Origin of the sequence: Psychrobacter glacincola, assembly GCF_904846075.1 — a bacterium.
Taxonomy (GTDB): domain Bacteria; phylum Pseudomonadota; class Gammaproteobacteria; order Pseudomonadales; family Moraxellaceae; genus Psychrobacter; species Psychrobacter glacincola_C.
In genome coordinates this window covers 922,744-980,414 of the sequence record NZ_CAJGZH010000001.1, presented here as the reverse complement: position 1 = coordinate 980,414, position 57,671 = coordinate 922,744, and the positions used below count along the sequence as shown (strand labels likewise).

45 protein-coding genes (2 of these 45 only partly in view) are annotated in these 57,671 nt (G+C 44.8%); 18 read left to right on the top strand and 27 right to left on the bottom strand.

Features of this window, described 5'->3' with window-relative positions; all coding sequences use genetic code 11:
* Positions 1-1,040, bottom strand: the 5' portion of a protein-coding gene (locus JMW85_RS14165; RefSeq protein WP_227681658.1) for an NUDIX hydrolase. 49 nt of this gene lie to the left of the window's left edge; 1,040 of the gene's 1,089 nt are visible here — the first part of the coding sequence; the start codon lies at positions 1,038-1,040; its stop codon lies off the left edge, out of view.
* Positions 1,041-1,325: 285 nt separating this feature from the next.
* Between JMW85_RS14165 and nadA the strand changes: the two genes are divergently transcribed.
* The 3 genes from nadA to JMW85_RS04245 all read left to right on the top strand — a co-directional run bounded on the left by nadA (position 1,326) and on the right by JMW85_RS04245 (position 5,354).
* Positions 1,326-2,465, top strand: a complete 1,140-nt coding sequence (gene nadA, locus JMW85_RS04255; RefSeq protein WP_201581040.1) for a quinolinate synthase NadA — start codon at positions 1,326-1,328, stop codon at positions 2,463-2,465.
* Positions 2,422-4,383, top strand: coding sequence for an L-aspartate oxidase (gene nadB / locus JMW85_RS04250; protein WP_374220443.1), 1,962 nt, complete (start codon positions 2,422-2,424; stop codon positions 4,381-4,383). The genes nadA and nadB overlap by 44 nt, the downstream gene beginning before the upstream one ends.
* Before the next feature lie 77 nt (positions 4,384-4,460).
* The gene (locus JMW85_RS04245; protein WP_201581039.1) at positions 4,461-5,354 is read left to right on the top strand and encodes a phosphatidate cytidylyltransferase; all 894 of its coding nucleotides are present in this window, start codon (positions 4,461-4,463) and stop codon (positions 5,352-5,354) included.
* A gap of 7 nt (positions 5,355-5,361) precedes the next feature.
* Here the strand turns inward: JMW85_RS04245 and JMW85_RS04240 are convergent, their stop codons facing one another.
* The 3 genes from JMW85_RS04240 to JMW85_RS04230 are packed head-to-tail and all read right to left on the bottom strand — an operon-like array spanning position 5,362 to position 10,170.
* The gene (locus JMW85_RS04240; protein WP_201581038.1) at positions 5,362-6,177 is read right to left on the bottom strand and encodes an SDR family NAD(P)-dependent oxidoreductase; all 816 of its coding nucleotides are present in this window, start codon (positions 6,175-6,177) and stop codon (positions 5,362-5,364) included.
* A gap of 8 nt (positions 6,178-6,185) precedes the next feature.
* Positions 6,186-7,391: a patatin-like phospholipase family protein gene (locus tag JMW85_RS04235; protein WP_201581037.1), complete on the bottom strand. Its 1,206-nt coding sequence runs from the start codon at positions 7,389-7,391 to the stop codon at positions 6,186-6,188.
* Positions 7,384-10,170, bottom strand: coding sequence for an alpha/beta fold hydrolase (locus JMW85_RS04230; protein WP_201581036.1), 2,787 nt, complete (start codon positions 10,168-10,170; stop codon positions 7,384-7,386). The genes JMW85_RS04235 and JMW85_RS04230 overlap by 8 nt, the downstream gene beginning before the upstream one ends.
* A 269-nt stretch (positions 10,171-10,439) precedes the next feature.
* Between JMW85_RS04230 and JMW85_RS04225 the strand changes: the two genes are divergently transcribed.
* Positions 10,440-11,351 (top strand): lysine exporter LysO family protein, encoded by a 912-nt coding sequence (locus JMW85_RS04225; protein WP_201581035.1) that lies wholly within the window; start codon positions 10,440-10,442, stop codon positions 11,349-11,351.
* Between the two features lie 28 nt (positions 11,352-11,379).
* On the opposite strand, the gene JMW85_RS04220 is transcribed toward JMW85_RS04225, so the two are convergent.
* From JMW85_RS04220 to JMW85_RS04195, 6 genes are all read right to left on the bottom strand, one after another.
* Positions 11,380-12,018, bottom strand: a complete 639-nt coding sequence (locus JMW85_RS04220; RefSeq protein WP_201581034.1) for an OmpA family protein — start codon at positions 12,016-12,018, stop codon at positions 11,380-11,382.
* Positions 12,019-12,088: 70 nt separating this feature from the next.
* Positions 12,089-13,285 carry a hypothetical protein gene (locus JMW85_RS04215; RefSeq protein ID WP_201581033.1) on the bottom strand — a complete coding sequence of 399 codons (1,197 nt, stop codon included), beginning with the start codon at positions 13,283-13,285 and terminating at the stop codon, positions 12,089-12,091.
* A gap of 60 nt (positions 13,286-13,345) precedes the next feature.
* Positions 13,346-14,008 carry an OmpA family protein gene (locus JMW85_RS04210; protein WP_201581032.1) on the bottom strand — a complete coding sequence of 221 codons (663 nt, stop codon included), beginning with the start codon at positions 14,006-14,008 and terminating at the stop codon, positions 13,346-13,348.
* Between the two features lie 12 nt (positions 14,009-14,020).
* Complete coding sequence (locus JMW85_RS04205) at positions 14,021-14,740, bottom strand: OmpA family protein (protein ID WP_201581031.1); 720 nt, start codon at positions 14,738-14,740, stop codon at positions 14,021-14,023.
* Positions 14,741-14,779: 39 nt separating this feature from the next.
* The gene (locus tag JMW85_RS04200; protein WP_201581030.1) at positions 14,780-16,048 is read right to left on the bottom strand and encodes an FAD-dependent monooxygenase; all 1,269 of its coding nucleotides are present in this window, start codon (positions 16,046-16,048) and stop codon (positions 14,780-14,782) included.
* Between the two features lie 73 nt (positions 16,049-16,121).
* Entirely contained in the window at positions 16,122-17,429 is a 1,308-nt protein-coding gene (locus tag JMW85_RS04195) for an FAD-dependent monooxygenase (RefSeq protein ID WP_227681657.1), read from the bottom strand.
* 632 nt (positions 17,430-18,061) lie between these two features.
* Here JMW85_RS04195 and JMW85_RS04190 point away from each other — a divergent pair.
* Together JMW85_RS04190 and ybeY are read left to right on the top strand one after the other, a co-directional pair.
* Positions 18,062-19,144: a PhoH family protein gene (locus tag JMW85_RS04190; protein WP_201581243.1), complete on the top strand. Its 1,083-nt coding sequence runs from the start codon at positions 18,062-18,064 to the stop codon at positions 19,142-19,144.
* Between the two features lie 152 nt (positions 19,145-19,296).
* The gene (gene ybeY, locus JMW85_RS04185) at positions 19,297-19,911 is read left to right on the top strand and encodes an rRNA maturation RNase YbeY (RefSeq protein WP_201581029.1); all 615 of its coding nucleotides are present in this window, start codon (positions 19,297-19,299) and stop codon (positions 19,909-19,911) included.
* A gap of 16 nt (positions 19,912-19,927) precedes the next feature.
* Here the strand turns inward: ybeY and JMW85_RS04180 are convergent, their stop codons facing one another.
* Entirely contained in the window at positions 19,928-20,803 is an 876-nt protein-coding gene (locus JMW85_RS04180; protein ID WP_045451667.1) for a mechanosensitive ion channel family protein, read from the bottom strand.
* A 108-nt stretch (positions 20,804-20,911) separates the two neighbouring features.
* Positions 20,912-21,799 carry an energy transducer TonB gene (locus JMW85_RS04175; RefSeq protein ID WP_060490580.1) on the bottom strand — a complete coding sequence of 296 codons (888 nt, stop codon included), beginning with the start codon at positions 21,797-21,799 and terminating at the stop codon, positions 20,912-20,914.
* Positions 21,800-22,323: 524 nt separating this feature from the next.
* On the opposite strand from JMW85_RS04175, the gene JMW85_RS04170 reads away from it, so the two are divergent.
* Entirely contained in the window at positions 22,324-23,103 is a 780-nt protein-coding gene (locus JMW85_RS04170) for a hypothetical protein (RefSeq protein WP_201581028.1), read from the top strand.
* 141 nt (positions 23,104-23,244) lie between these two features.
* On the opposite strand, the gene JMW85_RS04165 is transcribed toward JMW85_RS04170, so the two are convergent.
* The 14 genes from JMW85_RS04165 to ndhC form a co-directional block, all read right to left on the bottom strand.
* A complete protein-coding gene (locus JMW85_RS04165) occupies positions 23,245-24,087 on the bottom strand; it encodes a ferredoxin--NADP reductase (protein WP_201581027.1) in 843 nt (280 codons plus the stop codon).
* A 167-nt stretch (positions 24,088-24,254) separates the two neighbouring features.
* Entirely contained in the window at positions 24,255-25,733 is a 1,479-nt protein-coding gene (nuoN, locus tag JMW85_RS04160) for an NADH-quinone oxidoreductase subunit NuoN (RefSeq protein WP_201581026.1), read from the bottom strand.
* Between the two features lie 3 nt (positions 25,734-25,736).
* Positions 25,737-27,362, bottom strand: coding sequence for an NADH-quinone oxidoreductase subunit M (gene nuoM, locus JMW85_RS04155; RefSeq protein WP_201581025.1), 1,626 nt, complete (start codon positions 27,360-27,362; stop codon positions 25,737-25,739).
* A gap of 1 nt (position 27,363) precedes the next feature.
* On the bottom strand, positions 27,364-29,238 hold the full coding sequence (gene nuoL, locus JMW85_RS04150; RefSeq protein WP_201581024.1) for an NADH-quinone oxidoreductase subunit L: 1,875 nt from the start codon (positions 29,236-29,238) through the stop codon (positions 27,364-27,366).
* Positions 29,239-29,242: 4 nt separating this feature from the next.
* Positions 29,243-29,551 (bottom strand): NADH-quinone oxidoreductase subunit NuoK, encoded by a 309-nt coding sequence (gene nuoK, locus JMW85_RS04145; RefSeq protein ID WP_045445153.1) that lies wholly within the window; start codon positions 29,549-29,551, stop codon positions 29,243-29,245.
* Positions 29,552-29,649: 98 nt separating this feature from the next.
* Complete coding sequence (gene nuoJ / locus JMW85_RS04140) at positions 29,650-30,396, bottom strand: NADH-quinone oxidoreductase subunit J (RefSeq protein ID WP_201581023.1); 747 nt, start codon at positions 30,394-30,396, stop codon at positions 29,650-29,652.
* Positions 30,393-30,941 (bottom strand): NADH-quinone oxidoreductase subunit NuoI, encoded by a 549-nt coding sequence (nuoI, locus tag JMW85_RS04135; RefSeq protein ID WP_045444743.1) that lies wholly within the window; start codon positions 30,939-30,941, stop codon positions 30,393-30,395. Before nuoI ends, nuoJ begins: the two co-directional genes overlap by 4 nt.
* 68 nt (positions 30,942-31,009) lie before the next feature.
* Positions 31,010-32,002 carry an NADH-quinone oxidoreductase subunit NuoH gene (gene nuoH, locus JMW85_RS04130; RefSeq protein WP_201581242.1) on the bottom strand — a complete coding sequence of 331 codons (993 nt, stop codon included), beginning with the start codon at positions 32,000-32,002 and terminating at the stop codon, positions 31,010-31,012.
* A 52-nt stretch (positions 32,003-32,054) separates the two neighbouring features.
* Entirely contained in the window at positions 32,055-35,135 is a 3,081-nt protein-coding gene (gene nuoG, locus JMW85_RS04125) for an NADH-quinone oxidoreductase subunit NuoG (RefSeq protein WP_201581022.1), read from the bottom strand.
* A gap of 10 nt (positions 35,136-35,145) precedes the next feature.
* Positions 35,146-36,570, bottom strand: a complete 1,425-nt coding sequence (nuoF, locus tag JMW85_RS04120) for an NADH-quinone oxidoreductase subunit NuoF (RefSeq protein ID WP_201581021.1) — start codon at positions 36,568-36,570, stop codon at positions 35,146-35,148.
* Positions 36,567-37,076: an NADH-quinone oxidoreductase subunit NuoE gene (gene nuoE / locus JMW85_RS04115; RefSeq protein ID WP_109592522.1), complete on the bottom strand. Its 510-nt coding sequence runs from the start codon at positions 37,074-37,076 to the stop codon at positions 36,567-36,569. Before nuoE ends, nuoF begins: the two co-directional genes overlap by 4 nt.
* A gap of 187 nt (positions 37,077-37,263) precedes the next feature.
* The gene (gene nuoC / locus JMW85_RS04110; protein WP_201581020.1) at positions 37,264-39,039 is read right to left on the bottom strand and encodes an NADH-quinone oxidoreductase subunit C/D; all 1,776 of its coding nucleotides are present in this window, start codon (positions 39,037-39,039) and stop codon (positions 37,264-37,266) included.
* Between the two features lie 245 nt (positions 39,040-39,284).
* Positions 39,285-39,953, bottom strand: a complete 669-nt coding sequence (locus JMW85_RS04105; protein ID WP_025653094.1) for a NuoB/complex I 20 kDa subunit family protein — start codon at positions 39,951-39,953, stop codon at positions 39,285-39,287.
* A gap of 120 nt (positions 39,954-40,073) precedes the next feature.
* Positions 40,074-40,697: an NADH-quinone oxidoreductase subunit A gene (gene ndhC, locus JMW85_RS04100; protein ID WP_055124534.1), complete on the bottom strand. Its 624-nt coding sequence runs from the start codon at positions 40,695-40,697 to the stop codon at positions 40,074-40,076.
* 901 nt (positions 40,698-41,598) lie between these two features.
* Here ndhC and JMW85_RS04095 point away from each other — a divergent pair.
* The 6 genes from JMW85_RS04095 to JMW85_RS04070 all read left to right on the top strand — a co-directional run bounded on the left by JMW85_RS04095 (position 41,599) and on the right by JMW85_RS04070 (position 48,878).
* The gene (locus JMW85_RS04095; protein WP_060490569.1) at positions 41,599-43,632 is read left to right on the top strand and encodes a UvrD-helicase domain-containing protein; all 2,034 of its coding nucleotides are present in this window, start codon (positions 41,599-41,601) and stop codon (positions 43,630-43,632) included.
* A gap of 112 nt (positions 43,633-43,744) precedes the next feature.
* Positions 43,745-45,148 (top strand): magnesium transporter, encoded by a 1,404-nt coding sequence (mgtE, locus tag JMW85_RS04090; protein ID WP_201581019.1) that lies wholly within the window; start codon positions 43,745-43,747, stop codon positions 45,146-45,148.
* A gap of 110 nt (positions 45,149-45,258) precedes the next feature.
* The gene (gene dut, locus JMW85_RS04085; protein ID WP_045444733.1) at positions 45,259-45,723 is read left to right on the top strand and encodes a dUTP diphosphatase; all 465 of its coding nucleotides are present in this window, start codon (positions 45,259-45,261) and stop codon (positions 45,721-45,723) included.
* Positions 45,724-45,856: 133 nt separating this feature from the next.
* Positions 45,857-47,635 (top strand): phosphomannomutase/phosphoglucomutase, encoded by a 1,779-nt coding sequence (locus tag JMW85_RS04080; protein ID WP_201581018.1) that lies wholly within the window; start codon positions 45,857-45,859, stop codon positions 47,633-47,635.
* Between the two features lie 82 nt (positions 47,636-47,717).
* A complete protein-coding gene (gene argB / locus JMW85_RS04075; RefSeq protein WP_055124537.1) occupies positions 47,718-48,632 on the top strand; it encodes an acetylglutamate kinase in 915 nt (304 codons plus the stop codon).
* A gap of 12 nt (positions 48,633-48,644) precedes the next feature.
* On the top strand, positions 48,645-48,878 hold the full coding sequence (locus tag JMW85_RS04070; RefSeq protein WP_060490566.1) for a hypothetical protein: 234 nt from the start codon (positions 48,645-48,647) through the stop codon (positions 48,876-48,878).
* 31 nt (positions 48,879-48,909) lie between these two features.
* Here JMW85_RS04070 and JMW85_RS04065 read toward each other — a convergent pair whose 3' ends face one another.
* Positions 48,910-49,281: a Spx/MgsR family RNA polymerase-binding regulatory protein gene (locus JMW85_RS04065; protein WP_201581017.1), complete on the bottom strand. Its 372-nt coding sequence runs from the start codon at positions 49,279-49,281 to the stop codon at positions 48,910-48,912.
* Between the two features lie 226 nt (positions 49,282-49,507).
* Here JMW85_RS04065 and leuS point away from each other — a divergent pair, with 226 nt between their 5' ends.
* The 5 genes from leuS to JMW85_RS04040 form a co-directional block, all read left to right on the top strand.
* Positions 49,508-52,195, top strand: coding sequence for a leucine--tRNA ligase (leuS, locus tag JMW85_RS04060; protein WP_201581016.1), 2,688 nt, complete (start codon positions 49,508-49,510; stop codon positions 52,193-52,195).
* A gap of 73 nt (positions 52,196-52,268) precedes the next feature.
* Positions 52,269-52,988: an LPS-assembly lipoprotein LptE gene (locus JMW85_RS04055; protein ID WP_227681656.1), complete on the top strand. Its 720-nt coding sequence runs from the start codon at positions 52,269-52,271 to the stop codon at positions 52,986-52,988.
* A gap of 58 nt (positions 52,989-53,046) precedes the next feature.
* Complete coding sequence (gene holA, locus JMW85_RS04050; RefSeq protein WP_201581015.1) at positions 53,047-54,123, top strand: DNA polymerase III subunit delta; 1,077 nt, start codon at positions 53,047-53,049, stop codon at positions 54,121-54,123.
* 235 nt (positions 54,124-54,358) lie between these two features.
* Positions 54,359-55,699, top strand: coding sequence for an efflux RND transporter periplasmic adaptor subunit (locus JMW85_RS04045; protein WP_201581014.1), 1,341 nt, complete (start codon positions 54,359-54,361; stop codon positions 55,697-55,699).
* Between the two features lie 192 nt (positions 55,700-55,891).
* Positions 55,892-57,671 carry the 5' portion of a MacB family efflux pump subunit gene (locus tag JMW85_RS04040; RefSeq protein WP_227681688.1) on the top strand. Its footprint extends 170 nt past the window's final position, so only the first 1,780 of its 1,950 coding nucleotides appear in the window; the start codon lies at positions 55,892-55,894; its stop codon lies beyond the right edge, outside the window.

Below are 57,671 nucleotides of genomic sequence, written 5' to 3'. Positions count from 1 at the left end.
ATATCATGACGAAAGCGATAAAGCTTGGCAGGGCGACCACGTTGGGCACTACTACTCTGCCCTGTCTCCATCACAAGTTTTTGTGAATCTAGCAAACGACGGAAATTTTGCTTGTGCAAGCGCACTCCTGAGAGCGCTTCTACGCTTTGTTGTAATTGTGACAAGGTAAATACATCTGGCATCAAGCCAAAAATAAGCGGTCGGTATTCAATTTTGGCACGCAGCCGTGAAATAGCCGTTGCAATCACTCGGCGATGATCATAATACATCGGTACACCGATGAGCTGTGACCAGTTTTCAGGTAGCTTATTCTGATGGCTCGGTTGGTGAGCACTTTGATGAACGCTTCGATGATTCATTGAATAGCTGGGTGGATAGTTCGGTGCTTCCGGTATTAGTCCCGCTTCATACAGCATCTCATAGCGCAGTAACACATGCTCAGCGACCCACTCTCTATTTTCATAATGCTCATATGCTGTGTATTCATTATCCGCATTTTCACTTGTGGGCATATCACCCACTAAGAGCGCTTCACTTACACCCCAACATAAACCAATACGCTGACGGCGGCGCTGCTGGATGCCTGAATCTTTAGAGCTATCTGCCCAGCTCAATAATGCTGGCACAATATTGTTCATAATGATGCTAGGTATGCCATCCAAATGATTTTCCCAAGGAAAGTAATCATACCAATCGCGCCACAATGCTTGGCTTTGTAGCTGCGGCGTTTGTGTCTCTTGCACCAGTCCCAAATAGCTCACGTAGACCAGTGCATGACCATCAACGTTGCGCCTATTGGTATCGACAAAGGTGTATAGCTGCTCCAAATAACCAAGTGGTTGCTGTGTTTGCTCCTCAACCCATTGGCGCACACCTGCTTGCAAGGAACGATGCAACGGCATCAATGGACCATTGGGTAACAGCTTCCCTTGATCAACGGTTAAGACCCGAGCGGTATGCTCAGTAATGGCGACTAGCACGGCCACGACTTCTGTGGTGCCACTACCTTGCTGATGCGCGTGTGAATAGGACAACGTCATGACTTTAGTGATTACCTTTTATTTTAATTATTAAATAAAGCTCAACTGCTAAGCTGTTGACCATTTGCTCAGTATAGCTTGAATCAACGATTATCATAGTTCGTGGTTGTAATTATATAAAATGAGTCTTTATAAATCATAAATGTACAAATCATAAATGTATAAAAAATACTTGTGTTTATGCTCAAAATGAGCATAATTAAAACATCTGACTAGCCAGCGATATTAATTGACTTATTTTTAGCGGCATATTGCTTGTCGTTACTGCCTAAAAGGTTTGCATCTATGAAAACTTATCCTTACGACGCGCCCATCATGAGTAATGACAATCGCATTGCAACACAAATGAATATCGAATATGCCAAAGCTAAAATGCCAGCAGACTTGCCGCGTGCTGAACGTCTCACAGTCGAGGAAAACATTAAACAGCTATTAAAAGCGCATAATGCAGTATTGGTCGCCCATTATTATGTCGACCCCTTTATTCAGGATTTGGCATTGGCAACGGGCGGCTGTGTGGGTGATTCGCTGGAGATGGCACGCTTTGGGCAAGCGCATAGCGCCCAGACCTTAGTGGTCGCTGGCGTCCGCTTTATGGGTGAGTCGGCGAAAATCTTAAGTATGGAAAAAACAGTACTGATGCCAGACCTAGAAGCCGAGTGTTCGCTGGATTTGGGCTGCCCTGCTGACGAGTTTTCCGCATTTTGTGATGCTCACCCTGAGCGTACAATTGTCGTTTACGCCAATACCAGCGCCGCTGTGAAAGCCCGTGCCGACTGGGTGGTGACGTCATCGGTTGGCATCGATATCATTCGCCATTTACATGCGAATGGTGAAAAAATTATTTGGGGGCCTGATCGCCATTTAGGTAAATATATTGCTGCTGAGACTGGCGCAGATATGCTGCTTTGGCAAGGCTCGTGCCTCGTACATAATGAGTTTAAAGCGACCGAGCTGATGCAATTAAAAGAGGAGCATCCAAACGCCAAAGTATTGGTGCATCCTGAATCCCCTGATAGCGTGGTGGCGCTCGCCGATGTGGTCGGCTCGACCAGTAAGCTGTTGCAATCGACTTATGAGATGGATGCCGATACCTTTATCGTCGCCACCGATTTGGGTATTTTGCACGAAATGCAAAAACGCTCACCAACCAAGCGGTTTTTGGCTGCACCTACTGCAGGTGAAAGCGCCAGTTGTAAGAGTTGCGCCTTTTGCCCATGGATGGCAATGAATGGTCTAAAAGGTATTGAACAGTGCTTGACGCAGCGCAGCGGTGAAGTTTTGATGACGCCTGAGCTGGCAGTCGCGGCTAAAAAGCCTTTGCAACGTATGCTTGATTTTGCCGAAGCGCAAAAGCAACGTGTGACATCGAGCGGTGATATTGTCAAAGACCGCGAGCTATTCGCCAATGTCGGGGCTGCCTAATATGAGCGCGGCATTGACAGCGGAATCATTAGGTCTCGATAGCCCTGCTGCTATGGTGCAAACTGACGTACTTATCATTGGCGCGGGATTAGCAGGCTTAAGCACAGCTCTAGCATTACCAAAATCGCTGAATATTACTGTATTGAGCAAAGCCGCCTTGGAAGTCTGCTCCAGTCATTATGCCCAAGGTGGCATCGCGGCAAGCTTGGATAAAGAGGACTCTGTCGCTGACCATATCACTGATACCCTAATCGCTGGCGCAGGGTTATGCGATGCCAATAATACCACTAGCATTTTAAGTACTGGACAGCAGGCAGTGCAATGGCTGTGTGAGCAAGGTGTGCCTTTTACGCAGATACCGCAAGAAGATAATGCTGAACCTGTCACCAAACTACAGACTGAACTACAAACTGCCGACTTACATTTAACCAAAGAAGGCGGGCATGGTTGCAGGCGGGTCGCACATGCGGATGATGCGACTGGTCGACACATTATGGAAGCCTTGACTATAAAGGCGCAAAACGCTGCCAATATCGCTATTTTGCCTTATCATGAAGCGCTGAGCCTTTTAACAGACAGTACCAATCCAAATAAGCAATGCCAAGGGGCGCAAGTTTTTGATCATAATAATCAACGACAACTGACTTTTTTTAGTCGCGCAGTCGTACTGGCTAGTGGTGGCATGGGTCAATTATTTAAGCGTGCCAGTGCACCCAACGTCTGTGTCGGCGATGGTGTGATGATGGCATGGCAAGCAGGCTGCCGCTTAGCAAATTTAGAATTTATCCAATTTCATCCGACGGGCTTAGCAGTAGCAGACAGCAGCTTTTTGATATCGGAAGCACTACGCGGCGAAGGTGGGCGGCTGACCTGTCCACAAACCGATGCGCGCTTTATGCTGGAAATTGATGAGCGGGCAGAATTGGCACCACGCGATATCGTCGCTCGCGCCATCGCTGAGCAGATCAGTAATAACGGACTTGGCTACGTACATTTAGATGTCAGTCATTTGCCAGAGCAATTTTTACGGGAGCATTTTCCGCAGATTTATAAAACGCTATTAGAGCTTGGTATTGATATCACGAAACAACCTATCCCCGTTGCCCCTACCGCTCATTACAGTTGTGGCGGTGTGGTAACGTGTGCCAATGGTGTAACCGATGTGGCAGGGCTTTATGCTGCTGGTGAGGTTGCTTATACAGGTTTGCATGGTGCGAATCGCTTAGCAAGTAATTCACTTTTAGAATGCGTAGTCGTTGGGCGCAATATCGCTGCTGACTTACCGCGATATTTAAAAGCATTAGAAAATCTAAATCACGTTACCAGTTATGATCACTCAGATTTATTAGCAACTGCCATTTGGACAGCACCAACGCTTAAAGATATTCAAGCTATTAAGCTTCCTTCTTCTCCTACCATTCTATTTAATTTATCTCATTGTGATGACACTGATATCATTACCCATGATTATGCTGGCAAAATAGTCACAGAATTAAAAGTTTTAATGACCTCTTATATGGGTATCACTCGAACTGCCGAATCATTAGAGCAAATACTGATACAGATACAGCAATGGCAACAGTGGCTTGAAAAAACCAGGTTAAATCAGTCCAGTATGAGTACTTTAGATGGCACTATCACTGCTAATGAGCTGACACTATTTCAATTATCACGACAATTACAATTAGCCACGTTGGTTATTCAGTCAGCTTATCAGCGTTATGAGAGTCGCGGTGGTCACTATCGTCAAGACTATCCGCATTTGGCATCCACACCTCGGACCAGTGTGATTGCGCCCTTATCGAAGTTGAGAGAAGCTGACAAAACAGGCAGCAGAGAGGGTGGCATTGATTGGCTGCTTCAGCCTATAATCGATGACACAGAGGCTAGAGTGGTAAATACAGTTGCTAACATCTAACAGCAATTGGAGGCTACCACTTTAGCCATGAAAAACGGTAATCCACCGTTTTCTATTGACCTCAAAGTGCTAAAAACATGGCTGCTGATACGCTATTTGTGATCGTTCTAATATTAGTCGTCAGTTCGGTTTGGGCGATACTTGCCCTACCTCGCTTACGTCAGCGCTTACCGAAAATCTATTTAATCGCCCGCTCATGGTGGCTCATGTTAGCGGCGCTTTGCCTTTGTTATGTTATCGCTAAGGTAACGGATAATAGCCAACCCTCACAGCCTCCTAACTACCCCTACCAGTGGCTGCTCATCGCCTTTTTCGTTTTAATTGGTCTGCGTGGCTGCTACGAGATTAAACGCTTATGGTGTCTGCGCAACAAAGCTGTGCTGATTGAGAAACTGCAAGCGCGCGGTTTACAACCCAAGATATTGCCTTTTAGCCAAACCTCTTCCCATTCTACTCAAGCTTATACGCGTCTAAATCTGTTAGACCTAATCTTTAGCTCTGCTTTTATCACAATGATTGTCAGTCTCATTGCCTTACAACAATTAATCTGGCAGCGCGAGCAGTATGGCGTTTTATTTTTTGTGTTATTCGCCAGTCAATTTAATGATATTGCCCAGTATTTATGTGGACGATTGCTTGGTCACAAGCTGTTTACGCGTGGTCTTGCCCCAACCATTAGCCCGAATAAAAGTATCGAAGGCGCTCTTTTCGGCAGTATGCTAGCGGCGATATTGGCAACGCTATTAGGCATTTGGCTCATGCCTTTTAATTGGTGGATTTGCTTATTAGCCGCTTACGGCTTAGCGGTCAGTGGTATCGCTGGAGATTTATTAGAATCCGCCTTTAAACGTCAGCATGGGGTGAAAGACACGGGTACGATGCTCGCCGGACATGGCGGCGTATTAGACAGAGTAGATAGCTTGCTCATTGGCGTGCCGCTATTTACCTTGTTTTATTGGCTGCTTGGATAACCTTTTATCAAGTCGTTTTATCCAATTTACTGCGTAATATCCAGCTAATCACAGGCTTAGGCAAATGATTGAGCGCCCGAGTAATATAGCGCATGGAGCGTGGAAATATGGCCAGCTCAATATCACCATCAATCGCTTGCATAACATTCTCAACCGCCGTTTGCGTACTGATGACGAATGGCTTATGACTGGCATCGCCGTCATTCAAATCGCGTAATGCTTGAGTATCGATATAACCTGAGGCGATGCAGTTGACTTGAATATGATACGGCGCAAGTGCCGCTCGATAAGCGCTGGCAGTCGCAATCATCGCGCGTTTGCTTTTGGCGTAAAGACTGGCATAAGGATAATTCATGGTACCGGCAATAGAAGCGATACAAATCAGACTTAGTTTGTTGCTTTTATTAAAATCCATTGAATAACTTTGCTGTTTTAATTGCTCACTTGCCCATCTAAAAACCTGCTCAAATGCTTGCAGATTAATTGCTAGCATTTTATCGCTGTCTGCCTGGTTTAGCTGATGAATACGCTCATTGGTGTAACTACCCGCGCTATAAATTACTCTTTGAAAACTAATATCTGACAAGTTATCTACCAACGTTTGTGTTTGCGCGCTATCGGTTAAATCACAGCAGTGAGTAACAATGTCAGGATGCTGACTATTAATATGGGCTATCTTCTCTACGCTATGACCAACCACGCTCACTTGCCAGCCAAGTGCCTGATGATGCAGCGCCAACGCCAAGCCAAGTCCACTCGTACCGCCAAAAACGATAAGATGCGATGGCTTATAAGCTGAAGTCGACTGTGTAATATTTTTCATTTTAGAGTTCATAGCTCATGCTGCTGTATATAGTCAGCCGTACGCTGATAGCCATACTGCCATTGCGCCTGCATTTGCTGCAAAAAGCCATCATAGTCACTGTGAATGAGTTCAACCGTCATTTGCTTAACATTAAAACGTTTTTGTACATGCTGTCCTGCCAACTTCTGACCATTATCTGCAAAGGGCAACCAGTGCAATTGATGGCTATTTCTTTCTGACTTCATAAGTGATGACGTTTCCATTGGCTGATAACCATGCACTTGTGCCAAGCGCTCATTTGGGTCAAAACCAAAAACGCGCTGAATCGCTGGTGCCGCCAGCCATGAATCATAACCTGCCTTGGTCTCTGCAAATACCGTCTGCCCCAATTGACACGCCAGCTCAATCGGCGTGAGATTAATCACCCCGCCTAAGCACCAGCCGCGCGTTGCAATATGCATGGGCGGTAGATAATACATATCTGCCATAGAAGCACGAACCGCTGAACCAAAGTCCCACTGCTTTACGACATTTACTGACTGATGAATACGCCCATTAGCAAACGTATGCGCACCCGCGTTAAGTATTTCATCAAAGTGCTCTGATGCTGCCAAACGCAGTGGTGCAAATAACAACTCTTGCAGCTTAAACTCATCGTAAACAGAACTATCAGCAGTAGGCATTTGATTAAGTGTTTGATTGGGTGATTGATAAAGTCGGCTAGCGATAATGGCTATCTCTGGCGCGGCGGTATTAAACGAATTGTTATTCTGCTTGGGAGAAAAATGAGACAACTCATCAAGCCACTGCCCTTCGTTATTTATCCGAAACATCGCTAAATGCTGCAACTCACTTAATAGTCGATCGTAGCTATCTGCTTGCTGCTGTTTTTGGCGGTTAGAAACCTGCCGTGACAAGCGCCAGCGTTTAAGCGCCTGCGTCATATAACGTATCTTTAATCGCCTATTGGCTTCGTCTGGCGCAACATGTCTGATCGCTGTAATGACACGATACAACTCACGACTGCACATAAGCGCCTGCAAATCCTTAGGATCAGGCGCTAGATTGACCAAATAAGCCGACAGACTGCCACCGCAAGTGCCGACGATGACATCTGGCTTCAAATCATGAGCAACCAATGCCGCATAGCTGCCCAGATAATAGGCGAAACGTGAACCGCCCCCTGAAAAAATTTGCACACGCTCATAGGGCTTGGCATGCGTATTATTCATTATTGGTTGAGGTTATTTTAATTGCCAATGACACGGTAAAGATACCAAAACGATCGATACGCATGGCGACTTTCTTAAAGCCAGCATTCTCAACCAATTGATCCATTTCCGCTTGTGAGCGACAGCGCATCACCCAACTACTGCCGCGATGATTGTTTAAGGTTTTGCTGATAAACTCCTGCTCAGGATGCCAAGGCTGATTGGTATAAAGTAAATAACCATCCGATTGTAAGCTGTCATAAATGCCTGCTAATGCCGTCGCTGGTAGTGTATTGTCAGAAAATAATTCAAACACGCCAGAAGCAATAGCGATATCAAATTTTTTATCATCAAGGCCTTTGGTATTGTCACTTCCCTTCTGTAAATAAGAATAACTGGCAGGGTCAAACGCATCTTTTTGACAAGTCATCACGCGATCAGCAATCTCTAACTGCTCCGCCTTTGCCTGTAACGCTTGGATATTATGCTGCTCATAATCGCGTAGCTCAGCGTGCAATTTGGTAAACTCTGTCAGTAAATCAAAGGCGTAAAAGCCATGTCCACTAGCGATATCGAGTAGTTTTGGTTGGTATGGTTTAGTACTGCTCTGGTTTTTGTCTTCAATATATGCCAGAGCCTCGCATGCGAGTTCTAATATATGCTCGCGGCGAATACGAATTCCTTGCCAACCAATATTGCTCAAGTAAAACTTATCAACCGCCTGACCAAATTTATTCTGCCCACTCGGTTGATTATAATAAACGTGATCGAGCGAATGCCCCGAATCAAAGCCATGCTCCAGTCCTGTGGCAATCGCGTCGCTGACATGACCAAATTTTTGCATGGCAAATCGAGTAATGGCAAAGCTTGGGTTAAAGGGTTTAATCGCTAAACGGTCAACCTTATCTTTACTGGCACTATTCATATGCGCCAAGCTCAAATCAGGCGCTTCAATGTCCTTACTGAATACTTGCTCAGCGAAATTAATACAATCGGCGAAGACATCCGCTTTATTGGTCTCATGAAAGATTGCATGATAGCTGTCTGGATATAATTGCCAGCGTTTATTGGTCGTATTAATCGCCTCATAAAAATCGCGCTCTGCCTGTTTATCGACCACGTAATCTTTACCTGCACATAATATAAACGTCGGTACAGTAATAGCGCTAGCATCATCGAGCAAGCGTTGACCGGCTGCATGAGTATCGATAAGCAGATCAGTTGAAATGCTATTAGATATCAGCGGGTCGGCATTATAAGCTTGCTGTGCGTCTTTATCATGAGTCAATACTTGCGCTTTGACGTAACTGCTCACGCGTGACATCAGTCCAAGCGCGCGAGCTACCTTTAGCGATGGTATCGCAAATGGCATATACAAGCGAATACTCAACGCTGGTGTACCCAATATCATCCCGCGAATGTTGGGTGCGTAATCATGTACCCATGCTGCGGCGAGTACTGCACCAATACTACTGGCGACGATTAAGGTATCCTCGATAGCAATGCCCGTTTGCCCGATAACCAATTGCACAAAACCATCTAAATCGCGCTCAAGCCCGGTAACACTTTCGGCATGATCCTTGATACCACCTGAGCGCCCATTACCACGCGCATCCCAAGCAAATACTTGATAGCCTGCTGCCGCAAACTGTTGCCCAAGTTCTGCTAGTCGTCCCGAATGCTCGTGACCACGATGTAATAAAATGACTTGACGCAGAGGCTGACTGGTTTGTTTGATACCTTCTAAAGGCATCGTCAGCCAATAGCGATAATAAATCGCCGTGCCATCGTAAGCATTGTAGCAATTTTCACCGCTTATCAATTTGGAAGACGATAAATTGAGTGTATCGCTAACCTGCTCCACTTTTTCATGATTATTGAGAGGGGTGGTCGGCATTATCTTAGGCTCCAAAAAGGAAGTTTTAATAGCAGAATTTGATAAGGGGGCATTTAATGAAGAAAAATTTGATAGAGGATAGCTTAATAAAGAATAATTTGATGAAACAGCATCGAAAAATAGCGTATTGGGTTGACCAACATTCTCTTGGCAACCAAGAAGAAAAACTGATTTATGCGATGACTCTGGTATTAACTCAAGAGTTTCTGAGTAATTTGAACGAAGCGCGGGTGGTTTACGTATCAAGTATAAATCTGCCATATAACGCAGGCGATTCAAGCAGGTTTTTAGTAGCAGCGCCTCTGTCAGTATCAATAGTGGACCCGCTTTGATATGCGATAGCATGATCGGCATTTTAGTCGCCATGAAAGCGCCAAGCAAACCTAGTAAAAAAGCACGATCGCTTTTGCCTAAAGGCCCTTGGTTTGCTCTAATGTCTAACATCGTATTACTAGTGATACCTAGTAACTCAGTGCTGATACTAAGCGCAATCAGACCGATAATATGACGCTGATGGATTGATATACGGTTTGGTAAATTGACTGTCGACGCTTGTAAATTACCATTAGCAATATGCGGAGCTAAACTTGCGATAAGCGCCGTATCAGCTACGATATCACCCACTTCATTAAGCACTGCCCCAAGCCTTGAGGCTTGCCCATGCTCACGCGCCATCATGCCATCGATAGCATTGAGCGCCATACGCACAAACAATGATGAAGGTAACAGCAACCATAATGCCTGCTGCTCAGTTGCGGGTTTGGCAATCATATAGGCCGTACCAAGGCTCAATAATACGGCCGACACCGTCACTTGATTTGCTGTCACCTTTTGCTCGACCAACACATCACTTATTGGACGCAGCTGATCTTGAAACTGAGACTTGAGCTGATATAGCGACATGAGGCAAGCCAAATATAGTAAGTCTATTAATGTAGCAACAAAAGTTGGTCAGGTAAATACTTAAGCGTTGTTAGCAGTCAAATTATCATGAATGAAATCCTGACTTACGGCTTAGTGATTCACGATTTTATCTTAACGCTCAATAGTTGGTCGTTAAACAGTCGGCTTTTACACGGAATCTTAGCCGCTCATGTCAGCATTGATCGTTTCATGTGATACAATTTCCAGCTTCTTAAAAACGCCTTTGAAAATGCCGCGAGCCAATCACCATGCAAAGCCTAGTTACCCTTGTTCTGGTATTAATGCCAATGTTTATTGGCTTTGCCATTCCTTCTCATCCAACCATGACAAAGCTTGCAGATAAAGGCTTATCTTATCTGGTATTTATCATCTTAGCGCTGATTGGTATCGAGCTGTCACAAGTTGAAGGACTTGGCAGTCAGATAGGCGAAATTGCGCTGTATGTGACCATACTATCGATTTTGACAATTGGCAGTGGTTTGTTTGCCCTGATGTTATTCGATCATTTGCGCCCGTGGCATGCCAAAAAACCCAGCGTAAAATCTAAAGAACATCGCGTGAGTATCCGTGGTAGCCTCGCTCAAGTCGTTTGTGTGGTCATTGGTATGGTGATTGGTTATTTCTTACCAGACAATTATATGCCGCCTGAAAATACCATGACGGTGATGCTGATGATATTAATTTTGTTGGTCGGCATTGGCTTAAAAGGCTCAGGTATTACGCTAAAAGAAGTGCTGCTGAATAAGCGCGGCGTTGAGATGAGTGTCATCTTTACACTAGCTGTATTGGTTGGTGGCTTGATATTTGCGCTGATGTTCAGTGAGGTATCGTGGACCAAAGGCTTGGCACTGGCGTCAGGATTTGGTTGGTACTCGCTATCAGCGATTGTGATGACTGATGCTTATGGCGCGGTTTGGGGCAGTGTCGCGCTATTTAATGACTTGGTGCGTGAGTTCTTTGCATTGATATTTATTCCCGTGTTTATGCGTAAATATCCATCAGCAGCAGTCGGGCTTGGCGGCGCGACGAGCTTAGACTTTACCTTACCAATTATTCAGCAATCTGGCGGTCTAAAAGTTGTGCCATTGGCGATTAGTTTTGGCTTTATTATTAATATTGTCTCGCCAGTTTTGATGGTGGTGTTTTCGGCGTTGGGGTAGTTTTCATTACTTTCAAAAACTATTAAAGTCAAAATATCTGACAGCTTTTTCCATTACTATTATTGAAGTTTTCAATATTATTTTTGGTATCAATGAATACTGCATATAGGCGACGGTTGTACTGGTCTGCTTCTTCAGTATCAGAAGAAGCAACAGGTTGCTCTGCCCCATAACCATGAGTTTTAATGCGATTACAATTGACTTGATATTTAGAAATCAAAAAGTTTTTAAGCTTTTCGGCACGATTGTTCGCAAGGGTTTGATAGCCCTTTCTTTCTTCGCGTGTACTTATATGAGCCTCAATAACTATCACTATATCTAAGCGCTTTTGCATTAGCGCACCTACTCTATCTAACTCTTCAAAATACTTGCTATCTATCTCACTACTATTTTCATCATAATAGACTCTAACTTCTCCTTTTATGAAATTCTTGTCAGTAATTTCTAATGAAGGTGGGCAGCCGTTCTCATCTATCATAACGTTTGGAGGTGTGTTTGGGCAATAATCCGACTTGTCCGAAACACCATCGCTATCTGAATCAATCTCTGCTTGCATCGTCCTGATATTTTCATATTGAGGTAACTCTTTAGCCGGCACAGCTGTAGTGGTTTGGCAGCCAGCTAAAGCAATAGACGCTGTTAATAATAAAACGCTATAACGTCTCATCAGTAGATTTCCTCTATACAATTAAATACTACTTTAGCATTCGTAAAAAATTAATTAAAAAAAGTATAACCTAAGCCATCTCTAGATTTTTTTCCACCTGACAAACTCTATCATGCCACTCGATAAAAGCATCAATAGCTTGCGTAGCTGCTGTATTTCTATCAACAGTTTCCTTGCCAGAAAAACCCTCAATATAACTGCATGCTCGATAGTTTTTGGCATACTTATCATAATCAGCCATCCATTGTTTACGCGCTTTTAACTCATCTTGACGATGCTCAATGCTACTATCTATATCTGTGTTCTCAGAGCCAAACCAAAAGTCCTTAGCAGGGATATCTTTAGCTAACTTCTTATTTTCAACCTCACTCATACGCCACGGCTTGGCAGTAATCCGCGCTCGAAAGCACTGTTGCACCTGACACAGACGGAAATAATTGGTATCCGCATGGAAATACGCAAACCAATCTTCTACCACGTTATCACTTGGCGATACAACATCGTGAGTCGCAATAATACGAAAGCCTGCAGGTGTTTGATATAAACGAAAGCATTCGGTAGGATGATTAACAATACGTTTTTTGATCAAATCCGTCATATAGGGCAGTAACGAGGCGGCGTCATCGGCATATTTTTGCGCTCGGGTCTTGTCTCTGGCACTGGCTTGTTGCCACAAATAAGCAGTGGCAACAAACATAACTACTAACAGCCATAACCATGACAACCCCAACCAAGCGATAACACTGGCGATGAGTATAAAAACAACAACAAAAAACCAAATTTTAATTTTGCTGGCGGGATTGCTTTGATTAACGAGAAAGGCATGCATAAAGCCATGATGGTTATAATCATCAGGATAGTTATGACGCAATAAATCATCATTATCGACATCGATAATGGCGATATTATCGACGTTAGCGACTTGTGCGCCATAGCTGTTGCGCGTAACGATAAGCTTCGTTACTGCTGCACTATTATTAGATGGTTCATTTTCTGGAAAATCATGCTTATCAATAATCTTTTCACGAATAGGAATGCTATTGCCTTCGTTATACTCTTCCCTGCGCTCACGGCGTAAGATATCTTCACCTGCCAGCCAGCGATTATGCGCCTCATTGACTCGTGATTTAGCATGAGTTAACGCTGCACTTTGACTGACGTCCGACCAACCATAACGTTTGATAGTAGCTTGCTTGGAAGGTTTACTAGACGTTTCTAGCGATTCAAAGCGCTGTTTGTGTTGCGCCCAGTATTTAGGGATAAGCATGAGATTTGCCTTCGAGTAGTTATTTTTATCTTATGGTTATTTATTAATAAATGACAAAAACTAAAACTCGATACACCTGTTTGAGCCTAGGTCATTTTGATGATAATTAGCTTTGTGGTTTTTTAAATCAGTTACTAAGCTATAAACTCTACGATTCATAGATCTGCCTTCCTCGGTATCAGAAGGTGCAATAGAACCTTTAATACCGCAATCAAGAGTAGTTAGACGACTAGGCTCAATTCTGTGATTTAAAATTAGGTAATTTTTGACAATGAGTGCTCTATTCTTAGCCAGTGAGTTTGATTGCAACATTGAGGTAGAAGCTTTATTGACCTCATCCTTCGAGACATGAGCTTCAGTTTTTATAGTAGCCGTATCATAGTTATTCATCTGTTCTGCTACTCTATCAAGCTCATCATGATACTGTGGCAGTAATTCACTGCTATCCTTGGTAAAAAAAGCACGATACTCCATCATTGGAGGCATACCAATAAGACTTGTAATCTCAGGACAACCTCTTTCGTCCACTACCACGTTTTCTGTCGTATTTGGACATTGATCTAAATCATCAGGCACGCCGTCGCCGTCGCTATCTAAATTCATCAGAATAATTGGCAAATTAATAGTTTGAGCTTTTTGGTTAGACAAGTCATGCGTTTGACATGCAGATAGCGTTAAGACGCTGATTAAAACAACAAGCATACTTCTCAATAGCGTATTCATAAATTATTTCTTCTAAAGCTGCTGACAGACTTCTTTATAATGCTTCAAAGAATGCTGCTCATCAGGGTAATTCCTAGAATATGCTTTATCAGCTTCTATTACCGCCCCAAAAACTCTTTGATTCAACAATGACATTTCAGCAGCATGCTTTTCAGTTTCAATATTAGCACCTTCATTATTAACACCAAGCTGAATTTTATCCCTGCAATCAAACGCTAAAATTTTATCAGCAACAATCCCTTGCTCTACTAAATAATCTTTGACTAATTTCACGCGATTACTCGCTAAGCGCCTATTATTAGGCGTGGCGTTAGTGGATTGACGGTTTTCAGCTTCAGCTTTGGAGATATGGCCTGATAAAATGGTAATTAAATTAAGGTTGTTACGCGTTTTTTCAGCGACCTTTTGTACTTCAGTTAAATAAGCTTCGTTGGTTAGGGTAAGGCTATCTGAGGTGAAATAGACTCGAATATCCATTACTAGTGACCCAATCAAATTGACCGCCACTGGACAACCATAGGGATCAACCTTGACCCCTTCAGCAGTGTTAGGACAGTTATCAATTTCATCGGGCACGCCGTCATTGTCTGTATCTGCAAGTGGTTCTATCAATACTTTAGGTGTGTTGTCTGCCTTTTTATCTATTGTATTATTTTTAGGTGTAGATTGGCAGGAGGCTAAAATAAAACTAGCTATTACGACAGCTATCGCCATCCATGACTGAGTCTTCATACGCCATCCTTAGTTTAGTTAATAACTTCATTCAAACCTCTAAACCCCACTCGCCTGTTTAGCAAACAAACGCATCAATGGCTTGATTTTGCCAACGCGATACATACCTTCATTACGAATTTGTTGAATAGGACGCATCTGTGCAAGTGACCCTGCAAATAGCCAGTTAAGCGCCGAGAAGCTGTGCATCATTAGACTGTTATGCGGACGACGCAAACGCTCGTAGCTACGCAACGTTTGATTGCTGCCCCAACTGGTTCCACCACTACGTTCAAAATCATGTGCCAATTGCTCGCTTAAAGCCTGTACATCGAGCATGCCTAAATTCAACCCTTGACCCGCCAGCGGATGGACGCCATGCGCTGCATCACCGATCAAGACTAGGTTGTCCGCGACGTAGCTTTTCGCTTGTTGCGCGGTCAGTGGAAAGCTAGCGATTGACTCAATCTGAGTGATAGCACCTAGCTCATAGTTACTGGCAGCCGCCAATTTATCAGCAATGATGCGCGCGTCCTCCTCTATCAACGCCAATGCTTGATTACGCGGCAATGTCCACACGATCGACTGCCAATGTTGTGGGTTGGCTTTATCTGCATCAGTAATATCAGCAAGTGGCAATAACGCCAGCGTACCTGTGGGCAGCATCGCCTGACGGGCAGTTGCTTGATGCGGTTTTTCGGTGTGAATCGCACAGCAAATAGCGGTTTGATTATAATCAAGTGTATCCACTCCAATGGCTGCTTGCTGGCGCACAAATGAGCCACGACCATCAGCACCAACCAGCAGCGTCGCATCGATAGCAGTATGATCATCTAAAGTCACACGGTAGCCTTGCTCTGCACCTAACCAATCCATGTTTGTGACTTTTTGCCCCGCGATAATGGTTAGATAATTACTGACATCATCTTCATACAGGCGTTGCCATAACGCATGTTCAATGACAGCAGGCTCGACCATGCTACCGAGCATTTGCGGTAAATGACTTTTAGGATGATTATCGCCGCTATCGCCAAATAATAGCTCACCCATGCCGTTTAGTTGCCACACCTGCATTTGCGAGTAGTCCGCTTTGCGCTCTGATGCTGCTATCTTTTGCCATACGCCCACGTCTTTAAGTAAGTTAATACTGGCAAGACTCAAGGCGTAAACGCGCGCATCCCGCTTGCCAAGCACCTGTTGCCATTCTGAGTCATCACGTGCAGGACGGGCATCAATTAACGTCACAGGCATTTTTGCTTGCGCCAACTTTAAAGCAAGCGTTGCCCCAACAATACCGCTACCGATAATCAGCGTATGATTATTTTTCATAAGTTATTCCTACAGTTAAGTGCAATCGTATAGAACATTGGTCTAGACCATTAATATACCGTGATATGGCAAACTAGGACTTTAACCCCATCGCGTAGTTAGCGACTAGTGGCTTAATATTTGGCAGTTTATCAAAGGCAACCAAGGCCACATTCCTTGCCAACTTGATGGCTGGGTTAGAATGGGTAAAACCATGTACCACGGCATCACAGAAGCGAATGACGCGTTTTTGATCGCTTAGCCGTGCTTTCTCATAGCGTTTTAACAGTTGCGTATCGCCGATGTCTTCGCCCTTTAGTACTTGCGCGCTCATCATTTGTGCCAGCACATGGGCATCGCGCATACAAAGGTTAAAACCTTGACCAGCGACAGGATGCAAGGTATGAGCAGCATTGCCCATGATGACACAGCGACCCTCTACTTGCTTATCTGCCAGCACGCGTGTCAGTGGATAAGCGCCGCGGCGACCAGCAGCGACAAACGTGCCCGCACGCTCACCAAAGGCTTGCTGCAAGGTCGCTAAGAAATGCGCATCGTCTGCTAAGTATTTATTTTCTTCCCCTTTTGGGCAGACCCAAACTACCGAGCGTCTATAGCCTGTCTGATAGTCATCATTGCCATCGCCGTCTGGATCGGTCAGTGGCAACACCGCCAATGGCCCTGCTGGACTAAAACGCTCAATCGCTACATGTTCGTGTGGCTTGTCCGTTTCTACCACACCGACGATAGCGGTTTGCTGATAATCATAAGTTGTCGTGCCAATATTTAATAATTGGCGTACCGTCGAATCGCGACCATCACAAGCGACTAAAACACTGGCCTGCAATTGCTGCTCATGTTCTTCTTCACCATAATAGTTAAAGCTGAGCGTCACCCCATCCGCTTGTTGGGTCACGGCGCTGACACTGGCATTATCGATCAAAGTGATTAATGGCTCTTGCTGCGCAGCTAATAAAAGCTTACGTCCGAGCCACGCATTTTCCATCACTTGTCCAAATGACTCGACCCGCTCTTCAGCTTTGTTTAATTGTGCACGCCCAAAGCTGCCTTGCTCACTAATTTGCACCGCATCGATACGACAAGCATGACTTTGCAACTCATCCCATAACCCAATCTCTTGATAGATCTGTACCGTACGACGTGACAGTGCTGTATTGCGGCTATCTAAATAATGGCTGCGATTGCTGTCATCATTTGGACTGATGGTTGGATAACTGTTTTTTTCTAATAACGTGCTAGCAATACCATGATGCGCTAGTAACAGTGCAAATGACAATCCCACATGACCACCGCCAGCGATGAGGACTTGCTGCTCAGTAGCTGCCTGTTTATGTTCACACTTTTTTTTAGCATTCGATAAATTTACATCAGTATTCTGCATTATCATTCCTAATTTTCATGTCTATTTTACGCTGTTGGGCGCACGCACTATAAGCGATGAATGATCGCTAGAATTCTTTTAATTTTTTAGGGAATATTTAACATTCACACATCGGCATAGCCTTAGTCGAATGCGTAATAGGTCCTAACCTTCGTCAGCTTTCATCAGCCTTCATCATTTTATTCATATTTTAAACTCAGCGATAAAGCACTATGACATCACCCATAGATTACCACAAATCGCCTCCAACTCTGTCGCCTTAACAGTAGCCAAAACGTATACCTGAAACGCTTGATTTCGTCACGCTCTAAATGTTATTTGTAATGTCATAACCCGCTCAAAAATGGACATAAAAATATCAAAGTCGAAAAGCGGTTGCAATCGTCGTACAAAAACAGTGGCATCTGTTCGACGTATGGCTTGAAATTTAAAATCTATCGACCATAATAAAGGCAAGACCGTTACTTATCACCACTCCTAAAACGAATAATAATTCTACGTCATTTCTATCTCTATAACGTAAAGCCAAGACCATAACGACCGACCATTTTATCTCTTAAACCCGCAATGCCATCAAAACCAAATCATAGCATTGGGGTACATAATAAAAGGATAATCGCTTGACTGATTCCATGAGCCGCCGTATAAAGTTTGAATCATTGACACCCGCACAGCTCAAAACCGTGCTTGGTGAATACAACAACCACATGAAATATATCCAACAACGCCTCGATATCAAAATCATGCAGCGTCAAGGTGACTTCTGTTTGAGTGGCGACATATCGAATGTCGAGCGCGGTGAACGTATTATTTATAAACTGGTAGATGAGGCACAGAATACCAAGGACATTAGTGCAGCGGAGCTACATCTTATTATCCAATCCAGCATCGCACGCGATGAGGATATAGAAGGCGATGAGCAATTGGCAGATGACGAAGATAACTTAAGCCCAGCCAGCGACTTTACGCCTACTAGCCTGCGTACTCGGAATGGTAAAATTGTACCGCGCGGTGGCAATCAGCAGCGCTATGTTAAAGATATTTTATCGTCTGATGTGTCATTTGGTATTGGTCCTGCCGGTACAGGTAAAACCTATTTAGCCGTGGCTTGCGCGGTCGATATGCTTGAGCGTAACGAAATCGAGCGTATTTTATTGGTGCGTCCGGCGGTAGAAGCTGGTGAAAAACTGGGCTTTCTGCCAGGTGACTTGACGCAAAAAATCGATCCCTACTTGCGTCCATTATATGATGCGCTATATGAGATGATCGGCGTTGAAAAAGTGGGCAAGCTGATTGAAAAACAAGTCATCGAAATCGCACCCCTTGCCTATATGCGCGGTCGTACGTTAAACAACTCGTTTGTCATCTTAGATGAAGCGCAAAACACCACGCCTGAACAGATGAAAATGTTTTTGACCCGTTTGGGTTTCGGTTCACGAGCAGTAATTACAGGTGATATTACACAGGTCGATTTGCCACGTGGTCATAAGTCAGGCTTAGCGCAAGCAATGGAAATCTTAAGTGGTATTGAAGAAATTCATATCACCAAGTTTGATTCAAAAGATGTGGTACGTCATCAATTGGTACAGAAAATTGTAGAAGCCTACGATGTTTATGATGAAGAACAAGTAGCGTTAGAAGAAAAGCGTAAGTTTGAGCGCAGAAAAGAGCAAGAGCGTAAACAAGTTATTGCTAATGCTGCAGCCAAGCTATAAACGGTCTAGCCTGCTACTTAATGTTATAAAAATGCAAAGCCGGATTACTGTCAGTAATCCGGCTTTTTACGACGAGAGCTTTTTAGATTTAGTCATAAGTTCTATCAGATGATAAAGCACACCATCTTACAATAAAGTAAAAGGATAATGGCATGAGCCAAGAGAAGGGTAACAACAGCTTTGACAACCATGATACAAATGAGCGTGCTGGCGATGATACCAGTTTGGCAGCACTGGATATCAGTGCCACCAATAGTATTGATGATGACATACTAGACACTTTTTATGATCGTAAGCACTTACAGTCTGTGATGATGGCAGCGTTGGATTATATCGATGGGCGCATTAAAGAAGGTCTAACGCTACCCTATTTTTTAGATATCGACCCTGAGTTATGGCAAGAAAAATCTAAAGTATTAGACATATACATTACCGATGAAATTGAGGGTCAGGCATTAAATTTGGAAGCACGCGGTAAGGATTATGCGACCAATATTTTATCTTATCCAAATGATCTGCCAGCCGCAATTATTGAGCTGATGCCAACGCTACCCCTCGGTGAGCTGGTCATCTGTCATGGTGTCATAGTACGTGAAGCCGCAGAACAAGAAAAGACAACCGCACAGCACATTAGCCATTTACTGATACATGGTGTGCTGCACTTATTGGGTTTTGATCATGAGCTTGGACAAGCCGAGCAAGATGAGATGGAACGGTTTGAAATTGAGATTTTAGCAGGTCTCAGCCTTCCAAACCCTTATACTTAGTTCGAATTTTTAGCGACTAGTCTTTGGTCATCGGTAGCTTTTGTGCTTGACTCATCTGATTAATCATCTGATCCAATCCTTTGACATGGACATTACGCTGCGGGAATGGAATGTCGATTTTTTCATCATCCAAGGCGTATTTGAATTGCTCCAGCAAATCACACTGCATGGTCCACCAGTCAGCATTGGTTGTCCAAATATTCAGCGTCAAGTCTACTGAGTTATCACCCAAATTGGTGACGCGTACGATAGGTTCAGGGTCAGTAAAGGCCAACGGATTATTTTTTGCCAAATTCAGCATCACGTTTTTGGCAGTTTTGATATCGGCATCATAGCCAATACCGACCGTGATATCGACACGGCGGTTGGGTAGCGCGGTATAGTTCGTCACGGCTGAAGTCGTAATATCACTATTTGGGATAATGATATCGTGATTGTTTATCGTCGTTAGGTGGGTATTGACCAAAGTAATTTCTGTTACGGTCCCTGTGTAGCTGCTGATTTGCACATAATCACCGCGCACAAAGGGACGAAAGGTCACAATCATGATGCCAGCGGCAAAATTAGACAACTGATCTTTTAGTGACAGACCAATGGCTACTGCAGCACCGCCCAATATAGCGACGACTGAGGTGGTCTGTACGCCAACCTTGCTCAAGGCAGCTAATGCAACCACGACCAGTAACACTCCATAGATTAGACGACCTAAAAAGTTCGCAACGGTGTCATCTAAGCGACTACGCAACATCATTTTGTGAGCAACGGTGACTGCCTTTTTGGCAAGCCAGCGACCTACGACGAATATTAATATCGCTAACGCAACTTTAATGACCAAGCTTAATGCGTTACTGGTTAAGTTGGCAACATCTATTGTAAAACCTAAAAATTCCATACTGACTCTTTATTTTATAGCGGTGTGTGGTATTCGTTTGTTATAAATATTGGTATCTTATCTGTTTGCAGCGTAGCTAACGCTCATCATCTATATATTCAACACGCCCTAATAAGTAACATCCACTTTGTCGCTGTAACGATAGGTACGTATCAAACGCAGCTCAACAATATCTTCCATGTCTTTAGTGAATTTACCAAAGGGCGCTGCTTGGCGTACCGATTGCTTTGCTGCTTCATCTAGTAATGTGGAGTTGGAGCTTTCAAGCAGACGTATGGCTTTAATATTACCATCACTACTAATGATGACCATAAGGCGCACTTCGCCCGTGATACCTTGTGCCCGTGCCTGCATTGGATAATGCAAATTCCCAATGCGTTCGACATGCTCACGGAAGGTGTTAATATAATCAGCCGCGGCACCACGCGTCGTCGAGTTGCTATCGACCGTCACGACTTTTGATTTGGTTGCATAAACTTGCTGACGTTGAGACAGCTGTGTCTCTAAAGTAGCAATTTGTTTACGCAGACGCTCTTCTTGCGCCATCATATCATCTTGTGCTTGCTTACTATCATTATCAGACTCCACGCTCGCTTGACGCCAGCTTAAGGTGGTACGCAGATAGCTTTCTTGGTAATGCTGCTGGCGGACTTGACGCTGCAGGCTAATCACATCTTGCGTCTCACTTATTTGCTCAGCAGACAATGGGCTGATTTGGTCGTTCTCTTGTCTTAATTGCTCCTCCACTGTACCGCCACCTTCTTGGGAAGCATTAGCAATAAAGTGAGCGTCTTCATTTGGCTGCATATTGTCAGTTAGCGCTTTTGCCACATCTTGCATCATTGCTGCAGGATCTTTGCCCATCGAAAAGCCAATACCAAAAATAATAATGGCGTGTACGGCCACAGCGATAACGATGGCCACTGGTAAACTAACATCCCGCTTAGGTGCTTGCGCGGAAAAATGATAGCTTTGTGAATCTTTGATATAGGCCACAATGGGTCTCAGCTTATGAATATGAGCTTATAAATACAAGACAGCAAGTAATAAGCGTTATGATAATGGGCAGGATTTATGCTGGCGCTATCATAACATGACATAGAATTCTGTCGCTAGCACAACCGTTGCCGACTCATTTTAATCCACTCACACATTATTTATCTCCTTTGGTCAATTTATTGACGAGCGGAACCAGCAAAAATGATATAAAACCAATGCGGCTATGTCATCGCTAGACCGTATTTTGAACATATAAGCATTGCCAATTAAATGATTTGCGACAAAACCCATGTGTCCATTTTGAAGCCATCATATTTGTTATATACTGTTTTATAATTTTTGTGTCATTAGGGCGGGTTAAATAGGCGTAAATAGACAGAGCTGATTATTGCTGATTAAGCAAAAACGCATGTAATGATCACTCGCCAGCTTTCATTACAGAACAGTCTGTCATTTTTTAATCAGTCGCTCTTTATGCCATTGAGTCAGCTACCTCCCCTATAATTATAAGGATAATAAGTTTGAGTGATTTTGATAACAGGGATAATTCAGACAATTTTGATGAATTCTTTGAAAATATGGGCTATCGTTTCGACGAATCATTTAGCGATGGTTGGGAGCGCCTTACCCAATCAATCAAACAGATATACCATAGAACGACTGATAAATTCGAAGATGAGTTGTCGCTGCCAGTGGCACAGATTTATGTCAATGATGCGCTGCAGAAGTTCGTCACTGATAATGTAAAAGCCATCTTAGAGTTACGTGTTGAGATGCATGATGACTGGTTCCGCTTATACTGTACGGTCGATGCTGGTGGCATTTATGCAGAGGTGGCGAGTAATTTTAGTTTGATTCATGTACAGCTCGATCGTAACGTCCAGCGATTTGTCTTTGGTCAACAGACTTATACTGATGTGCTAAATCTACGTTGTGAGTCGTTTAGTAAGCGCCAAGGTATCAAACTGTTTATTTGGTTTTATCACACTATTCTGAAAAAAGACCCATTAGGCTTTATTCTCTCTTATATCAATATCGCCCGTGCAAAAGACGAGGTTATCTACCTTGATATCAATCGTTGGTTAAAAAAGAACAAAAAAATCATGAGCACTTTGCATAAAGTTCAAGTCAACTATGGCGAACTTGAAGAAGAGCAAATGATTTTAAAAACTCAAATCAATTATCGTGATTTATTGGCTGCCAGCAGTAACGAAGATATTATCGGCGATGATGATGAGCCTGAGCTGATGCAAGGCCCTATTAACCCCATAGATGATGCTACCGAACCGAGTCAGGTATAAACCCCTCAGTATACAAATGACGTTTTTTACTTAGCAAAAAAGCGCTGACACTTAGAGACTATTATTGTCTTTTAGGGTCAGCGCTTTTTTATCAAGCAAATTTTCAATGGCTTCTAAAGCGTGCCGTCATCAATCATGCAACTACCAGTAATTTTCTACCGCAATATTGCCCTCGCCGCGACGATTCATCACCAAACCTAAAGTCTTGAGCGCTTCTTTGGTATCTTCCACCATGTCTGGATTGCCACATAACATGACGTGCGTGCTATCAATATCTAAGGCGATGCCCGCTCGCTCTTGCAGCGTACCATCTAGCAGCAGCTTGGGCAGACGCTCTGTCAGGGCGCCTTCGACAGGTTCACGGGTAACGATGGGAATAAAGATTAGTTTTGCAGGATTTTCAACCAGCGAGCCAAAATCTTCTTGCAGGCTTGTAATCTTATCCACGTAAGCCAGCTCTTGTGTCGAGCGTGCGCTATAAGCCAATACGATATGCTCGTAGTCTTCCCATGTTTTTAAATCTTGTAGCATCGATAAAAATGGTGCGAGACCAGTGCCTGTTGCGAGCAGCCACAAATCCTTTGGCATGGGCTTTTGATAACGCGCTAAGGTTAAAAAGCCAAATGGTATAGTATTAAGCAGCAGCTCATCACCCACTTCTAAATGCTGCAACTGCGACGTAAATGCGCCATCAGGAATTACGATAGAGAAGAACTCTAACACCTCATCAAACGGCGAAGAAACGATGGAATAAGCCCGAAAGATGTCTTCGTTTAGTTTTTCATTCTGTTCTTCATTAGCGGCGGCATTACCTGCTGCACGCTGCTGTTTATAATATTTTAATTGACTGGGATTGACGCCCAAACGCACAAATTGACCCGCAGTAAACTTAAAGCTATCAGGACGGCTGACAGTGAAGCTAAATAGGTTTGGCGTCCACGTGGTCTTACTAAGCACGGTTACTGTCTGAATATTATCACTCATAAGAATTATCGACTCACTTTTTAGTAATCATTATTTTTATCAAGACTTTGAACGACACAAAATAAAAGATGCGCCAAGCTTATCACAAAGCTGGCGCATCTTGGGTTTCTGACCGTAATAACAGATAAGCAGCGGTATCAGCATACCCCTACTTACCCTTTTTCTATTTACCAAATACGTGCCAGACTTGCCCATTCAATCATGCTGTTTGGCAAGATACCAAAGAAGATAATCATCGCGGTCACCGCAATAACCATAATCCCGCCAGTACGCATCGCCCATTGGCTAGAAACGTCAAACTCAATGAACTGTTTCGGACGTTTAAAGAGGGTGAGCATCACACGTAAATAATAGAATAAGCCTATCGCACTACCCAAGATAATCATCGCTGCCAAGAACCAGTTGGTTCCTTGTACCGCTGCCAATATCGCAAATAGCTTGGTAATAAAGCCTGCCGTCAACGGAATACCAGCCAATGACAACATCATAATAGTCATAACCGCAGTCAATACGGGACGACGCCAGAATAGCCCTTGATAATGGGTCAATTCATCAGCCTCACCAGATAAGCGATAAGGGCTCGACATCAAGGTCACAACACCAAAGGCACCGATAGAGGTTAATGCATAAACAGCCATATACATACTAGAGATACTATCCGCTGCCGCGCCGATACTGACGATGACAATCAACACGTAACCCATATGGGCAATGGATGAATAACCCAATAGGCGTTTGAGGCTGGTTTGACGTACTGCTAATAAGTTACCGACTAAGATAGATAAAGTTGCCATGACCATTAACAGCATTTGCACCGATGGTAAGGCCAATAAAGACGTATCGATTAAGAAACGAACCGCCAAGCCCATCATAGCTACTTTTGATACCGATGCTAAAAAGGTAGCGATTGGTGCTGGAGCGCCTTCGTAAACATCTGGTGTCCACATATGAAACGGCGCAGCAGAGAGTTTGAAGGCGATACCAAACATCATCATCGCCGCACCAAGTATCAGTAGTGGCGACTCAAAAACATCACCTAATACCATACTGATTGGCTTAAAGGCGAGCGAGCCTACTTCGGCATAGATAAATGCCATACCCATGAGCAATGTCGCCGATGCCGTCGCTGACAGCACCAAGTATTTCAGCCCTGACTCTAGCGAGCGGTTGCGCATATAGGTATATGACAGCATACCGTATAGCGGTATAGACAGCATCTCTAAGCTCATAAAGAATGACGCTAAATGCTGAGCACTGACCATCAGTAAAGCACCAATCGTCGATAGCAACATGAGCAAATATAGCTCTTCTTTATTATCCTTGAGATTGGCGAGATACGCATAAGATAACGTACAGCAAGCCAATGCACAGATAAAAATAATCACCATATTAAACTGAGCAAAGTTATCGATCACGAATAACTGCTCAGCATTTGGCATGAGATTACCGCTATTCACCATACCTGTCATTTGCCCAATGAGGGTGAATAGACCAATATTTAAGCCGACGACCGTTATCGTACCAGTCACCATATGTGAGCGTTTAATTGCGATGGCAATCATGACCACCAATACCGTAATAACGACGGCAATGATTGGCGCATAAGGCAATAACCCCATCAAATCATTCATCGTAATATCATTCATGACTTAACGTGCCTCCATTGCATCAAGCAGTTGCGACGCATCTACTTGTGTGACTTGACTGTATATATAAGCGTTATTGATCCACTGCATCGCATGATTTGACGTATCAAGGAACGGCTGTGGATATAGACCAAGCCAGACCAAACCTGCAGCGAGCATTAATAACAATGACAACTCACGCTTGCCCAAATCTTTTAATGGACGCGTAGGCAAACCATGTGCTTTGGTTTCTTGCATGGCGACTGCTTCGATGTTGTTTTTGCCAAATAATGCACGGTGAATCAAAATAAGCGAGTATAGCCCTGCTAGTACCAGACTGAATGTTGCAAAGACCACAAATACTGGATACTGAGCAAAGGCACCAAATAAAATCATGAACTCGCCGATGAAGTTACCTGTCCCCGGAATACCGAGCAACGCGGCACAGAAGAACATCAGTATCGGTGCGTAGTAACGGAACTGACCCCACATACCACCCATCAAGGTTAGATCGCGCGTATGTAGACGCTCATATAACTGCCCTGCCATGATGAATAGCGCTGCTGAGCTTAAGCCATGTGCCAGCATCTGAATCATCAGACCTTGTAAGCTGAGTAAGGTTCCAGCATAAATTGCTAATACCACAAAGCCCATGTGCGAGATACTGGTATAAGCCAGTAGACGCTTCATATCGGTCTGCATAAAGGCGAGCCATGCACCATAGAAGATACCAATCGTACCCAAGGTCATCGCAATCGGCGCAAAATCTTGTGATGCTGCTGGAAATAATGGCAAGACGAAACGAATCAAACCATAAGCGGCGGTTTTAATCAAAACCCCTGCCAAATCCACCGAACCTGCCGTTGGTGCTTGTGCATGCGCATCTGGCAACCAACCGTGGAACGGAATAATAGGCAGCTTAACAGCAAAGCCAATAAAGAAGCACAGCATGATCGGATATTCCCAGCCGCCAAGTGACGTACCGAGCAAATCATTATAATTAAAGCTCACCACCCCTTTTTGGGCGTAGCTGATAATGACCAATATCAAAATGCCGACCAGCATAATAAGCCCAGAAGCTTGGGTATAAATAAAGAACTTAGTCGCTGCATATTCCTTGGTTTTGCCAACCACATCATGACCCCAAATCGCGATCAAGAAGTAGATAGGAACCAGCATCATCTCCCAAAAGAAGAAGAATAGGAACAGATCAATGGCTAAGAACACCCCAATGACGCCGCCCAAGCTCCACAAAAGGTTGAGATGGAAAAAGCCGACTCGACGCTGAATCTCATTCCACGAACAAGCCACTGCAGCAATACCAAGCAACCCTGTTAACGCCACCATCATCAGTGACAAGCCATCCATCGCTAAATGGAAGCTAATACCAAAGCTCGGTATCCATGGCACACTAAATTCAGCGACCCAAGGCACAGCAGCGTCTGGCGCAATGACTTGTTTACTCATGCCACTAAAGTCACCGTATTGCCACAGCACTAGCGACAATACAAAGGTCAACGTCATACCGATTAGAGCAATCCATCGCGGCAGACGTTTATTAAAGCGCTCGACCAACCAACATAACAACCCAGCAATAAAGGGAATTGCAATTAATGCTGGTAGCATCCACGTTTGTTGTAACTCAATCATCTTATACCACCGTCATCATTACCAGCACTAGTAATACAGCCATGCCCAAGCCAAAGCTTGCAGCGTAACCTCGAAGTGACCCAGTTTGCGTCGCAGACAATACCTTATTACCAGCAGATGCCAGCTTAGGCAAGACGAGCCACGCTTTATCGATAGGGTCGGCTTTAAATAAGCGGCCGATGAACAAAAAGGGTTTTACAAAAATTACATCGTATAGCGCATCAAAACCTAGACCATGATAACACCAGTGATATAGCGCCCCACCAACACGTGAGCGCTTAAAGCGGGTGAGCATGCGACCTTTATCCACCACATATAATAGCGCCGCTATTATTAGACCAGCCAGCATCGCACCCATGGCGATAAACTCAGCCGTATGCTTACCATGCGCTTGACCAGCGACTTCCAATAAATGCCCAACACTCTCTGGCAAGACGCCTTGTAATGGCGGAGTGATAAATGCACCCACTGCCGTTGATAATACGAGCAACACACTAAGTGGCAGCCAATATGACACACCAGATAATTTGTGTGCATGCGTCTTTTCTTCACCAAAGAAGATAATCCAAATCATACGGAAAGTATAAAGTGCGGTTAAGAAAGCACCGAATACACCCATATAGAATAAAACCATGTGACCGGTGGCATAACTCTCCCAAAGAATCGCTTCTTTAGAATAAAAGCCAACGGTAACCCAAGGTATTGCCGCCAATGCACCGCCACCAACAATATAGCACCAAAAGACCAACGGTATCTTTTTACGTAGACCGCCCATCTTAAAGATGTTTTGCTCATGGTGTACCGCAAGGATGACGGCACCTGATGATAAGAATAACAGGGCTTTAAAGAAAGCATGGGTCATCAAATGGAAGATTGCGCCTTGCCACGCGCCAACGCCGAGTGCTAAGAACATATAGCCAATTTGGCTCATGGTTGAATAAGCCAAGATACGCTTGATGTCGGTCTGTGCCAGTGCACAGAATCCAGCAACGACCAACGTCAATGCACCGACGCCACCGACCCAATATAATAAAATACCAGGCGTCAGCTCAAACAATGGATGTAGACGAGCGATTAAATAAACACCTGCCGTGACCATCGTTGCCGCGTGAATAAGCGCTGATACTGGCGTCGGACCTGCCATCGCATCAGCAAGCCATGTATGTAATGGCAGCTGCGCTGATTTACCCATCGCGCCGCCAACCAACATCATGGTGGTCAACATCATCGTTGGATTGTTGATATCAAACACTTCTGGTGCACGAGTAATAATTTCTTGAATATTAAGCGTACCAAATTCACGGAATAATAAAAACAGACCGAAGGCTAAGAATACATCACCTACGCGCGTCACCGTAAAGGCTTTCATCGCTGCAAGACCATTGGCGCGGTCATGGTAATAAAAACCGATCAGTAAGTACGAACAGATACCAACGCCTTCCCAGCCAAGATAAAGCAAGAACAAGTTATCTGCCAAGACTAGCAATAACATGCTGGCGACGAACAAATTCATATAACTAAAGAAACGGGCAAATCCAGTGTCGCCTTTCATATACCAAGCAGCAAACAAATGGATTAAAAAGCCAATACCTGTAATGACGCCAGTCATTGTTAGAGCCAAACCATCAAAGCTCAGACCGAAACTTGGGGCAAAATCTCCGACTTGGAACCATGTCCAAAGCGGAATCTCTATGACCGTTCCTGCTTGATTATTGGTCAAAAAAGTATAACTAACGACTAACGTGCATAGTGCTGATAACAGCATACTACCGACACCGACAATCGCTGCCACCTGCTCTGTTAGCTTGTCGCGCATAAAGGCTAAAATCAAAAAGCCAACGAGCGGGAATATAAAGGTTAATGGTAATAAACTCATGACATCATCCTTTCATCTCATTGGCGCTGTCGACATCGAGATGCCCACGCTGATGATAAAACCGCAATAATATTGCCAAACCAATGGCGGCCTCTGCTGCTGCCAAGGTCAAAATAAAGATAAACATAATCTGTCCATCTGGATCGACCCAACGACTGCCTGCCACCACAAATGCTAATGCTGTTGCATTCATCATGATCTCAAGGCTCATTAGCATAAATAGGAAATTACGTCGTACCATGACGCCGCACAGACCAATGGCAAATAAGATACCTGCCAAAATCAGTCCATGGCTCATGGGTATCATGCCCAGTACATTCTGCGCCTCAGCAACTGGCTGTACTAAGCCCGCTACCTCGTGGGCAAACGGCACGTTTGACACATCTTGTGCCACACTCGCTGCTAGTACCATTAGTCTGACTCCTTGCGCGTGACTTTATTCACACCCAGCTGCGTACCTGCATTCATACTTACATAGTCATGCGGGTTAACATCTTTATATTCGTAAGATTCTGCCATTTTCGCCGCGTCAGCATCTATAGGCATGCCGTGATCATCGTAGTGTTTGATACTTGCGACATTAGCATTAGATGCCTGATTATCATTACTGTGGTTTGCATTAACAGTAACCTCATCAGCGATAGACTCTTTACCCAAATGATACGCGGCGACCAAGGCTGCCAATAGTAGCAATGCAGCCACTTCTATCAACATCACATATTTAGTAAATAGCACCGTACCGACTGCTTTGGCAGATATTGTCGAGCCACCAATCATTGCCGCTTCGTCATGACCCATACCAATCATCGCATACAGCACAACCGCGATAATAATCGTTAACCCTGTCGGTAGCGCCCAAGTGCCCGCATCAAGCCAGCGCTCTTCACGCTCATCATTGCTCATGCCTAAATTAAGCATCATGATGACAAAAACAAACAGCACCATAATAGCACCAGCATAGACGACAATCTCTAACGCACCAGCAAATGGCGCGCCTAGTACAAAAAATATCCCAGCGATTGCCAGTAATGACACAATCATCGATAAGATAGCATGCACTGGATTGGCTTGAGTCACGACGCGCAGACTGGCAAATATGGCCACTGCTGCAAGCGAATAAAACCCAGCCAGTTCAGGATGGTTCAAAATATTCATCATGGTAGCAAGCTCCTTAGATCAATCGGTGCAGCTTCGTTTTGTGCTGCGCCTTTTGGTTTGTCCGCTACCGCCATACCCGTCACACGATAATAGTTATAATCAGGATATTTACCCGGCCCTGAAATGAGCAAATGCTCTTTTTCATAGACCAAGTCTTGGCGCTTATATTCACCCAACTCAAAGTCAGGCGTCATTTGAATGGCTGTCGTTGGACACGCCTCTTCACACAAGCCACAAAAAATACAGCGCGAAAAGTTAATTCGAAAAAACTCTGGATACCAACGACCGTCTTCACGTTCCGCTTTTTGTAAGGAGATACACCCTACCGGGCATGCCACCGCACACAAGTTACAAGCCACACAGCGCTCGTCTCCATCAGGGTCACGCGTTAGGACAATACGTCCACGAAAACGCGGCGGCACAGGTACCGGCACCTCAGGATAAAGGATGGTGTCACGCGGTCTGAGCGCATGACTATTGACCATCCACATGCTGCGGACAATGGTAAATAGTCCAATGACGGTCTTTTTTATGGTAGTAAACATGGGATTATTATCCTTATCAGCTTTACCCTAGTTCATCAATGATGGCTAGTGATGGCTACTAGTGATGATTACAACGTTGGGGAAAAGATCAAAATGACCGCAGCAGTAACCAACAGATTAATCAGCGTTACTGGCAGACAAATTTTCCAGCCAAAGTTCATCACTTGATCATAACGCGGACGCATGAGTGAGCCTCGAGCCAAAATAAACATGGTCATAAAGAACAGCGTTTTAATCATGAACCAAAAAGCTGGTGGAATAAATGGAATATCTAAGTTAAAAGGCGCAAGCCAACCACCAAAGAACAAGCACGTCATCAAGGCAGAAATCAGTACAACGTTGACATATTCGCCAATAAAGAACATACCGAACTTCATGCCAGAATATTCAACATGATAGCCTTCAGCCAGCTCTTGTTCTGCTTCTGGTTGATCAAATGGATGTCTATGGGTGACTGCAACACCAGCAACGACAAAGGTCAAAAAGCCAAAAAACTGCGGAATGATATACCAGCCGTCAATTTGTGATTCAACAATTTCGCGTAGGTTAAATGAGCCGGTTAATGCGACCACACCCATTAGCGATAAGCCCAAGAAGACTTCATAACTGATCGTTTGTGCTGCTGAACGTAGCCCGCCGAGTAGTGAGAATTTATTCGCTGATGCCCAGCCACCGAACATGACTGCATAGACGGCAATACCTGCCATCGCAAAGAAGAACAGAATACCGATATCCCAGTCAGCAACACCAAGCGTTGGCGAGATAGGAATAATGGCAAATGAGGCCAATGCGGTAAACATCGCGACCGCAGGTGCCAAGGTAAACATGAACTTATCGGTAAAGTTCGGCGTCCAATCTTCTTTAAAGAAGATTTTGAGCATATCAGCAACCAGCTGCAACGAACCAAAGGGTCCGACGCGGTTTGGACCGTAACGATCCTGCCATAAAGCTAGCATACGGCGCTCATAGACAATCATCATAGCGGCAACCATAACCACGACCAAGAAGATGACCAGTGATTGCCCGACCATAAATAAAATGGACCAAGCATCAAAGCTCATGCTATCAGCCAATAAGCTTGGCACATCAGGGATAATACGGGTAACTTGCATATTACACCTCCTGTGTGGTGGTCGGTGCTGTGTTCATTTGCGCAGCATCGTTATTGTTCATCATATCGTTAGCCATGCTACCCATCATCGTCACTGGTGCATCCACTTTGCGAACCGACGCTGGCATTGATGGATGAATGATACTCACCTGCCCAACTGGGTAACCGATACAGCCTTCTGCTAAATAACCGACAATCTGTACTGGCAAGGTGATTTGTTGCTTATCGATTTCAATCGCTAAGTAATCGCCATTAGCGATGTTCCAGTCCTTAGCATCATCCATCCCGATACGCCATGCAGCAACAGGCAGTTGCTCCGCAACCACTGGGCTACGTGACGCCATCATAGAGCTGGCATAGATATTATGGATAGGCACCAGTTTGGCTTGTCCTTGCTGCATATCCGTCGTCTTCGCAGACATAGCATCTGGTGCAACATATTGACGTGTTTCTAAACGTGCTAGCTGATCGAACATGCGCACACCTGGGTCGCCATTTTTTAGATGACCACCGACCTTGTCTTGATACTTGTTCCACGCTTGTGGTGAGTTCCAACCTGCCGCATTGGCAAAAGGAATCATCGAGCTTGGCGTTTCTTTACCACTATAACCTTCCATTGAGAAGGTTAAGCCAGTATCCAAATCTTTTGGCTGCATCGGCTCATGCACAGATATCGGTGCACGCATAGCGGTACGACCTGAATAGCGACGCGGCTGACGAGCAATCTTCAGACCAGTCATACGGTAATCGGCATCAGGAGCAGCATTTTTAATACCCGCAAGCTTAGGATGTGTAGCAATTAATGCATTGATGACGTCATCTAGCTGCGTCCAATCGACATCACGACCTTCGATGCTGCTATGCACGGCATGTAACCAGCGCCAGCCTTCTTTAATACTGCTCATTGGATGGTAGTATTCGTTGTCGTAAACTTGGAAGAAGCGCTGTGCACGACCTTCAGCCGATATCAACGTACCGTCCGCTTCAGCAAAGCTTGCTGCTGGCAATACGATATCGACATCTTTATGCCAATCAAGCAGCTGGTGATCTAAGGCAATGACAGTCTTATCGGCTAATAGCTGCGTCAACTTACTGGCATCAATGGCATCAGTCAGCTGATTTTCAGCGACGATGACCACATCGAAATCAGTCGCTAACAATTCTTCGACTGACTGACCGCCAAGCATGCAAACACCCATACTATTGGCATCGGTAACCGTTAGGTAAATACCTGCTTGTGCCTGATATTTATTGTTTACTTCTTTCAGCTCAAGTTTTTTAGCAGGAGCGCGTTCTACATTGTCTTGCGTTTCTGTATCAACACCAGTTTCAGGTTTGTTTGGTTTAGCAGATAGCTCTTTATCTTCTATTTGCGCTTGCTCATCACGGACTTGAGCATTATACGTGTCCACTTGCTGCTGTTCAGTCGCTTTAATGGCTGAACGTTTTTGCGTCAATGCTTGAGTGATCTGCGCCGCTGCTTCAATCAAAGCCGTAGAAGACAAGCTGCTACCCGAGATAACCAATGGCTTATCCGCTTGAATCAAGTCATAAGCGATTTGCTTCGCTAATGCTTGCATACCATCAGTCTCAGTACTGGCATTAGTACTAGTATCAATATTGACATCTTGCTCAGCTGCTTGTGGATCTGCGATTTCTGCTAAATCATCAGCGAAATTGGCAATTTCATCAGCCACTTTAAAGCCAAGTTTAGTGATGTCTTCAGGCGTTGCTACGACACTGACTTTACTGATGTCTTCTAGCTTAGTTTGCACCACATCGACGACATAAACTGGGCTTAACGCATCTTGAGCAATACGTTTAACAGGCTCTGCAAGCCACGGCTGCGTTTGTAGCGCCGCTGCCATTTTTAGGCCTTCGTTTTTTGCCGCTTGGCGTACTGACAACGCGACACGCGATGAGGTTTGCGTGATATCTTCACCCAATACTAATACCGCATCATAGCTTTCGATATCAGTCATGCTTGGGTTATAAATACCATCAGTACTCAATACTTCAATGCATTTATTGACCAGTGCTTGCTGCTGATGATTGAGACCCGTTGAAAACTTATCAAAGCCAACGAGGTTTTTTAGCGCAAAGTTAGTCTCTAGACTAGCGCGCGGTGAGCCAATACCAATGACTTTTTTATCTTTGATACGCTTGATGGTTTCATCAAGTGCATAGTCAATATTGATTTTGACATGCTTATCGTTGATACGCTCAAGCGCTTGGGTTGGACGATCGTCACGATTGACATAGCCGTAACCAAAGCGACCACGGTCACATAAGAAATAGCGGTTTACTTCACCGTTATAGCGGTTTTCGATACGGCGCAATTCACCATAACGCTCACCCGGTGAGATATTACAACCTGCTGAGCAACCATGACAGATGCTTGGCGCATACTGCATGTCCCATTTACGGTTGTAGCGCTCAGAATGCGTTTTATCGGTAAAGACACCCGTTGGGCATACTTCCGTTAAGTTACCTGAGAATTCGCTTTCGAACTGGCCATCTTTATCACGACCAAAGTAGACGCGATTGTTTGAGCCGTAAACACCCAAATCTTCGCCGCCTGCGTAGTCTTTATAAAAACGGACACAGCGATAGCAAGCGATACAGCGGTTCATCTCATGCGCGATGAATGGGCCAAGCTCTTGGTTATGATGCGTGCGTTTGGTAAAGCGATAACGACGACGGCTATGACCTGACATGTATGTCATATCTTGCAGATGACAATGTCCACCCTCTTCGCAAGTTGGACAGTCATGTGGATGGTTGGTCATGAGTAGCTCAACCATCGACTTGCGGAATGCTTTGGCTTCATCGTCAGTGACAGAGATATACATGTCATCGCCCGGAGCGACCATACATGACATCACAAGACGACCACGACCTGCTTCCATATCTTCTTTGTTTTGGAATTGCTTGACCGCGCACTGACGGCACGAGCCTACTGAGCCAAGGGCTGGATGATAACAAAAATACGGCACATCAATGCCGAGTGATAAGCAGGCTTGTAGTAAGTTATCTGCGCTATCTACTTCGACAGTGGTTCCATCAATATGTATGACTGCCATGCCGCTCTCCTTATTTCACTTCTGGCTGTTGATTGGCTGCCGCATCAATGACATCGACACCAACCGCCTGCGCGATTTTTTGATCAAACTCTGGACGGAAATATTTAATCGCACTCATCAGTGGTTCCATCGCACCCGGCGCATGTGCACAGAATGTTTTACCAATCCATAAGTCACGCGTAAGGCCTTCTAGTTTTTCGACATCGCCGACTTGCCCTTCACCATCATTGATAGCGGTAAGCAATTTGACACCCCAAGGCAGACCGTCACGGCATGGCGTACACCAACCGCAGGATTCGCGTTGGAAGAAAATCTCGAGATTACGAACGAGTGGCACCATATCTTGTGCTTCATCCACCACCATAATTAGCCCAGTACCCATACGGCTACCTGCTTTTTGAATGGTGTCAAAATCCACCACCACATCTAAATGTTCAGTGGTTAAAAAGTCAGTAGAGGCACCGCCCGGTAGCCAAGCTTTCAGTGTTTTACCTGCTTGCATACCACCCGCTAAATCTTCAATGATTTCGCGTGCCGTATAACCAAACGGTAACTCCCACAGACCTGGGTCATTGACTAAACCTGAGCAGCCAAACAGTTTGGTACCCGGTGTCTGGCTCTTGCCTTTGATGTTAGATAATGACTGATACCATTCAACACCATGGTTTAGGATGGCTGGCATGTTACACAAGGTTTCAACGTTGTTGACGACGGTTGGACGACCCCATGCACCAGAAATTTGCGGGAAAGGTGGTTTGGTACGTGGATTAGCACGGCGACCTTCCAAGCAATTAATCAGTGCCGTTTCTTCACCACAGATATAGCGTCCAGCGCCCGTATGCACGTGCAGATTAAAGCTAAAGTCTGAGCCTAGAATGTTTTTGCCCATTAGATTATTGGCCAAGCATTCTTCGATGGCAGCGACCAAACGCTGAGCGGCTAAGATGTACTCACCACGGATAAAGATATAACCGTCCGTTGCGCCAATTGCATGCGCCGTAATCAACATACCTTCAATCAGCTGAAACGGTAGACGCTCCATCAATAGACGGTCTTTAAAAGTGCCCGGCTCCATCTCATCGGCATTACAGATGAGGTAACGTGGCAAGCCATCTGGCGGTGACATAAATGTCCACTTCAGGCCAGCATTAAAACCTGCACCGCCGCGACCTCTGACGTTGGCAGCTTTAATCATATTGCCAACTTCTTTAGGCGATTGACCCAAAGCTTGCTTTAAGCCATCAAAGCCTTTTAACGACTCATAAGTGGCCAGATCGAGTACGGCATCATGATGTGCTAGACGCCATGTTAATGGCTTGGTTTCACTAGTCGCGGTGGCTTTATCACCATAAATTGGAATGCGCTGCTCATTGAGCTGGCTTGGCGCTTTGCCTTGACTACGTTGAGCAATCTGCTCTGAAAGCGTTAATCTCATGCGTATAGCTCCAATAATTGCGTGACTTCTTCAGGCTGGACTGGACCATAGGTGTCTTCGTCAATCAACACAGCAGGGCCTTTGTCACAGTTACCTAAGCAGCAAATTGGCAATAGCGTAAAACGACCATCAGCCGTTGTCTGACCATACTCAATACCCAGCTGCGATCTGATTTCAGACGATAACGCCTCATAGCCTGTCAAAAAGCAAGCCACTGAATCACAAATAAGGATGACGTGGCGACCGACAGGCTGACGATAAATACGGTTAAAGAAAGTAGCAACCCCGTCCATATCTGACATCGGAATGTCTAAAATATTGGCAATGGCATTCACTTGTGCGTCATCGACCCAACCGTTGCGCTTTTGCACAATTTTTAGCGCATCGAGCGAAGCAGCACGTGCTTGTGGATAATGATGCATAAACTCATGAATGGCTGCAATTTCCTCGCTAGTGAGGATGCTTGCCACATCTACTTTTGGCATTTTGTCGGAAACAATTTTCATAGTCTTCTATCTGTCCTCACTCATCACGCTTTATCAGCTAATAGCGACAGTCTTACGAGTGTCGCTATATGGCAAGATATCAGCATTTTGGTGTGCCATTTGGCAATGATATATTGATAAACATATTTCTTTAATAACGATAATTTTCTGATCAAAGCATTAGACTAAAGTATTAGCGATCACGGTACTAACGATCACAGTCGGCCATTACGATATCAATCGATGCCAAATACATGATGGCATCAGAAACGAGCGAACCATTAATCACCGATGGCATCTGCTGTAAATGTGCAAACGTCGGCGTACGGATACGGGTACGATAGCTCATCGTCGCCTTATCTGAGGTGATGTAATAGCTGTTCAAACCTTTGGTCGCTTCTACAATTGTCGTACACTCGCCCGCTGGCATCACAGGACCCCAAGATACTGAGATAAAGTGGTTAATCAAGGTTTCAATATCGTTCAAGGTACGGTCTTTTGGCGGTGGTACCGCTAGTGGATGATCCGCTTTGTAAGGGCCTTGCGGCATATTGTCCATGCACTGGCGGATAATACGCAATGACTGACGCATCTCTTCGACTTTGACCATACAGCGATCATACGCATCACCGTTGTAACCGACTGGCACTTCAAAATCGTAATTTTCATAGCCCATGTATGGACGTGCTTTACGCAAATCAAAGTCAACGCCTGTCGCTCGCAGACCAGCGCCCGTCACGCCCCAAGCAAGTGCTTGCTTAGCATTGTACTGAGCAACACCTTGGGTACGACCTTTGAGCACGCTGTTTTGCAATGCTGCTTTGACATATTCGTCCAAGCGTTTTGGCATCCAATCCAAGAACTCACGAACCAAACGCTGCCAGCCACGTGGTAGGTCAGCAGCAGTACCGCCGATACGGAACCAAGCGGGGTGCATACGATAGCCAGTTACGGCTTCGATAACGTCATAGGCCTTTTGGCGATCGGTAAACATATAGAATACAGGGGTCATGCCGCCCGCATCCTGAATGAACGTACCAACGAACAGTAAGTTATTGGTGATACGGAAAAACTCGCTCATCATCACGCGAATGGTCTCAGCGCGCGGTGGAATCGTAATCCCAGCCAGTTTTTCAACCGACATGATGTACGGCAGCTCATTCATCACACCGCCGAGATAATCGATACGGTCGGTATAAGGAATAAATGAATGCCACGTTTGACGCTCAGCCATTTTTTCTGCACCGCGATGGTGATAACCGATATCAGGGATACAATCGACGACTTCCTCACCATCGAGCTGTAGCACCAAACGGAATGCACCGTGAGCAGAGGGATGGTTAGGACCGATGTTCAAGAACATAAAGTCTTCATCACGACCTGAACGCTTCATGCCCCATTCTTCTGGGACAAAACGCAGGTTTTCTTGCTCGTATTGCTGCTTGGCGGTGTTCAAGAAATATGGGGTAAATTCAGTCGCACGCGCATGATACTCTTTACGCAGTGGATGACCTTCCCAGTACTTTGGTAATAAGATACGGGTCAAATGCGGATGACCTGTAAAGACAATACCGAACATGTCCCATACTTCACGCTCATACCAGTTGGCATTTGGCCAAATGTTGGTGGCGCTCGGTACATTGACATCGTCTTCGCTCAGAGCGACCTTGACACGTACGTCACTATTACGCTCAAGCGACATCAGGTGATAAAACACCGTAAAGTCACTGTCAGGCAAACCTTGGCGATGTTGGCGCAGACGCTCATCTATCGCTGACAAGTCAAATAGCATGACGTATGGCTGGGGTAATTTACGCAGGTATAGAAGAATATCCAGCAAATCAGCACGTGCCACCCAAACCGTTGGAATCTCATCCACAGTGTGCTGCACGACAAACTTACCGGCATACTTCTGCTCCAGCTCGGTGATAACCGCTGGAACAGGCTTAATGTTAGGATCTATGTTTTCGACTACCGTGACCATGAATGATGTATTCCTTCATTAATCATCATTGAGCTATGTTGAGCCTAACCGAGCTATATTAATCATAACTGAACCATGTTAATCATAACTGAACTACGCTAAACATAAGCGAACTACGATGAATATATGCGTACTGAGCACTTTTACGGATTGTGTATGATTGAGCCAAACTAAAACATCATATAGCCAAATAATTTATGCCTAAATGCTGTTTCTCACATGCAGTTTGGCTACAGGCTCGCTGATTAAATACTGTCTGGGCTACGCAAGTTTTTCACAGCGATACGATCTGCTTGCTTACGGTCACGCTCAGGCGTCATTTGTGGCTGATAGATACCCTGATCATTGACATGAATACCTAGCGGGCGACGCTCTTTAGTAATCGACTCTTGCAGCAACATTAAGCCTTGGATCAACGCTTCTGGACGCGGCGGACAACCGGGCACATAGACATCAACAGGAATAATTTTATCCACGCCTTGCACGACCGAATAGATATCATACATACCGCCAGAGTTGGCACAGGCGCCCATCGAGATAACCCATTTTGGCTCAAGCATTTGCTCATAAAGGCGCTGAATAACCGGTGCCATTTTGACAAAACAAGTACCAGCGACGATCATCACATCCGCCTGACGGGGCGACGCGCGAATGACTTCGGCACCAAAGCGTGACAAATCATGAACGGCGGTTAGGGTGGTGGCATATTCGACATAACAGCAAGAGGTGCCAAAGTTAAATGGCCAAAGTGAGTGCTTGCGCCCCCAGTTTGCTGTTGAATGGACGAGGTCTTCGAGACGACCCATAAAGACGTTTTTATTCACTTCGTCTTCGATTGGATCATTGACCGTTTGACTGGTCTGTGCAGGATAGACATCTGCATCAGGGTTGGCTTTTGTTAATGTGTATTTCATAACATACAACCTTTATATTAGGCGAAGCGCAGCAATCATCTTGCTTCCGCTATCCCCTTAACTTCTATTATTAATAAGCGACCATTTTGCAGTAATGTGCCACAAGACCGTCAAAAGCGATTAGCGTTTGACTTTGTCTTGTTGCGCAGATGTAGCAAAATCCATGGAAGTCACATTACCAGTAGTATTAATATGATCGATATTTTGCAAGTGACGACGGTTGGTCTCGATATTGTTCGAGACATTAATCTGCCCTGAAGACTGGGCTGGTATCTTGCCAGTTGGATCGACCATCAGCTCATCGACGCCATCAAACTGCGTAATATCTGCCAAATTAAAACCTGCCGGAGCTGCATATAGACGTGGTTGCTTGCGACGCTTGTCCGATGGTGCCCAATTCATCGCACCCAGACTGAGCTCGTATACCAAGCCTATGATCAAGATGGTAATGAATATCGCGGCAGCGGCGAAGCCCAGCCAGCCTGCTTCACGTACTGAAACAGCATAAGCGTACAAATATAGCGCTTCTAAATCAAAGATAACGAAGAAGATTGCCACCAAATAGAATTTGGCAGACAAACGAATACGGGCGTTGCCAGCTCCGACAACACCCGCTTCAAATACTTCTTCTTTTTGTGAGCCCTGAGAGCGACCGCCAAGCAAACGCGGCACAACCAGCATAAAGACCACTAGCCCAATGGCGGCTAAGATAAAAGCAATGGCTGACCAATTAAAAGCAGACATGATAATACGTGCTCCTCACCCAATCGAGTGTCAAGCGCAGCGCGCATACTCACAAACTATAGAGTGGTAATAGCGACTGGCATAACGCAGACGAAAACACAAAGTAACTGCCATTGGGTCTTAATAACTCAATGGCTCATATAGATACTGTGCTGGTAATAACCAATTATCAAGCTTATTGACGACGATGTCAGACATGACCAACTATAGATACTCCGATATATAACGGAGAAAGGCTGGTCGCCTAACGCATCTTCTAACAACGTAAGATCAACGTATTAAATCAATATCATATTCGATAGTTTATTTAATTGATTTAATAGCTCATTACACGTGGTCAACAATGACGAGACAACTGGCATAAATTATTTACGTACTATACGCATATCAGTGCCTAAAAGCTAGTTTTTAACTGTATTGAACGGTCACTTTATAGGTGAAAGAAACATGTTTTTTTTGCCATGAATTATGATATAGACGTTACCTTATATTAAGCCCAAATCCACATTTTTGAATGGACGCTAGTATATATAGTATAAGTCACGAAAAATTAACGCTTTTTTACTGGGTGCCGATCCTTGAACTCCTCCCCAATGTGACGGTTTTTGCTTTATAATAACCCGCCTAATTGCATGGTAGTATCAGCGGCTGTTTTAACGATGGCTCTCTTGATTAATTGTCACAAAATATTAATGGTCATGAGCGTGATTAGCGGATAGGTTGATTAACCTTATCGACGCCATGTTTTGATATCGAAATGATGCAACCAACTATAATGCTATGTTGCCATTTTGCGCTATCGATCTGCCTCATACGTGCTGTTTTTATCTCACTGAGCAACGCTTGATATCAACACTCGCCTTTTTTGCTTTCTTTTTGCTTTTGTCTTACAGGTCACCTTATGAGTCAACTTAATCCCAAACAACAAGAAGCGATGCTTTACGTATCCGGTCCATTGCTTGTGCTAGCAGGTGCCGGCTCCGGTAAGACATCGGTGATTACCCGCAAGATTGCGTATCTAATCGAAGAATGCAACATGCCAGCCGAGCGTATCACCGCGGTGACCTTTACCAATAAAGCGGCGCGCGAGATGAAAGCCCGTGTCAGTAAATTGCTGCCGAGTGAAAAAACTCGCGGGCTGACGGTGTCTACCTTTCACCAATTTGGGCTACAGTTTTTGCGCTATGAGCTGATTCATACCCCGCTCAAGGGTAACTTCTCCATCATGGACAGCGACGACAGTAAGCGTTTGCTGATGGAGCTGATGATGCGTGACAATTTAAGCGGCGCTGAAAGTCGCGAGTTGGTTGGTAAAGCGATAAAAATGATTTCTGATTGGAAAAACGATCTGATCGAGCCGGACAAGGCGATGGAAACCTTAGACGATCCAGAAGATATGATTTTTGCCACCCTCTATGCTTTATATGAGCGCAATTTGCGTGCTTATAACGCCGTTGATTTCGATGATTTAATTGTCCTGCCGACCAAGATATTGCGTGAAAACAGAGAGCTGCGCGATAAATGGCAAAACCGTATTCGTTACTTGCTAGTCGATGAATATCAAGACACCAATACCGCCCAGTATGAGATGATCAAATACTTAGTCGGACCGCAAGGGCGTTTTACCGTCGTGGGCGATGACGATCAATCTATCTATGCGTGGCGCGGTGCAAAACCGGAAAACATGGCGCTACTCAAAGAAGATTTCCCAAAACTCAAAATCGTCATGCTTGAGCAAAACTATCGCTCGACCACGCGTATTTTGACCTCTGCCAATGCCGTTATTACCAATAACGAGCATTTATTTGAAAAGAAACTCTGGTCAGATAAAGGTCAAGGCGAAAAAATTCGCATTATTAACTGTCGTAACGATGATGATGAGTCTGAGCGTGTGGCAAAAGAGATTGTCACTCATAAACTGCGTTTCGGTAATGAGTGGGAGCAGTATGCGGTTCTATATCGTAGTAACTTTCAGGCGCGCATGCTGGAGGCGCAGTTGCGTCAATTGCAAGTGCCTTATAAGTTGTCGGGTGGTCAGTCGTTCTTTGCGCGTAGTGAAATCAAAGACATCATGGGCTATCTACGTTTGATTCTGAACCCCGAAGATGACAGTGCGTTTTTACGTATTATCAATACGCCTAAGCGTGGAATGGGGCCAGCAACGCTAGAGAAGTTAGGCTTATTTTCACAAGAGCATAGCATCTCGCTACTCGCTTCTTGTACACACGCAGGGCTCGCGCATGTTTTACCGTCGAAGGCTTATGGTACGATAAAAGAGTTCGGTGAGTTTATTGAACATTATACGCGTGAGCTCGATCAGCATCCTGACCCTGTACCTATCGTCCGCCAAATGATTGATGAAACAGGTTATATCGACTTTGTGCGTAGCGACGCCAAAACCCCGCAACAAGAAAAAAACCGTATCGATAATATTGATATGCTCTACACTAGTATTCAATCACTGATTAATCGCGCCGAAGAAGACGAAGATCGCACCATTGATACCATCATTCGTAAGCTGGTGTTGCTGGATATGCTCGAGCAACAGCAAGAAGAAGAAAACACCAACAAGGTTAACTTGATGACCTTGCATGCAGCAAAAGGTTTGGAATTTGATTTTGTGTATATCATGGGGCTTGAAGAAGAAATGCTACCGCACCGCAACTCTATCCTAAGCGAGACGGTCGAAGAAGAACGGCGCTTGATGTATGTCGGCATTACTCGTGCGCGTCGAGAGCTGACATTGACGCTAGCGACTCAGCGCCGTGCGGGCGGTCAGATGCGTGTCACTTCTGAATCGCGCTTTTTAGATGAGTTACCAGAAGAGCATATCGACTGGCCAGCCAAGGCGAAAAAGAAAAAAGCGACTAAAGACCCAGAAGCCGTTGCTGATGAATACTTGGCTAACATTCGCGCTTTATTGGGTAATCGTTAGCGTTAGGCCCAAAGCTTGAGAGCATCACCAGTTAGCGACATGAGAAATTAGCACTTATTCGACATTTTAGTGTTTGTTATTATTTATACTTTCTAAAAACTTTGGAACCTTTATGCCTACCCCTATGCCTGATCAGGAACGACCATCTACGCTACAGGGAGATTATAATCCAGCAGAGTATAGCGGCGAATATAAGCTTCTATACCTGCAAAGTTTGGTTGCTGACAAGGCATACGAGGCGATTACTGAGTTTTTAGAAAAGCAGTCCAAATATGAGATTGCGAGCCTATTAGAATCGTTCCCTAGCCAAAATCGCTTATTGATTTGGGCACAAGTACCAGAAAACATCAAAGGCGAAGTGCTTGCCGAGTTAGAGTTTGATACACGCCAGCCGCTATTAGAAAACGTCTCATCGAAAGACATTTCCTTATTTACCCAAGACCTTGATGCGCAAGACATCTCTGAGATTTTAGACACCGTCACCGAAAGTGTGCGTACCTCGGTCATGGCAACCTTGGATGAAGACATCCGAGTACAGGTCAATAAGCTCGATACCTATGCTGACTGGGAAGTCGGTCGTTACATGGATCCTGACCTCATTCAGATCAGGGATGATATCAGCCTTGCAGAAGTACAGAACTGGCTACGAGAAAATGACGATTTGCTCGATGATGAAAGCCAAGAGCTGCTGGTTGTCGATCAAAGCCAACAATTACTCGGGCTGCTCAGTCTGGTCGATTTGATTAAACATGATCAAACTACCTTAGTCTCAGAATTGATTGATAACGCCATCACCATTAATGATCGCTTAGACATCCAAGATGCCGCAGCGATTTTCCGCTCAGAGGACATTCGTTTTGCCCCCGTTATTAATAGCCATGGTGAGTTGGTCGGTCAGTTAAATGGCGAGGACATCATGGAAATTATCCAAGATGATGTCGATAGCACCATGAAAAACCTCGCGGGTGTCAGCCAAGATGAAGAACTGTTTGCGCCTATTTTAACCAGTGCTAAAAGCCGCAGTATTTGGCTAGGTATTAACCTGTGTACCGCCTTATTGGCTGCGGCTGTGATTGGTCAGTTCGAGGCGGTACTGGCAAAAGTGGTGGCGCTGGCGATACTCATGCCTGTGGTCGCGAGTATGGGCGGTATTGCTGGGTCACAAACTCTGACAGTGGTTATTCGTGGTATGGCGATGGGTCAAATCGGTGGTTCCAACCGTTTGTGGTTATTAAATAAAGAGCTGTGGGTTGGCGCGATAAACGGTATCATATGGGCGATAATCATGGCGATTATTGCCCAACTATGGTTTCATGACATTAAAATCAGTGCCGTCATTGGTTTTGCCATTGCCATTAATATGACCGCCGCCAATGTGTCAGGCATTAGTATTCCACTGCTCCTAAAACGCATGAATATTGACCCTGCCCTATCCGCCTCGGTTATTTTAACCACCGTGACAGATATCGTCGGCTTTATGTCATTCTTGGGTTTGGCGAGTGTGTTGATACTATAATCACATAGCCAACGTTAAAACTATATTATTTAGAAATCATATAGTTTAGAAATTATCTTATTTAGAAACAATATTATTTAGAAACTATCCAACCGTTAAGTGAGTGCGTTATGCAAGCTGTACAAGTTAAAGTATTAAACCCTAAAATTACTGAAGATAAAGCGTTCTCGTTACCGACACGCGCCACTGATGGCAGCGCTGGTATCGACTTGCGCGCTTGTATTGATGAGCCATTGACGATTAAAGCAGGTGCCACACATTTAATTGGTACTGGTTTGGCGGTTTATATCCAAGATCCTAACTTTGCAGGGATGATTTTACCGCGCTCAGGTCTTGGTCATAAGCACGGTATCGTCTTGGGTAATTTGGTTGGCTTGATTGATGCCGATTATCAAGGTGAGCTGATGGTCAGTATTTGGAATCGTAGTAATGAAGACTTTGTGTTGAATCCTGCGGAACGTATGGCACAATATGTCGTCGTACCCGTTGCCCGCCCTGAGTTTGAAGTGGTGTCAGAGTTTAGTGATACCAGTGCACGTGGTGCAGGCGGCTTTGGACATTCAGGCCGCCAGTAATGCACGTGGTGCAGGCGGCTTTGGACATTCAGGCCGCCAGTAATTAGTTATCATTACTGATTTGCCATTTTAATTGTACTTTAGTCATCACAAAATCACCATCACGTGAATCACGCCATAAGGAGAGTAAGCGATGCCGTCTTTTGCTGCGCAGCAATGCTTATTTCGTGCTTATGATATTCGTGGTTCACGCCAGCATTTTACCACTGATTTTATTCAAGCATTGGGCAAGGCATTTGCTCAGCTTTATAGTGTCGCAGATTGCAACTCAACCGCAGCTCCTGTCAAAGCCTCCCTGCCAAAATCAAGTATTGACCTTAAAAGAACCGTCATTGTGCTTGGTTATGATGTGCGTCTCGGTAGTGATATTATCGCTCAGAGATTGGCTAACATACTGACTGAATCTGGCTTACAAGTTATCCAGCTGGGGTTAATTACTACCCCCATGATGGTTTTTTGGGCAGAGCAATACTCGGGTCATGGCATTATCGTCACCGCCAGTCATTCTGCTAAAGATATTTTAGGTATCAAATGGCTGGTCAATCATCAATCTCCAAGTCATGCAGAGATTCAGTTGCTTTGGCAAAAAACACGGTCTACCTATGCTTGCCACCTCAATCACGCTCAAGCACAGGTTGATGCTCAAAATACGCTGACGAATACAATTGCTAAATCTATTTGTAATCAGCCGTTCAACTTATCTGATACACAAGTCGCGACGACTTATATTGAGGCTATCGCGCAAGTTTTTAAGCAAATCCATCCCTGTAATACACAACACTCCAAAGATAACCAACAACCATCTGACACCCTTGATGTGGTGGTGGTCATAGACTGCATGCATGGGGCGACCAGTAATATCGCCCAGCGTTTATTTGAGCATTTTTGCCAGCAGGTCATCATGATTAATGACCTCGCAGATGGCAGTTTTCCCTCTGGCAATCCTGATCCTACTGAACCACACCGTCTCAAACAATTACAGCGAAGTGTGCGTCAACATCAAGCAGATATAGGTATCGCTTTTGATGGCGATGGCGACCGCTTAATGATCGTCGATAATAGCGGTAAAGTTGTCACGCCCGATCACTTGCTATATTTATTAGCGCAAGTGGCGCTGACCGAACACCCTGAAACGCTTTGTTCTAAAAGCCCAGGCCATTCACAACTGCCTTTTCAAATCCTTTTTGATATTAAATGCTCCCATCATCTACCGAATCTCTTGTCTGAGCTTGGCGCAACACCTGTGCTCAGTAAAACGGGCAGCAGCTTTATGCGCCGACAGATGCAGCATTCTGCTGGTCAAATTGTCTTTGCGGGTGAATTGTCAGGGCATTTCATATTTAACGATAGCCGCTTTATTATTTATGATGACGCCATGTACGCGGCCTTGCGATTGCTGCATTGGCTAGCGGCTTACGATGCTCACGGTAAAAAATCTCTGACTGATATTACAGAGCAATTGCCTGCTATGGTCAGTACAGCGGATCATTATTTGCCGATGCCTAAAACCCTTAAGAAAGACGATGCTCTCGTCGTACAGCTGACAAAATTTTGTCAGTATTTACGCCAGCTCGTGGAAGCGACCATGGCAGAAGATTCTGGTGATCATTGGATAGCTACTAGCCAGCCATCGCTTTGCCGTTGTTCGATGAGTCGGCAATATATGACGTCCAAGCAAGCCAAATGCTTATTGCCAGTGGGGACGAAGCTGAGCTGTATTGATGGCGTACGTTTGGATTTCGCCCATGGTTTTGGGGTGCTCCGCCAATCAAATACCAGTCACAATCTTACCGCACGCTTTGCTGGTGATAGCATAGAAGACTTACGCGACATTCAAGCAAAATTTGCCGCTTTATGTCGCCCATTTGATAAAAAACTGGCGGAACAAATTGTCGCTATTCCTGCCGAATAGTTTTGAGCAAAATAGTTACCGTCAAAGTAGTTGCTGTCAAATAAAAATATGACTTTTTAATACCATAACTTAGGAGTTTATAATGACGCTTAATTTAGATGATGCCAAAAACACTGCTGAAGTATTGACCACAGCGCTGCCTTATATCCAGCGCTTTGTCGATAAGCTTATCGTGGTCAAATACGGCGGCAATGCGATGACGGATCCTGCGCTTGAGAGCTCATTTGCCCGCGACATCGTTTTGTTAAAAACCGTTGGCATTCATCCCGTGGTCGTGCATGGCGGTGGTCCACAAGTGGATAATTTATTAAAAGAGTTGGGGCGTCAGTCAGACCGTATCGATGGTATGCGCGTCACCGATAAAAGCACCATGGATATCGTCGAGATGGTCTTAGGTGGTAGTGTCAACAAATCTATTGTTAGCTTAATCAACAAGCACGGTGGCCGCGCTATCGGTTTGACGGGTAAAGATGCCAATTTAATCCTAGCCAAAAAACTGATGATGGAAAAAATTGGCGCAGATGGGATTGCTGTGCCCGTCGATTTAGGGTTTGTCGGTGATGTGGTCAGTGTCAATAAAGATGTGATTAACATGCTCATTGCCTCTGACTTTATTCCCGTCATCGCGCCACTTGGGGTCGATAGCGAAGGCAATACGTACAATATCAATGCCGACTTGGTTGCAGGTAAAGTAGCGGAATTTTTACAAGCTGAGAAATTAATGCTTCTAACCAATATCAAAGGTGTGCTGGGTCGTGACGGCGAAGTCGTGACTGGACTCACGCCAAAGAAAGTCGACAGCCTCATTGAAGACGGCACTATCTCAGGCGGTATGATTCCCAAAATCCAATGTGCACTTGATGCGGTACGTAGCGGCGTAAAAAGCGCGGTGATCGTCGATGGTCGCGTGCCTCATGCCACGCTGTTAGAGATTTTCACCAATGAAGGGGTTGGTACATTAATCAGTCGTGATTTAGGCTCATCATTGGCCGAGTAGCAGGAGTAAATCATGGCATTGTGGCTCTGGTGTCTACTTTTTATCTTAGAAAGCTTGTACTGCTGGTGGATTATTGGCTATGGTGGCGCAAAATGGATAGAAGGGTGGAAGTCATTTTTCCTCATTGATTGGTTTGCACTAGATTGGAATGCTGAACAAATTCGCTTTTACGTCTTGCTTATATGGCTCGCAAGTGTGATTTGGTTTCTTTTAGGTGTTATAAAGCCCGAGCTAAGAGGTTCTTAGCTCGGGCTTTATTGATGATAGCCGTATTCTTTTACGAAAAAACTTTATCAAACTCAGCTTCATCATAACCGCATAGTAATATAATCTTATTTTTATCAGTCAGCTCACCTTCAACTATCGGACGCTTAATCATACTGGTATTCTCTACTAGCAGGTCAATCGCGTTATCTATATTGGCATCTGCTGATTGCTTTTGCTCGTCGGTCAGCTTGCGCCATGTGGTGCCACGCTTGTTCAGTACTTTATCAATACCTAGCTCATTTACCCAGCGCTGTACTGCTTCTTTATCGATACCACGTTTTTTATAATCATGAAAATCATAGCTGACACCTAGCTCGTCTAGTTTGGTAAAGGCTTTTTTCATGGTGCTGCACGATTTGATACCGTAAATAGTGATGGTCATAAAAACTCCAAATCAATGATCATTATTCTGTTTATTATACCTAAGCCTATGGGTATTTGGTTTATGATAACCAAAACATTAAAAACCCGCTCAAATTTTCAAATTTGTATTCTTCGTCATGCGCAAACGCCCTATCATATCGTCGCAATTTTCGCCAAATTACGCTATGCTATGGCATTGTGAAATTTCACCCAATTTATTCGTATTAATCAATCTCGAGCCAACTATGAGCAATACTGTGACATCTGACCAAGCTGAAAACAATCATTATAACCCACAAGCGATAGAAGCGGCGCAGCAAGCCAAATGGGCAACTGACAAACGCTTTGAAGTGAGCAATGAGCCAAGCGATAAGCCAAGTCGCTATATGCTGTCGATGTTCCCTTACCCAAGCGGTAAGCTGCATATGGGTCACGTGCGTAACTATACGATTTCTGATGTATTGAGCCGTTACTATCGCCTCAAGGGCTATGAAGTCATGCAGCCTATGGGCTGGGATGGTTTTGGCTTGCCAGCAGAAAACGCGGCGATTGCCAACCAGACTCCACCTGCCAAATGGACGTTTGCCAATATTGACAGCATGCGCGCGCAGCTTAAATTGCTAGGGCTATCTATCGACTGGTCACGTGAATTTGCTACTTGCAGCCCAGAGTATTATCAGTGGGAACAGTGGTTGTTTTTACAGCTATACAAAAAAGGCTTGGTCTACAAAAAACTGTCGACCGTCAACTGGGATCCTGTTGATAATACCGTCTTAGCCAACGAGCAAGTCATCGATGGTAAAGGCTGGCGTAGTGGCGCTGCGGTCGAAAAGCGCGACATTCCGATGTATTACTTTAATATCACTGATTATGCTGACGAATTACTTGATGACTTAGACCAATTAGAAGGTCACTGGCCATCAGAAGTATTGACCATGCAGCGCAACTGGATTGGTCGTAGCGCAGGCATGGAAGCACACTTCCCTTATGAGCTTGCTGGCGAGACCAATACGTTAGATGTGTTCACTACTCGCCCTGATACTTTGATGGGTGTGACTTATGTGGCGGTCGCAGCCGAACATCCGCTAGCGCAGTATGCGGCTGAGCATGATGAAGCAATTGCGCAATTCTGTGCGCTTTGCAAAAAAGGCTCAGTTGCAGAAGCAGACCTAGCTAAAGCTGAAAAAATCGGCATGGCTACTGGTCTTACGGTCACGCACCCACTTACTGGCGAAGAAGTGCCAGTATGGGTTGCCAACTATGTACTCATGAGCTACGGCTCAGGTGCGGTGATGGCTGTCCCTGCTCATGATGAGCGTGATTATGAGTTTGCGATTAAATACAGCTTACCGATTAAACAAGTCATCGATATCCCTGTCGGCTATTTCGATGCGTTAGAAGCAGATGCAAAGGCGAACGATACTGAGATTAATCGTGCTTATACTGAACGCAATACTCTAATCAATTCAGGCGAATTTGACGGGCTAGACTTTGAGCAAGCATTTGAAGCGATGCTGACCAAACTAGAACCACAAGAGCTTGCTAAGAAAAAAATCCAATACCGTCTCCGTGATTGGGGGGTTTCTCGCCAGCGTTATTGGGGCTGTCCTATCCCAATGGTAAACTGTGAGCATTGCGGTACCGTACCTGTCGAAGAGCAAGATTTGCCCGTTGTCTTACCGACTGATGTCGTTCCTGATGGTCGCGGAAATCCGTTAAAAAACATTCCAGAGTTTGTCAATACGACATGTCCTAAATGCGGTAATCCTGCTGAGCGCGAGACTGATACCTTTGATACCTTTGTGGAATCAAGCTGGTACTATGCACGCTTTGCAAGCCCAAATGATGCGCAAAGCATGGTCAACAAATCTGCCGCCAATAAGTGGCTGCCTGTCGATCAATACATCGGCGGTGTTGAGCATGCGGTAATGCATCTACTTTATGCACGCTTCTTCCATAAACTGATGCGTGATGAAGACTTGGTGTCAGGAAATGAGCCATTTGCTAATTTGATGACGCAAGGCATGGTATTGGCAGGGACATTCTATCGCCTAAATGCGGATGGCAGTACCACGTACTATTTTGCAGAAGACATTGATATCGACTATGACGAACGTGGTCAACCGATTAAAGCCATCTTAAAATCTGATGGGCAGCCGGTGACCATTGGCAAAATCGAAAAAATGTCTAAGTCAAAAAATAACGGTGTCGATCCGCAAATTACCATCGATAAATACGGCGCTGATACCGTTCGTCTCTATACGCTCTTCACCGCGCCTGCGGATCAAACGCTAGAATGGTCAGATGATGCGCTCAAAGGCCCTTATAACTTCGTCAAAAAAGTATGGCGTATTGCTACTGAACACATGCATGCGCTTACTGCCGCGAACCTAAGTATCGAGACGCTGAACAATGAAGCTTTGAGCACTGATGGCTTAAGCAAAGAAGCCAAAAACTTACGCCGTAAAACTCATGAAACCATTGCTAAAATTGATAGTGATTTGGGTGATCGTTTGGCATTGAACACGCCTGTATCAAGTTTGATGGAGCTTGCCAACGAGCTGACTGGCTTTAAGGGCAATAGCAAGCAAGACCTACAGGTACAGCATGAGGCATTGACGGATCTGCTGATTATGCTATCCGTATATGCGCCGCACATTGGTGAACATTTACTTGAGCAATTGGGTTTAGATACCATTACCTTGAATTATCCAGAAGTTGATAAAAATGCTCTGGTACAAGATATGATCACGATGGTGGTACAGGTCAATGGTAAAATGCGCGGTAAAATGGACGTAGCCCCAAATAGCGATCCAGAACAGCTAAAAGCACAAGCACGTTCAATAGAAAGTGTGGCAAAATTCTTGACTGGCGACATCAAAAAAGAAATCGTCGTCCCTAATAAGCTGGTAAACATCGTGGTGGTAGGCTAGATTTTTTAGGCTCAGTACTTTTTATTAGTTTAATGATTAGTCTGAGCCTTTTTATAATATTAGGATAGCGATTATGTCGTATAAATATCGAGCAGGTCAGTCACCCAAAGCCAGCTTAAGCAAAAAAGACGCTTTTGCTAAAAAATCAAGCGGACAAAAACTGGCGGCGGCTTTTCTGACTGCCCTGCCAATGTTTGCGCTACTAGGTGCAACGGCAGCTATTAGTGGCTGCGGCTTTCAACTGCGTGGCTATGATGCGCCGATGCTGCTTGATGTCGCCAAAACAGCCGTGATTCTCGAAGACAATCGCACCTCATTTCCGCTTAAGCTGCCATTGACAAGACGCCTAAAAACTTTAGGTGTTGATGTCATTGACAACATGACAGCAGCTGATGTTGCGAACAATAACAAACAAGCAAGTGCTGCACCCATTGCCGCTATCACCATCAGTAACGTCCGTTTTAAGCGTTATGAGCTGGTCGGTGTCTTGACAGAGATACGCTTGGTACTTTCAGCAGATGTCAGCTATCAGACCATGGAAAATGGCAAACCAATTACGCTAAGCAACCCTATCCAAGTCGAGCGTAGCTATCAATATAATGAAGCGTCGGTGAGCACTGATGATCAGCAAGGCGATCAAATTCGTGACTGGCTCTATGACAGTTTAGCACGCCGAATTACTGATCAATATGTCGCCATCTCCCTACCAAAGGTCAGCTCTTCTGGAGTCAGACAATCTGTGCAAAGCGGTAATGGCTCAACATCGATCGCGGTGGTAGTGCCAAACCCATAACTTATAATGCGTAACACATTCCACGTTTATTTTCATCAATCTGTGTACTTATTACCCTATGCAAGATACCTTTATACAAGCCTATCCAAAGCTACTACAGCCTTCCGTTGCAGTCGCGGGCTTGTGGCTGGCGCATGGTGATGAGCCACTACTCAGTCAATGGCTCATCGATGCACTGCGCCCACATTGGCGCGCGCAGAATTACGCGATTAAGCGTATTGAGCTGATATCGGTCAAAAGCTGGCAAGAAGTATTGTCAGAGCTTGGTAGCCAGTCTTTATTTGATGATGCCAGTGCACTCATCGTGACGGGTAACCATAAGCCTGACAAGGCGGTCATCACTGAGCTTGAGCGCTTTGCCGTTGAAGCTCAAACAGGGACGCACAGTCATAGCTTATTATGGCTCACGCCCAAGCAAGACAAACGAGCGCAAAGCAGCAAGTGGTTTACGCCATTTGCTCAATATGGTCATGTCATTGATTGCAATTTATATAATGAGCAGCAACGACAGCAGCTACTGCAAATACAAGCTCAGCAGTTTGGTTTACGGCTGTCTCAAGAGGCGTGGCAGCTGCTTATGTCGCATACTGAGCACCATCTGCTAAGCGCTTATCAGACCTTATGGCGGCTCTCCTACTTATTTGCGCCGCAGTTAGTCGCTAAGAATATTGAGGCTAGTCAACAGGCTGATCACTCTACACAACTCCCGAACAATGTTGCCTTAGACATTAAGGATCTACAAGCCGCGTTGGTCAGTGATGCACAATTTAGCGTCTTTGATTTATCGGATGCCATGCTTGCCGGTAACAGCGCGCAAGTCGCTAAAATCATGTTTCAGCTGAAAGCCACCGACGAGCCAACCACCTTGGTATTATGGGCGGTTAGTAAAGACATGCGACAAATTATGCAGTTAATGGATGGGCAAGATCCGCAAGCGCTTGGTATTTGGCGTAGCAAACAAGGGTTGTACCAGCAAGCTTGCCGTCGCCAGTCAAAAGCGCAAACGGCTGAATGGCCTGCCCTGCTTTATAAATGTGACCAAGCCATCAAAGGCCTCGTGCGTCAGCCAGCGTGGGAGTTATTATTGCAAGCAGCGCTTGAGTTATCAGGTAAGCGGCTATTTACTGCACGATAAATAGCAATTTTTCTTAGTATACGTCAACGTCTTCATTACTTGCGTAGTCGATTTTTAATCCCCTCCTATTATGATGGCATCCTATCTAAAATTTAATTTTGATAACTTTCAGCGCAGTGCTTGGTCTCCTTCCATAAAAACCACCTTAACCTTTCGTAAACTAATTTCCGTTCCCTTTTGCAGGTGAAGTCTCTACTATATCTACACTTGATTTAATTGTAATTGGATTGTTGTCATGCGCAAAATAAGCAAAAAGTCTGCTATCAAATGGGGTGTCATCGCCTTAATCATCGTAGCATTAGGGGCTTTGGCCTATACTTTTTTAAAACCAGAAGAAGAAAAACCCAGTTATTTAACCGCACCTGTTGAGGTTGGTGATATCGAAAACAATGTCATGGCATCAGGTAAAGTTAAAGCACTTAATACCGTTGATGTCGGTGCACAGGTTTCTGGTGAGGTCACAAACCTCTATGTAGAAGTGGGTGACGAGGTGAAACAAGGCGATTTGATTGCACAGATTGATCAAGTGACTCAGAAGAACAGCCTGAGCAATGAACAAGCCAGCCTTGAGCAAAGCGAAGCCGCGCTACAAAGTGCGCAAGCAGAATCGTTAAGCAAACAAGCTAGTCTAAAAAGTGCTTATGCTGATCTTGCCAGCCGTCAGTCTGAGCTTAAACAAGCACAGTCTGATTTTGCACGCCTGCAAGGACTACTCGCTATCGATGCGATATCACAACAGGATTACGATACACAGGCAACAAAAGTTCAAACAGCGCAGGCAGCGGTCGCCAATGCACGCGCTGCTATTGATACGGCAAAAGCCGCCATTGCAACAGCCACTGCAAACATTAATAGCCAACAAGCAGCATTACGAAAGTCTCAAACCAATGTCGCAACGGCTCAAGAAGACCTTAGCTATACAACGATTCGCGCACCAATATCAGGTACTGTCGTCTCAGTGACCACAGAGCAAGGCACGACGGTCAATGCCAATCAAACAGCCCCGACCATCGTAACTTTAGCAGATTTGTCTACTGTTAGAATCAACGCACAAATCTCCGAAGCCGATGTTATCAATGTCAATGCTGGTATGCCCGCCTACTTTAATATCATCGGTAATCCAGACAAGCAGTATGATGCGACACTGACAGCTATTGAGCCGGCACCTGAGGAAATTAGCAAGACCAGCTCAACCGATTCTGCGATCTACTATGTTGGCTATGTTGAAGTAGCTAACCCTGAGCGATTATTTCGTATTGATATGACCGCCCAGATTTATATCATCATCGATCAAGCCAAAGACGCGTTGCTTGTGCCATCAGCAGCCATACAAGAAAGACCCGCGAGAAATCAAACTGAAGGTCAAGCAAAAACCAGCAAGGTTGTACGCGTACTAAGTGATGACGGCACAGTAGAACCTCGCACAGTAGAAGTAGGCATTGATAACCGAGTAAATGCGCAGATTTTAAGTGGTTTAAAAGAAGGTGAGCAGGTTATCATCGGCGAAGGTAGTGCCAATGCTTCAGGTAAAGGTGGTGGTCGTACTCGTATACCTGGTGGTACTCCAAGGATGTAATTAATTCTTTGACTATGTTAACGATGAAAGGGCTTGAGCAACTTAGCCCTTTTCTCACGACACTCACTATCTTTGATTAAAGACATTGCTATGACTATATCTCAATCTGCTAAACAGCCGACCGACAGCACTAGCGCTTCGATAGAAAACGACTCATCGAATGATACTGCAGCTACCGCTGACAAGCCCATTATGGAGCTGTCGGGTATTATTCGAGAGTTTGCTGCCGGCGAGCAAACCATTCGCGTATTGCACGAGGTTAATTTAACGATTAATCAAGGTGAAATGGTCGCGATTATCGGGCAATCTGGCTCTGGTAAGTCTACACTAATGAATATCTTGGGTTGCTTAGATCAGGCGACAGCAGGTGACTATAAGATTTATGGTCAATCAGCAAACAAGCTAGAGGCAGATGAACTGGCTGAGTTACGCCGAGAGCATTTTGGCTTTATCTTTCAGCGCTACCACCTGCTTGGCGACATTAGCGCTAAAGATAACGTTGCCGTCCCTGCCGTATATGCTGGTATGAACACTGAGGCACGAATCAATCGCGCCGAAAAGCTCTTGACCGATCTAGGTCTTGGTGAAAAGGTAAATAATCGTCCTAGCCAGCTCTCAGGCGGCCAACAGCAGCGTGTTTCTGTTGCTCGCGCTCTGATGAATGGTGGCGATGTCATCTTAGCTGATGAGCCAACTGGCGCACTAGATAGTAAATCTGGCGAAGATGTGATGGCGATCTTACATGATCTAAATGCTAAAGGTCATACCATTATCATGGTCACTCATGATCCCAAACTTGCGGCTCAAGCCGAACGGGTTATTGAGTTAAAAGATGGCTACGTCATTGCTGATTATAAAACTGAGCATTATAAACAGACAACTCAACACCCAGAATCTATCCTCGGTGGACATCGTAAAAGTGCCTTCGGAAGCTTTGTGGATCGTTTGCTCGAAGCTTTTAAAATGTCCTTACTTGCCATGCGTGCACACAAGATGCGCACCTTGCTGACCATGTTAGGCATTATCATCGGTATCGCTGCGGTTGTGTCTATCGTTGGTCTTGGTCAAGGCTCTCAGCAGCAAATTCTCGCAAATATTAGCTCGCTAGGAACCAATACTATAACAGTGAATGACGGCTACCCTAGAGGCGACCCGCGACGTAAATATAATGACGACAACCTCACACCAGAAGATGCAGAAGCGGTCAGCAGTCAACCGTATGTTATCAATGTGAGCCCTCAAGTCAATACCAGCTCTAGTGTACGCTATCGCAGCGTGCAGGAAGACTCGACCATCAATGGTGTTGGTGAGTATTATCTAGAGGTCACTGGTGAGACGCTGGCATTAGGTCAAGGTTTCGATTCGCAAAGTATCGACCTTCGCAGTCAAGATATTATTATCGATGACAATGCCAAGAGTGCTTTTTTTGCAAATATAGATAACCCTATCGGAGAAGTCATACTCATCGGTAGTGTGCCTGGACGAGTGGTTGGCGTCCTTGAGGCAAGCGACAGTGGCTTTGGACCAAGTAGCACGACACCCGTCATATATATGCCTTATACCACTGTGATGTCACGTATAACTGGTAGTGCAAATATTGATAGTTTTATAGCACTGTTAGATGATAGTGTCTCATCTAGTGTAGCTGAGTCAGCTATTTCCGACATAATAGAAGGTCGCCATGGTAAAGATGATTTTAATATTATTAACTCAGATTCTATTCGTCAGACCATTGAATCAACGACAGGTACTATGACACTGCTCATCTCATCGGTTGCTGTTATCTCATTGATCGTTGGTGGTATTGGTGTGATGAATATTATGCTAGTATCGGTCACGGAACGTACTAATGAAATTGGTGTACGTATGGCAGTTGGGGCTCGTCAAAACGATATCATGCAGCAGTTTTTGATAGAAGCCGTACTCGTCTGTATTTTGGGCGGCTTATTAGGTATTGGACTGGCCTTTGCTA

Coding starts and splice junctions, on each gene's coding strand:
- JMW85_RS04045 (WP_201581014.1), top strand. CDS start 54,359: ATGCGCAAAATAAGCAAAAAGTCTGCTATCAAATGGGGTGTCATCGCC.
- JMW85_RS04165 (WP_201581027.1), bottom strand. CDS start 24,087: ATGAGTGATAATATTCAGACAGTAACCGTGCTTAGTAAGACCACGTGG.
- JMW85_RS04200 (WP_201581030.1), bottom strand. CDS start 16,048: ATGAAAAATAATCATACGCTGATTATCGGTAGCGGTATTGTTGGGGCA.
- holA (WP_201581015.1), top strand. CDS start 53,047: ATGCAAGATACCTTTATACAAGCCTATCCAAAGCTACTACAGCCTTCC.
- nuoG (WP_201581022.1), bottom strand. CDS start 35,135: ATGGCAGTCATACATATTGATGGAACCACTGTCGAAGTAGATAGCGCA.
- JMW85_RS04225 (WP_201581035.1), top strand. CDS start 10,440: ATGCAAAGCCTAGTTACCCTTGTTCTGGTATTAATGCCAATGTTTATT.
- JMW85_RS04220 (WP_201581034.1), bottom strand. CDS start 12,018: ATGAGACGTTATAGCGTTTTATTATTAACAGCGTCTATTGCTTTAGCT.
- JMW85_RS04205 (WP_201581031.1), bottom strand. CDS start 14,740: ATGAAGACTCAGTCATGGATGGCGATAGCTGTCGTAATAGCTAGTTTT.
- dut (WP_045444733.1), top strand. CDS start 45,259: ATGCAAGCTGTACAAGTTAAAGTATTAAACCCTAAAATTACTGAAGAT.
- JMW85_RS04210 (WP_201581032.1), bottom strand. CDS start 14,008: ATGAATACGCTATTGAGAAGTATGCTTGTTGTTTTAATCAGCGTCTTA.
- leuS (WP_201581016.1), top strand. CDS start 49,508: ATGAGCAATACTGTGACATCTGACCAAGCTGAAAACAATCATTATAAC.
- JMW85_RS04215 (WP_201581033.1), bottom strand. CDS start 13,285: ATGCTTATCCCTAAATACTGGGCGCAACACAAACAGCGCTTTGAATCG.
- JMW85_RS04235 (WP_201581037.1), bottom strand. CDS start 7,391: ATGAATAATACGCATGCCAAGCCCTATGAGCGTGTGCAAATTTTTTCA.
- JMW85_RS04180 (WP_045451667.1), bottom strand. CDS start 20,803: ATGGAATTTTTAGGTTTTACAATAGATGTTGCCAACTTAACCAGTAAC.
- JMW85_RS04245 (WP_201581039.1), top strand. CDS start 4,461: ATGGCTGCTGATACGCTATTTGTGATCGTTCTAATATTAGTCGTCAGT.
- argB (WP_055124537.1), top strand. CDS start 47,718: ATGACGCTTAATTTAGATGATGCCAAAAACACTGCTGAAGTATTGACC.
- nuoE (WP_109592522.1), bottom strand. CDS start 37,076: ATGAAAATTGTTTCCGACAAAATGCCAAAAGTAGATGTGGCAAGCATC.
- ybeY (WP_201581029.1), top strand. CDS start 19,297: ATGAGCCAAGAGAAGGGTAACAACAGCTTTGACAACCATGATACAAAT.
- JMW85_RS04070 (WP_060490566.1), top strand. CDS start 48,645: ATGGCATTGTGGCTCTGGTGTCTACTTTTTATCTTAGAAAGCTTGTAC.
- JMW85_RS04105 (WP_025653094.1), bottom strand. CDS start 39,953: ATGAAATACACATTAACAAAAGCCAACCCTGATGCAGATGTCTATCCT.
- nuoL (WP_201581024.1), bottom strand. CDS start 29,238: ATGAGTTTATTACCATTAACCTTTATATTCCCGCTCGTTGGCTTTTTG.
- JMW85_RS04190 (WP_201581243.1), top strand. CDS start 18,062: ATGAGCCGCCGTATAAAGTTTGAATCATTGACACCCGCACAGCTCAAA.
- nuoJ (WP_201581023.1), bottom strand. CDS start 30,396: ATGATGAATATTTTGAACCATCCTGAACTGGCTGGGTTTTATTCGCTT.
- nuoH (WP_201581242.1), bottom strand. CDS start 32,002: ATGAGCTTTGATGCTTGGTCCATTTTATTTATGGTCGGGCAATCACTG.
- ndhC (WP_055124534.1), bottom strand. CDS start 40,697: ATGTCTGCTTTTAATTGGTCAGCCATTGCTTTTATCTTAGCCGCCATT.
- JMW85_RS04065 (WP_201581017.1), bottom strand. CDS start 49,281: ATGACCATCACTATTTACGGTATCAAATCGTGCAGCACCATGAAAAAA.
- nuoN (WP_201581026.1), bottom strand. CDS start 25,733: ATGAATGATATTACGATGAATGATTTGATGGGGTTATTGCCTTATGCG.
- nuoM (WP_201581025.1), bottom strand. CDS start 27,362: ATGATTGAGTTACAACAAACGTGGATGCTACCAGCATTAATTGCAATT.
- JMW85_RS04195 (WP_227681657.1), bottom strand. CDS start 17,429: ATGCAGAATACTGATGTAAATTTATCGAATGCTAAAAAAAAGTGTGAA.
- JMW85_RS04095 (WP_060490569.1), top strand. CDS start 41,599: ATGAGTCAACTTAATCCCAAACAACAAGAAGCGATGCTTTACGTATCC.
- nuoF (WP_201581021.1), bottom strand. CDS start 36,570: ATGAGATTAACGCTTTCAGAGCAGATTGCTCAACGTAGTCAAGGCAAA.
- nadA (WP_201581040.1), top strand. CDS start 1,326: ATGAAAACTTATCCTTACGACGCGCCCATCATGAGTAATGACAATCGC.
- JMW85_RS04230 (WP_201581036.1), bottom strand. CDS start 10,170: ATGTCGCTATATCAGCTCAAGTCTCAGTTTCAAGATCAGCTGCGTCCA.
- mgtE (WP_201581019.1), top strand. CDS start 43,745: ATGCCTACCCCTATGCCTGATCAGGAACGACCATCTACGCTACAGGGA.
- nuoI (WP_045444743.1), bottom strand. CDS start 30,941: ATGTTTACTACCATAAAAAAGACCGTCATTGGACTATTTACCATTGTC.
- nuoC (WP_201581020.1), bottom strand. CDS start 39,039: ATGGTCACGGTAGTCGAAAACATAGATCCTAACATTAAGCCTGTTCCA.
- JMW85_RS04240 (WP_201581038.1), bottom strand. CDS start 6,177: ATGAAAAATATTACACAGTCGACTTCAGCTTATAAGCCATCGCATCTT.
- JMW85_RS04055 (WP_227681656.1), top strand. CDS start 52,269: ATGTCGTATAAATATCGAGCAGGTCAGTCACCCAAAGCCAGCTTAAGC.
- JMW85_RS04080 (WP_201581018.1), top strand. CDS start 45,857: ATGCCGTCTTTTGCTGCGCAGCAATGCTTATTTCGTGCTTATGATATT.